This window comes from Pelagimonas varians, from assembly GCF_003208435.1.
GTDB lineage: Bacteria > Pseudomonadota > Alphaproteobacteria > Rhodobacterales > Rhodobacteraceae > Pelagimonas > Pelagimonas varians.
The window spans coordinates 111444-169114 of sequence record NZ_QKMF01000002.1 but is presented as its reverse complement, the minus strand read 5'-3'; the positions used below and the strand labels follow the sequence as shown (position 1 = coordinate 169114).

At 55.3% G+C, this 57671-nt stretch carries 58 protein-coding genes and 1 pseudogene (2 of these 59 cut by a window edge); 11 read left to right on the top strand and 48 right to left on the bottom strand.

Annotation, left to right across the window (positions count from 1 at the left end):
* Window positions 1–779: the 3' portion of a DUF1214 domain-containing protein gene (locus tag C8N36_RS03240; RefSeq protein WP_170125786.1), read on the top strand. It extends 217 nt beyond the left edge of the window; 779 of the gene's 996 nt are visible here — the last part of the coding sequence; the start codon falls outside the window, past its left edge; its stop codon occupies window positions 777–779.
* Between the two features lie 233 nt (window positions 780–1012).
* Window positions 1013–2071: an IS110 family RNA-guided transposase gene (locus C8N36_RS03235; RefSeq protein WP_097803190.1), complete on the top strand. Its 1059-nt coding sequence runs from the start codon at window positions 1013–1015 to the stop codon at window positions 2069–2071.
* Between the two features lie 1072 nt (window positions 2072–3143).
* Here C8N36_RS03235 and C8N36_RS03230 read toward each other — a convergent pair.
* The 15 genes from C8N36_RS03230 to C8N36_RS03150 form a co-directional block, all read right to left on the bottom strand.
* Entirely contained in the window at window positions 3144–5903 is a 2760-nt protein-coding gene (locus C8N36_RS03230; RefSeq protein ID WP_097803189.1) for a vWA domain-containing protein, read from the bottom strand.
* A 1418-nt stretch (window positions 5904–7321) separates the two neighbouring features.
* Window positions 7322–8749 (bottom strand): pyruvate kinase, encoded by a 1428-nt coding sequence (gene pyk / locus C8N36_RS03210; protein ID WP_097803395.1) that lies wholly within the window; start codon window positions 8747–8749, stop codon window positions 7322–7324.
* Between the two features lie 11 nt (window positions 8750–8760).
* Window positions 8761–9894 carry a DUF4147 domain-containing protein gene (locus tag C8N36_RS03205; protein ID WP_097803186.1) on the bottom strand — a complete coding sequence of 378 codons (1134 nt, stop codon included), beginning with the start codon at window positions 9892–9894 and terminating at the stop codon, window positions 8761–8763.
* Between the two features lie 7 nt (window positions 9895–9901).
* Window positions 9902–10432, bottom strand: coding sequence for a gamma carbonic anhydrase family protein (locus tag C8N36_RS03200; RefSeq protein WP_097803185.1), 531 nt, complete (start codon window positions 10430–10432; stop codon window positions 9902–9904).
* A gap of 77 nt (window positions 10433–10509) precedes the next feature.
* Window positions 10510–10785, bottom strand: a complete 276-nt coding sequence (locus tag C8N36_RS03195) for a UxaA family hydrolase (RefSeq protein ID WP_097803184.1) — start codon at window positions 10783–10785, stop codon at window positions 10510–10512.
* Window positions 10782–10955: a hypothetical protein gene (locus tag C8N36_RS24075; RefSeq protein WP_170125785.1), complete on the bottom strand. Its 174-nt coding sequence runs from the start codon at window positions 10953–10955 to the stop codon at window positions 10782–10784. The genes C8N36_RS03195 and C8N36_RS24075 overlap by 4 nt, the downstream gene beginning before the upstream one ends.
* Window positions 10956–11010: 55 nt before the next feature.
* Entirely contained in the window at window positions 11011–11961 is a 951-nt protein-coding gene (locus C8N36_RS03190; protein ID WP_097803183.1) for a 3-hydroxyacyl-CoA dehydrogenase, read from the bottom strand.
* A gap of 108 nt (window positions 11962–12069) precedes the next feature.
* On the bottom strand, window positions 12070–12747 hold the full coding sequence (locus tag C8N36_RS03185) for a 3-oxoacid CoA-transferase subunit B (RefSeq protein WP_097803182.1): 678 nt from the start codon (window positions 12745–12747) through the stop codon (window positions 12070–12072).
* Window positions 12748–13401, bottom strand: coding sequence for a CoA transferase subunit A (locus tag C8N36_RS03180; protein ID WP_097803181.1), 654 nt, complete (start codon window positions 13399–13401; stop codon window positions 12748–12750). It lies immediately after the preceding gene.
* Between the two features lie 79 nt (window positions 13402–13480).
* Window positions 13481–14422: a 3,5-dioxohexanoate:acetyl-CoA acetone transferase gene (gene kce, locus C8N36_RS03175; protein ID WP_097803180.1), complete on the bottom strand. Its 942-nt coding sequence runs from the start codon at window positions 14420–14422 to the stop codon at window positions 13481–13483.
* Between the two features lie 20 nt (window positions 14423–14442).
* Complete coding sequence (locus C8N36_RS03170) at window positions 14443–15261, bottom strand: SDR family oxidoreductase (RefSeq protein ID WP_097803179.1); 819 nt, start codon at window positions 15259–15261, stop codon at window positions 14443–14445.
* Window positions 15262–15271: 10 nt separating this feature from the next.
* Window positions 15272–16615 (bottom strand): TRAP transporter large permease, encoded by a 1344-nt coding sequence (locus tag C8N36_RS03165; RefSeq protein WP_097803178.1) that lies wholly within the window; start codon window positions 16613–16615, stop codon window positions 15272–15274.
* Entirely contained in the window at window positions 16608–17207 is a 600-nt protein-coding gene (locus tag C8N36_RS03160; protein WP_097803177.1) for a TRAP transporter small permease subunit, read from the bottom strand. The genes C8N36_RS03165 and C8N36_RS03160 overlap by 8 nt, the downstream gene beginning before the upstream one ends.
* 6 nt (window positions 17208–17213) lie before the next feature.
* Window positions 17214–18251, bottom strand: coding sequence for a TRAP transporter substrate-binding protein (locus C8N36_RS03155; protein WP_097803176.1), 1038 nt, complete (start codon window positions 18249–18251; stop codon window positions 17214–17216).
* Between the two features lie 286 nt (window positions 18252–18537).
* A complete protein-coding gene (locus C8N36_RS03150) occupies window positions 18538–19212 on the bottom strand; it encodes a GntR family transcriptional regulator (protein WP_097803175.1) in 675 nt (224 codons plus the stop codon).
* Window positions 19213–19531: 319 nt separating this feature from the next.
* Between C8N36_RS03150 and C8N36_RS24815 the strand changes: the two genes are divergently transcribed.
* Window positions 19532–19783: an SMP-30/gluconolactonase/LRE family protein gene (locus tag C8N36_RS24815; protein ID WP_110767790.1), complete on the top strand. Its 252-nt coding sequence runs from the start codon at window positions 19532–19534 to the stop codon at window positions 19781–19783.
* 152 nt (window positions 19784–19935) lie between these two features.
* Here C8N36_RS24815 and C8N36_RS23935 read toward each other — a convergent pair whose 3' ends face one another.
* On the bottom strand, window positions 19936–20160 hold the full coding sequence (locus tag C8N36_RS23935) for a hypothetical protein (protein WP_141467958.1): 225 nt from the start codon (window positions 20158–20160) through the stop codon (window positions 19936–19938).
* Window positions 20161–20311: 151 nt separating this feature from the next.
* On the opposite strand from C8N36_RS23935, the gene C8N36_RS03135 reads away from it, so the two are divergent.
* A complete protein-coding gene (locus C8N36_RS03135) occupies window positions 20312–21874 on the top strand; it encodes an RcgA family putative transporter (protein WP_245910708.1) in 1563 nt (520 codons plus the stop codon).
* Window positions 21864–22871, top strand: a complete 1008-nt coding sequence (locus tag C8N36_RS03130; RefSeq protein WP_097803173.1) for an RcgR family putative quorum lactone hydrolase — start codon at window positions 21864–21866, stop codon at window positions 22869–22871. Before C8N36_RS03135 ends, C8N36_RS03130 begins: the two co-directional genes overlap by 11 nt.
* Window positions 22872–23093: 222 nt before the next feature.
* On the opposite strand, the pseudogene C8N36_RS03125 reads toward C8N36_RS03130, so the two are convergent.
* The 9 genes and pseudogenes from C8N36_RS03125 to C8N36_RS03085 form a co-directional block, all read right to left on the bottom strand.
* Window positions 23094–23273: pseudogene (locus C8N36_RS03125) on the bottom strand (citryl-CoA lyase); the annotation flags it as partial.
* Between the two features lie 155 nt (window positions 23274–23428).
* Window positions 23429–24256 carry a citryl-CoA lyase gene (locus C8N36_RS03120; RefSeq protein ID WP_097803172.1) on the bottom strand — a complete coding sequence of 276 codons (828 nt, stop codon included), beginning with the start codon at window positions 24254–24256 and terminating at the stop codon, window positions 23429–23431.
* A complete protein-coding gene (locus tag C8N36_RS03115; protein WP_097803171.1) occupies window positions 24253–25446 on the bottom strand; it encodes a CaiB/BaiF CoA transferase family protein in 1194 nt (397 codons plus the stop codon). The genes C8N36_RS03120 and C8N36_RS03115 overlap by 4 nt, the downstream gene beginning before the upstream one ends.
* Complete coding sequence (locus tag C8N36_RS03110; protein WP_097803170.1) at window positions 25443–26891, bottom strand: aldehyde dehydrogenase family protein; 1449 nt, start codon at window positions 26889–26891, stop codon at window positions 25443–25445. The genes C8N36_RS03115 and C8N36_RS03110 overlap by 4 nt, the downstream gene beginning before the upstream one ends.
* Window positions 26888–27583, bottom strand: coding sequence for a hypothetical protein (locus C8N36_RS03105; RefSeq protein WP_097803169.1), 696 nt, complete (start codon window positions 27581–27583; stop codon window positions 26888–26890). Before C8N36_RS03105 ends, C8N36_RS03110 begins: the two co-directional genes overlap by 4 nt.
* A complete protein-coding gene (locus C8N36_RS03100; RefSeq protein WP_097803168.1) occupies window positions 27580–28578 on the bottom strand; it encodes an agmatinase family protein in 999 nt (332 codons plus the stop codon). The genes C8N36_RS03105 and C8N36_RS03100 overlap by 4 nt, the downstream gene beginning before the upstream one ends.
* Window positions 28575–29450 carry an arginase family protein gene (locus tag C8N36_RS03095; protein ID WP_097803167.1) on the bottom strand — a complete coding sequence of 292 codons (876 nt, stop codon included), beginning with the start codon at window positions 29448–29450 and terminating at the stop codon, window positions 28575–28577. Before C8N36_RS03095 ends, C8N36_RS03100 begins: the two co-directional genes overlap by 4 nt.
* Window positions 29450–30124 carry an arginase family protein gene (locus C8N36_RS03090; protein ID WP_097803166.1) on the bottom strand — a complete coding sequence of 225 codons (675 nt, stop codon included), beginning with the start codon at window positions 30122–30124 and terminating at the stop codon, window positions 29450–29452. Before C8N36_RS03090 ends, C8N36_RS03095 begins: the two co-directional genes overlap by 1 nt.
* A complete protein-coding gene (locus C8N36_RS03085) occupies window positions 30117–30866 on the bottom strand; it encodes an arginase family protein (RefSeq protein ID WP_170125784.1) in 750 nt (249 codons plus the stop codon). Before C8N36_RS03085 ends, C8N36_RS03090 begins: the two co-directional genes overlap by 8 nt.
* 106 nt (window positions 30867–30972) lie before the next feature.
* On the opposite strand from C8N36_RS03085, the gene C8N36_RS03080 reads away from it, so the two are divergent.
* Window positions 30973–31680, top strand: a complete 708-nt coding sequence (locus tag C8N36_RS03080) for an IclR family transcriptional regulator (RefSeq protein ID WP_097803164.1) — start codon at window positions 30973–30975, stop codon at window positions 31678–31680.
* Window positions 31681–31688: 8 nt separating this feature from the next.
* Here the strand turns inward: C8N36_RS03080 and C8N36_RS03075 are convergent, their stop codons facing one another.
* The 8 genes from C8N36_RS03075 to C8N36_RS03040 all read right to left on the bottom strand — a co-directional run bounded on the left by C8N36_RS03075 (window position 31689) and on the right by C8N36_RS03040 (window position 40164).
* The gene (locus C8N36_RS03075; protein ID WP_097803163.1) at window positions 31689–32492 is read right to left on the bottom strand and encodes an ABC transporter permease; all 804 of its coding nucleotides are present in this window, start codon (window positions 32490–32492) and stop codon (window positions 31689–31691) included.
* 10 nt (window positions 32493–32502) lie between these two features.
* Window positions 32503–33405 (bottom strand): ABC transporter permease, encoded by a 903-nt coding sequence (locus C8N36_RS03070; RefSeq protein WP_097803162.1) that lies wholly within the window; start codon window positions 33403–33405, stop codon window positions 32503–32505.
* Window positions 33402–34490 (bottom strand): ABC transporter ATP-binding protein, encoded by a 1089-nt coding sequence (locus C8N36_RS03065; RefSeq protein ID WP_097803161.1) that lies wholly within the window; start codon window positions 34488–34490, stop codon window positions 33402–33404. The genes C8N36_RS03070 and C8N36_RS03065 overlap by 4 nt, the downstream gene beginning before the upstream one ends.
* A gap of 55 nt (window positions 34491–34545) precedes the next feature.
* Window positions 34546–35601, bottom strand: coding sequence for an ABC transporter substrate-binding protein (locus C8N36_RS03060; RefSeq protein ID WP_097803160.1), 1056 nt, complete (start codon window positions 35599–35601; stop codon window positions 34546–34548).
* A 769-nt stretch (window positions 35602–36370) separates the two neighbouring features.
* Entirely contained in the window at window positions 36371–37255 is an 885-nt protein-coding gene (locus C8N36_RS03055) for a LysR family transcriptional regulator (RefSeq protein ID WP_097803158.1), read from the bottom strand.
* Between the two features lie 10 nt (window positions 37256–37265).
* A complete protein-coding gene (leuD, locus tag C8N36_RS03050) occupies window positions 37266–37871 on the bottom strand; it encodes a 3-isopropylmalate dehydratase small subunit (protein WP_097803157.1) in 606 nt (201 codons plus the stop codon).
* On the bottom strand, window positions 37868–39262 hold the full coding sequence (gene leuC / locus C8N36_RS03045; RefSeq protein ID WP_097803156.1) for a 3-isopropylmalate dehydratase large subunit: 1395 nt from the start codon (window positions 39260–39262) through the stop codon (window positions 37868–37870). The genes leuD and leuC overlap by 4 nt, the downstream gene beginning before the upstream one ends.
* Window positions 39259–40164: an alpha/beta fold hydrolase gene (locus C8N36_RS03040; RefSeq protein ID WP_097803155.1), complete on the bottom strand. Its 906-nt coding sequence runs from the start codon at window positions 40162–40164 to the stop codon at window positions 39259–39261. Before C8N36_RS03040 ends, leuC begins: the two co-directional genes overlap by 4 nt.
* A 180-nt stretch (window positions 40165–40344) precedes the next feature.
* On the opposite strand from C8N36_RS03040, the gene C8N36_RS03035 reads away from it, so the two are divergent.
* From C8N36_RS03035 to C8N36_RS23930, 4 genes are all read left to right on the top strand, one after another.
* Entirely contained in the window at window positions 40345–41346 is a 1002-nt protein-coding gene (locus tag C8N36_RS03035) for a DctP family TRAP transporter solute-binding subunit (protein ID WP_097803154.1), read from the top strand.
* 70 nt (window positions 41347–41416) lie between these two features.
* Window positions 41417–42100 (top strand): TRAP transporter small permease, encoded by a 684-nt coding sequence (locus C8N36_RS03030; protein WP_097803153.1) that lies wholly within the window; start codon window positions 41417–41419, stop codon window positions 42098–42100.
* A 3-nt stretch (window positions 42101–42103) separates the two neighbouring features.
* Entirely contained in the window at window positions 42104–43915 is a 1812-nt protein-coding gene (locus tag C8N36_RS03025) for a TRAP transporter large permease (RefSeq protein WP_097803152.1), read from the top strand.
* Window positions 43916–43927: 12 nt separating this feature from the next.
* Window positions 43928–44245: a hypothetical protein gene (locus C8N36_RS23930; RefSeq protein ID WP_141467955.1), complete on the top strand. Its 318-nt coding sequence runs from the start codon at window positions 43928–43930 to the stop codon at window positions 44243–44245.
* Window positions 44246–44637: 392 nt separating this feature from the next.
* Here C8N36_RS23930 and C8N36_RS03010 read toward each other — a convergent pair whose 3' ends face one another.
* Window positions 44638–45516: a LysR family transcriptional regulator gene (locus tag C8N36_RS03010; protein WP_097803150.1), complete on the bottom strand. Its 879-nt coding sequence runs from the start codon at window positions 45514–45516 to the stop codon at window positions 44638–44640.
* Window positions 45517–45633: 117 nt separating this feature from the next.
* Between C8N36_RS03010 and C8N36_RS03005 the strand changes: the two genes are divergently transcribed.
* Window positions 45634–46350 (top strand): SDR family oxidoreductase, encoded by a 717-nt coding sequence (locus tag C8N36_RS03005; RefSeq protein ID WP_097803149.1) that lies wholly within the window; start codon window positions 45634–45636, stop codon window positions 46348–46350.
* Between the two features lie 324 nt (window positions 46351–46674).
* Here the strand turns inward: C8N36_RS03005 and C8N36_RS03000 are convergent, their stop codons facing one another.
* From C8N36_RS03000 to C8N36_RS02930, 14 genes are all read right to left on the bottom strand, one after another.
* Window positions 46675–47688, bottom strand: a complete 1014-nt coding sequence (locus C8N36_RS03000; protein ID WP_097803148.1) for a DUF6456 domain-containing protein — start codon at window positions 47686–47688, stop codon at window positions 46675–46677.
* The gene (locus tag C8N36_RS02995) at window positions 47682–48335 is read right to left on the bottom strand and encodes a winged helix-turn-helix domain-containing protein (RefSeq protein WP_097803147.1); all 654 of its coding nucleotides are present in this window, start codon (window positions 48333–48335) and stop codon (window positions 47682–47684) included. Before C8N36_RS02995 ends, C8N36_RS03000 begins: the two co-directional genes overlap by 7 nt.
* Before the next feature lie 3 nt (window positions 48336–48338).
* The gene (locus tag C8N36_RS02990) at window positions 48339–49202 is read right to left on the bottom strand and encodes a DUF2793 domain-containing protein (RefSeq protein WP_170125783.1); all 864 of its coding nucleotides are present in this window, start codon (window positions 49200–49202) and stop codon (window positions 48339–48341) included.
* Window positions 49195–49497, bottom strand: coding sequence for a hypothetical protein (locus C8N36_RS02985; protein ID WP_097803145.1), 303 nt, complete (start codon window positions 49495–49497; stop codon window positions 49195–49197). Before C8N36_RS02985 ends, C8N36_RS02990 begins: the two co-directional genes overlap by 8 nt.
* Window positions 49497–49742 carry a hypothetical protein gene (locus C8N36_RS02980; RefSeq protein WP_141467953.1) on the bottom strand — a complete coding sequence of 82 codons (246 nt, stop codon included), beginning with the start codon at window positions 49740–49742 and terminating at the stop codon, window positions 49497–49499. The genes C8N36_RS02985 and C8N36_RS02980 overlap by 1 nt, the downstream gene beginning before the upstream one ends.
* A gap of 156 nt (window positions 49743–49898) precedes the next feature.
* On the bottom strand, window positions 49899–50372 hold the full coding sequence (locus tag C8N36_RS02970) for a lysozyme (protein ID WP_097803142.1): 474 nt from the start codon (window positions 50370–50372) through the stop codon (window positions 49899–49901).
* Window positions 50373–50376: 4 nt separating this feature from the next.
* Window positions 50377–50586 (bottom strand): HP1 family phage holin, encoded by a 210-nt coding sequence (locus C8N36_RS02965; protein ID WP_097803141.1) that lies wholly within the window; start codon window positions 50584–50586, stop codon window positions 50377–50379.
* 90 nt (window positions 50587–50676) lie between these two features.
* On the bottom strand, window positions 50677–50991 hold the full coding sequence (locus C8N36_RS02960) for a hypothetical protein (protein ID WP_097803140.1): 315 nt from the start codon (window positions 50989–50991) through the stop codon (window positions 50677–50679).
* A complete protein-coding gene (locus C8N36_RS02955) occupies window positions 50978–51301 on the bottom strand; it encodes a hypothetical protein (protein WP_097803139.1) in 324 nt (107 codons plus the stop codon). The genes C8N36_RS02960 and C8N36_RS02955 overlap by 14 nt, the downstream gene beginning before the upstream one ends.
* Window positions 51302–51311: 10 nt before the next feature.
* Window positions 51312–52556, bottom strand: coding sequence for a pyocin knob domain-containing protein (locus C8N36_RS24445; RefSeq protein ID WP_097803138.1), 1245 nt, complete (start codon window positions 52554–52556; stop codon window positions 51312–51314).
* A 33-nt stretch (window positions 52557–52589) separates the two neighbouring features.
* Entirely contained in the window at window positions 52590–56495 is a 3906-nt protein-coding gene (locus C8N36_RS02945) for a phage tail protein (protein WP_097803137.1), read from the bottom strand.
* A complete protein-coding gene (locus tag C8N36_RS02940) occupies window positions 56496–56930 on the bottom strand; it encodes a GNAT family N-acetyltransferase (protein ID WP_146227637.1) in 435 nt (144 codons plus the stop codon). It abuts the gene before it with no gap.
* A complete protein-coding gene (locus C8N36_RS02935; protein ID WP_097803135.1) occupies window positions 56927–57538 on the bottom strand; it encodes a hypothetical protein in 612 nt (203 codons plus the stop codon). The genes C8N36_RS02940 and C8N36_RS02935 overlap by 4 nt, the downstream gene beginning before the upstream one ends.
* A protein-coding gene (locus C8N36_RS02930) for a hypothetical protein (protein ID WP_097803134.1) crosses the window boundary here: on the bottom strand, window positions 57535–57671 show its 3' portion. 502 nt of this gene lie beyond the right edge of the window; only the last 137 of its 639 coding nucleotides appear in the window; its start codon lies beyond the right edge, outside the window — the gene reads right to left on this strand; its stop codon occupies window positions 57535–57537. Before C8N36_RS02930 ends, C8N36_RS02935 begins: the two co-directional genes overlap by 4 nt.

Genomic DNA, 57671 nt, shown 5'->3' with positions numbered 1-57671 from the left:
GGTTGGTGTTAGACCTGTCCACGCCGGTGGAAATCACGCTGCCTGATATTGGCGGGCGCTATCAGTCCATGCATGTGATCAGCCAGGATCATTACAGCTTCGTGGAAGCCAAGCCGGGGACCTATCGGCTGACAGAAGACGAGGTGGGCACGCGTTTTGCCATGGTGAACTTTCGCACATTCATCGACGTCTCCAATCCCGAGGATGTCGCGGCAACTCATGCCGCGCAGGATGGCATCACGGTCTCCGGCGGCGGCGATGGTGCCTTTGACGCGCCTGACTGGAATCTCGATAACCTCGCCGTGGCCCGCAAAGCCCTGAGCGACATTGCCGTACTCGGCTTTAGCTCGGACTACGCTTTTGGTCGCAAAGACGAAGTTCGCCCGATTGATCACCTTGTCGGTGCCGCGGCGGGTTGGGGTGGATTGCCGCGCACGGCGGCTTCTTACATCGTCGACAGCGTTTCTGAGAATGACGGCGAGACGCCCTATGCCGTGACCGTCAAGGATGTGCCGGTAGACGCATTCTGGTCGATGACCGTTTACAATGCGGATGGCTATCTGGAGCCGAACGAACTGGGCGTGAACAGTTACAACAACGTCAGCGCCAAGCCCAATGACGACGGTTCCTATACGCTGCACTTCGGAGCTTGCGAGGACAGTCGGGTCAATTGCATTCCCGTATCACCCGGCTGGAACTACTCAATTCGCTTTTACGAACCCGGCGACGCGATCCTTGATGGAAGCTGGACCTTCCCAGAGGTTGAGCCCGCAAGCTGAACCATTCTCGCTGCCGGACATGTTCTGGCAGCGATGCCTTGCTTGGCGACTCCAATTGTCGATCCCCGCCATCCCAAAACTAATAAATGCTGCGCTCTGCACGAAAGTCCGGAATGACGGGCTGCACTGCGGCATAGCTGAGGACCGATCAATGTCCGCTAATGGGATGTACCGGCTGCTTCACCCAGCAGGTTAGACTGAGCCTAGTTTCACCTGCATATAGGAGAAGTAGCATGGCGAAGATTGAATTTGATGAGCTGATGTCGATTGGGATTGATATTGGCAAAGACACGTTCCATTTGGTCGGTTTCGATCCCGACGGGCAACGCGTGATCCGCCAACAGATCAAGCGGCTTGCGTTGGTTGCAACTTTTGAGAAGTTGCCGCGTTGTGTGGTCGGCATGGAAGCGTGTCTGAGCGCTCACTTTGTAAGCCGTACGTTGCGCAAATTGGGATTTGAGCCCCGGATCATTCCAGCGATCTATGTGAAGCCCTTCAACAAGGGTCAGAAGAACGATTACAATGACGCGGAAGCGATCGCCGAGGCTGCGCTGCGTCCAAACCTGAAAGTGGTTTCTGAGAAGACGCAGGAGCAGCTTGATCTTCAGGCGTTGCATCGGGTCCGATCGCGCTTGGTGTCGCGCCGAACAGCAACAATCAACCAGATCCGGGCTTTCTTGATCGAACAAGGGATCACCGTGCGCAAAGGCCTACGTGCGTTGAAGAACTCATTTGAGACGATCCTTGAGGCACGCAAAGACGAGATATCGCCACGCATGCGTTCGATCCTGATCGGGCTTTACGGCGATTGGATGTGGATGGACGATCGGATCGACAAGGTGTCGAAAGAGATTGAGGAGATCAGCCGGACCGAGGAGAACTGCGTCAACGTGATGACGGTGCCTGGGATTGGTCCGATGATCTCCACGGCGATGGTGGCCGCGATTGGTGAAGGAGAGGCATTTGATCGCGGTAGGGATTTTGCGGCTTGGGTAGGACTGGTGCCTCGCCAATACAGCACAGGCGGTAGGACAGTGTTGGGACGAATATCGAAGCGCGGCAGCAGGTATCTTAGGATGTTGTTCGTCCAAGCGGCAAAGGTCATTATGATGCGCCCACACCGGTGGCCTGACTTCAGCTTTGGTGAATGGTTGACCCGCGCCGCCGAGCGTATGCACCGCAACAAGGCGGCCATCGCGCTCGCTAACAAACTGGCGCGCATGGCATGGAGCATATTGAGACATAAAACGGCGTTCGATGCGCCAAGAGACGAGGTTGCTGTCGGCATTTAACAACCCGCAGTAATCCGAAGGAGTTCGCGATAGATAGAAAGCATGGAACGGAAATATTACGCCCCCAGAGTCTGTCGGCCCATTTGGTCATAGTCGACCTGTCCGCTAATGAGATCACGGCGCGTGCGTAACCCCAACAAGGCCACGACCCGCGTGTCGATCAACAGGCCGAATACATATGAGCGACTTCCGAGAACATGCGAGAAATCATTTGCGAACAGCAGCCGGTACATACAAATGGGCCGTTCGCGACGGTCGGCACAAACGGCCCTGACCGGACTTTGGTCAGATCACCTAACGCCGCAATGCAGCTTCACCAGACCAGCCGTTCGACACACCATGCAGCATTTTTGATGACTGAAGGGAAGGTCAGCGGGACAAACCAGACTTTGGATGTTTAACTTTCGCTGATGCAGCATCGCTTCGCAAGTGCAGCGATCCACATTTGGCGACGCGGCGGATTTCACTAGAGCGGCCATTGAAAGTTGGCCTGAGACACGAAATGCACACAGGTCTTTCGCTGCGGCTTGCTCCAACGTACGCACAAACCTTCCGATGGGGCCAAATTCCTTCAGCGCAGGATTTCGCCCCTATCCGCAACGGACCCCATCATCGCGATAGAAAGAGAACACTCAAAACGGTCGTTTTGTGAACGGACCTTTCCGTATCTGCAACAAAGGATTTGGAGCTATAAAGCACCACCCTAAATTAGCTCTGTGAAACTGGGTTCAAAACGGGGGCGAAACCAAGGAAAGCGTAAAGCCTTCAAATAAATACAAAAAAACCTGTGTAGGGTTTGATACCTTTGTTGGGATAGACCCAAAATTTTCGCAGCATGTTAGATACCGATCAGGAAACGCGCGCGGGGTAAAGCGGTTATTCAATCTGGAGGCCGCCATATAAAAGGGGCCTCAAGTCCAGTGCCATAGCTCCTACGCGAAGCTGGCAGGTAATCCGATGTTTGAATCAAGTTTCGCCACCACAGATGTGATTGCATTCGAGGTTAAGACAGGATGGTTTAGAACATTACAAAGTTCAAGGGCGGCCCCGGTCAAGGCCACCCTTGGACGCTCTACTGGATTGTGATCGCGCGTTGTACAATCGAGGCCCGATCAGCATTGACGAAGTACTTGATTATGTAGTCGCCTTTCTCATCCGGCAGCGTGATGGTCAGGACCGCCCCGTCCGCAGTCTTTGCAAATGCCCGCCATTGGCTAGAGCCACTCGAACCGGTTTTCCCGATCCCGACATAATCCCCATCGTAGTTGGGGCCGGTCCATGCGACTTCAATGCTGGACCCGGCCGCTGCAATCGCAGGCGCATCCAGCGTCGCGGGTGGCGTTGTGACGGATACGGGCACTGTCATTGCGGGCGTGTTGCGTTGGTCTAGGAAGTATTTCACGACATAGTCGCCACCCGCCGTTGGAATGCGCAAACGGGCTGGTGATCCATTGGCGGTTTCAACGAAAGAACGCCATTGGCCAGAACCGCTTTGGCCGGCCAGTCCGATCCCGATGAAGTCGCCGGGGTGATTTGGACCGGTCCACGGGATATCTACGAATGTTCCGCCCGTCATCACGGCTGGCACATCCATAGTGATGGTTGCAGGTGTGACACTGATCGGCAGCTCAAAAAGGGGCGTGTTTCTCTGATCTAGGAAATACTTGATTACGTAATCGCCTGGCTCGGCGGGGACCAAAAGCTGCAAAGGGTTACCGTCTGCTGTGCTGGTGAAGGACCTCCACTGGCCTGACCCGCTTTGGCCGACCATGCCTATGCCGATGAAATCCCCCGGCGTATCTGGACCTGTCCAACTGACTTCGATCATGCTGCTGACCTCGGCGGTGGCGGGGGCGGTTACGGACACTTCTGGTTCGCGCAGCGTGATCGGTGTTTCAAAGAGGGGCGTGTTGTTTTGATCAAGGAAGTATTTGATCACGTAATCGCCCGGCTCGGCGGGTGTCCTGAGCTGCAACGGGTTTCCATCAGCCGTACTGGTGAAGTTGCGCCATTGGCCGGAACCATTTGCTCCTACAAGGCCGATGCCGATGAAATCACCGGGCGTGTTCGGGCCTGTCCATGCCACTTCGATCATTTGGCTGACGTCTGCTTCACTTGGGGCGGACACAGAAACTTCTGGTTCTACGACTATGATCGACACCTCCAAGGCGGGCCAGTTTTCCTGATCGAAGAAGTACTTGATCAAATACTCGCCGGGAACCGAGGGCGCTTGCAGGCGCATCGGGCTGCCTTCCGAGGTAAGGGTGAAGTTCCTCCACTGGCCAGAGCCACTCGCGCCGACCATGCCGATTCCGATAAAGTCATTGGTATAATCTGGGCCAGTCCAAGTGAGCTCAAAAACCTCGCTGACACTGGCTTCGCCCGGGGCGTTGATTGTTATCTCTGCCGCCATGACCTCGATGGTCGCAGACCCTAGCACGGTATTTGTCGCGCCGTCGAAATAGGCAATGTCATATTGTCCCGGCTCTGGCGGGATCACAAGTTGCAAGGGCGAACTATCGGACACCTTCGTAAAGTTGCGCCACCGAGCGGACCCCGTCGCATCCACTTTGCCGATACCGATAAAGTCGTCGGCATTTTCAGGCCCGTTCCATGTGACCTCGATTGTCGAGCCGACGATTGCCGTGGAAGGCGCACCGATAGAGGCGGTGATCGCAGGCGGTTCGAACACCACGACGATCTCGCGCGGGTCAGCTGTAACCATGAATTGGCGCGGTTGAGATGTTGTTTCCTGCTCGGCCCAATAGGCCGTGACAGTGTGCGAACCTAGTTCCAGCATCGCGGACAGAGGGTTGGTCATCTCGTCGTCTACAATTGCGCCATCAGCCTCTGAGCCAATGTCCCAGAATACTGGCGTGTCGATGTCGGGGCCATTTTCCGTGCCGATAACAGCGCGAAAGGTGATCATGGTCGGATCTGGCTGTGGTTCGGGAAAGACGACTTCTATCCGCAGGCCCTGATCGGTTTCTAGCGCAGCCACGTCAAAGGTCACACCTGCATCCGCACTGTCGCTTTCGCGGATGCCCACAACGTCATATGCGCCGCCTGGCAGGTCGATGCCAAAGCCCGGTCCAGCGCCATCAAAGTTCGCACCAGCCTGTGGCAGGATGTTCCAGCGGATGGCCTCAGTGATTTCCGGGCCGTTGGGTGTCAGAACGCCAACGATTTGGACGGTCTGCGGTACATAAACCGGCTCGACCACCACCGTGTTCAGGGCATCGGTCAATTCATTTGCGTCTGAGGCGGTGAGGAACTGGCCACCGGTTTCACCGGCAAGGCACTGCATCTGCGCCAATGCCTCGGGGTCGGTGACGTCAAAGCCAACCACATGTGCTGTGAAATCTATGCCTGCCTCTTCCAACGCGCGAGCCGCAGCGCAGGGGTCGGGGTTGCATGTCTCGATCCCGTCCGAAATCAGGATGACAGTCGCACGTTCCTCGGTGTAGCGCAGCGCCTCTGCGGCTGCGATTATCGCATCGGTCATCGGTGTTTTGCCGCGCGGGTTGATGCCGTTCACCGCAGCCCGGATCAATTCCTTAGTGTCAGGTCCGGGCGCGACCACGGTTTCAATGTCAGCGCAATTGCCGCGCTCGCGGTGACCGTACACCGTAAGGCCAAGGTTCTGATCTACTGGGAAGTTGTCGAGCAAATCTGCCACCACTTCGCGCGCGATAACGATCTTATTGACGCCTTCAATTTGGCCCCACATCGATCCCGATCCATCCATCACGAGGATCGTATTGGCGTTGTCTTGGGCAGGTGCGACCGAAGCAAAAGCTATTAAAAAGGTGGAAATCAGCAGGCGAAGCATGGAGCCTCCAAAGGTGAAATGAAAAACAATTTTTCAAAGCATAAACTGAGTCGGACAAGACCGACTAGCCCCTTTCCTGCGCACCCGACGGAGCCAATTGTCATTTAAGGGCGTCACATCATGCTTGAGGACAATTCCCGTAAACCGGCCTTTTGTTGATGTAGCTATTGCACACGCAGAAGACTTGCACGTGCGCGGGACCTCACTTTGGGCAGAATCCTCTATATAGGCCAATCGGATAGGTCAAGAATGGGCAGTTCCAAACGACCCATTCGCTGCGCGCGGGTTTAACATTCAAGTCGCATACCACGGTTCGATAAGATTGCCGACAAAGACGCTTCCAATGTTTGGCACCATTGATTGTCGTCTAAGGTGGACCGCCAGTTGTGAACCGAAAGTCTCGCGGTGGTGAAACGATCAATGGACATCGTAGCTCTCGGATTGGGTAGATACCACAAGACCAACGGTTTGAGTTCAGTTGTCAAATGCCCGGTTCGTCCTCACACCGTGATTTCGACCTCTGTTCCTTGCTGCACTCTGCACGAATGGCCGGTTTTCCTGCCGCGCAGCGGCGTTGAGATTTACGCTGTTGCAGCAATTTCTGCGTTGCGTGCGCACGCAGCACAAAAACCGAATCAACGCTCTGGGCTCTTTCGACACCTTCGCTGCGATGGTCATGAGTGGCTGGTTCAGGGAACTGCCGTTCGCTGCGCGGCGCACGAACTGGTAAGATGCGGACTTTCCGGACATTGGCTTGCGCAGCAAATGCTTCCGGAGAAACCCTTTGCTCTTGCGGCGTGAAAAAATTGCAGGCGCAGCGGGTATCACCGAAGGGGCAATTCAACTGGCCTGATCTCGCCCGACTTCAATTCGCTCATTCGCGGTGGTCGGTTTCGACCATCGAGAAGCGGGAAGGAGTTGCCGCTCCTGGTTGACACTTCAACGCATAATCGGACATCGGGCAATCATATATGGATGTTGCATCGGCGACGACTCGCTTGTTGGCATGGGAGCGATAATCCTCAATGGCGCGTCAATTGGCCGAAATTGGACCTCATCGGAACGCGTGCGCTTGTCACCGAAGGGACGGTAATTCGGGACAACTCGCTGGCAATCGGGTCCCCCGGACGTGTGGTATGAGAGCTGAACGATGTGCAAATTGAATCGATACGAGATTCCGCTGCGCACTACCGAGCTAACGCTCGGAGATTTTCAAGTGATCTTGCGGACTAGCGTCAGCACAGCGCTGGTGTCGATCGGTTTTTTGACGGCCACGGGTTAACAGAGTCAACTGCAAAGACAGGGATCAATGGACGGCCAAATCTATTTGCGTGACGTCGACCTCGACAGTAGGGTTGCCACGGCTGTCCAGGATTTCGCGGGCGATGATATCGATGATCGTGCTCATTGATGTGTCCTTATTTGCCGAGATAGGCGATTTTTAGCGAGTCTGTGCCGCCAGCTTGACCATGAACAGATCCGGATGTCACAACAACCGGGCGATCAGGCCGAACCAGGTATTCAGGGGCAAGATGCGACGGGATGCGGCCTTCGCGGCTGGAAGAGAACTCTTCGACGCTGGTACTGACGATAGGCGTTACCCCCCAGACAAGGCAAAGGCTTCGCGCGACTTTTTCCGAGTGACAGATTGCAAGAATTGGGATGGCACTACGATTCTTCGACACCCGCAGCGCCGTGGCCCCGGTTGTCGTAAACGTGGCAATGCAACTCGCATTCCTCAAATCGGCAAGGGTGCTGGCTGCACTTGCGATTGAGCTTGAATCGTCCGGGGCATCAATCAGAGCTGTGTTGACGCTCGAATTCAATGAACGAGAACCAGATTCCGTCGCTTGGGCAATTTCGGCCATCGCTCTAACGGCTTCAACCGGATATTCACCTGCTGCGCTTTCTGCTGACAACATGACCGCGTCTGCAGACTGAGACACCGCATTGGCGACGTCAGAAGTTTCTGCTCGAGTGGGCAGAGGAGCTGAGATCATGCTTTCAAGCATCTGAGTAGCCACAATAACTGGTTTTCCATGTGACCGGGCGTTTGCCACCAGCGATGCCTGGATGGCCGGCAACTCGTGCCAATCGCACTCAACACCTAAGTCCCCACGCGCTACCATTATGGCGTCAGTGGCGTGGAGGATTGCGTCGATATTTTGAACAGCGACGGGTTTCTCGATTTTGGCAACGATCTTTGCCATGTCTCCTGTCAACCGGCGCAGACTCTTGATATCCTCTGCGGTCTGCACGAAAGACATTGCCACCCAATCGACCCCCAATTCGAGCGCAAACCGCAAGTCGTCTCGGTCTTTTGGCGTGATTGCATCCACTTTCAGCGTGGTGTCCGGAAAGTTTACCCCCTTACGGTCCCGCAAAGTCGCTTTGTTGAGGACCTCGGCAGTGATAGCGCCGTCACGGATCTCAACAACGCTCAACCTGATGCGGCCATCGTCGATGAGAATCATATGGCCAACCTCAACAGTGCCAAAAATCTCGGGATGTGGTAGTGGCACGTCGTCCTTCTGGGTGGGATCACACACCAATCGGATACGATCGCCGATAGCCAAAGGTCTTTCCCCTCCTGGCACCACACCGATGCGAAGCTTCGGACCTTGCATATCCGCCAGAATGGCGATGGATCGACCGAGGTCACTCTCTGTTTTGCGAATGGCTGCATGAACCCTGGCATGGTCTTCGTGGGTGCCGTGGCTGAAATTCATACGGAAGACGTTCGCACCCGCCTCGGCGAGAGCCTTGATCTTGTCGTAAAAATTAGACGCGGGACCCAACGTGGCTACGATCTTTGTCTGCCGGGGCTGGTGACTATGAGTGGTCATGATGTGAGCCTTCATCTGTGTCTGAGAAAAATGGCGAGATCCATCACATTCGTGCCGGTTGGCCCGGTGATGATCTGGTCGCCTGTGCGGGCAAGAAAAGAGGCAGAATCAGCGCGGCGTAGCGCATCTTCCGCGCCGGGTTCCGAAGAAAAGGTGTCGCCATCCAGGAACGCTCCCGCTGCATTCGTCGGACCATCGGTGCCGTCCGTCCCTGCGACGAGGCCGACTATGTCGCTTCGGTTTTGAACGTGCCTTGCGATTTCCAGTGCGAGGGCCTGGTTGCGACCGCCTTTGCCAGGGTTTCCGGGAAGAATTACAGTGGGCTCACCACCGTAGACATACAAGCCATCAGGTCCTTCCTTGATCTCTTGCGCGATCCGAGCAGCGATCATGGGTACGTCTTCATACAGGTTTTCTTTGTTAGTGATTATTTTGATATCGAGTGATTTTGCGATTTCAACTATAGCGTCCCGTGCAACGGCGTTTGCGGCGACAACACCACAATTATAGGCAAAGCCGATGCGCTCGGGCGGTGCGCCGATCCCGGAACCAATGACCGAGATGCTATCCCCAGCGACGTCCGAAATGGCAAGGACATCGACTTGTTGACCCTTGAACGTCGCGAGCAACCGACCTCCTTTAATGGCAGAGATGGCCTGCCGGCGCTTGTTCACTTCATCGATGTCCAGACCTTCTGCCAAGGCGGTTTCAGTCAAGGCCACAAGATCGTCGAGACCAACCCCTTGCCCCAGATGTTCGACAAGCGACGATGCACCACCCGAAACAAGCATCAACAGATGACTTCCGGCTGGGCATTTTGCCGCAAACTTGTACAGCCTCTCGCCAGCGTTCATCGACGTTTGATCTGGTATGGGGTGGCTCGTTTCCAGGGCCACCACGTTGCGACCGTACTCTCTGTCACCTAAGTGGTTAGTCTTGGTGACGAGATAGGTGGGTATCGTATTACGCCAGTCATCCGGCAGGCCGTCAAACATGGCTGCGGCCGCTTTTCCAACGGCAACAATGTGCGTCGGACGTTTGACATCGTGTCCCGACACCCAATTCCGCACGCAGATGTCACCTTTCACGGAAGAAACGGCTGCGCGGAAAAGGTGTAAAAGGGTGTTCCTTTGTGCGGTTGTCATGTCGATTTCACCTGTCGAGAAACTTGCTGGAAAGCTCTTCGGAAAACCAATTTGAATTTTCCTGATAGTGTATGGCGCTTTGATTAAGACCCTCGATCTGCTCTTTACCCAATTCCCGTTTGACACGCGCAGGAGACCCGACAACCAGAGAATTGTCCGGGATGACTGTCTTCTCTGTGACGAGCGCGCCAGCTCCGATCAGGCAGTTTTGGCCAATGACAGCGCCATTCAGAACAGTGGCACCCATACCGATCAGCGTGCCGTCTCCGATCGTGCAGCCATGGACAATTGCACTGTGTCCGATCGTGCAATTCCGCCCGATCGTCAGCGAAAACCCGGGATCGGAATGCAAGACGCAGTTGTCCTGAATATTGCTTCCCTCGCCAATGCGCATCAGGTCGTTATCACCGCGGATGACAACACCGAACCAGACGCTTGCATTCTCCGCGATTTCAACATTCCCGATGACACTTGAGTTTGGGGCTAAAAAAACGCCGTCTGCAATCTTCGGCGTTGTCCCATCCAGTGTGTAAATCATACCGTTTCCTAGTCATTTGTTTGCTTTTATCGCGCTTGGGTCGCTCAGTCACCGACACGTCCAACCCAGGGCGTCCCCTACATATGGGCGTAGGTCTGCCAAGTGGCGAACTCTGCTTGGCCAACGTCCAACTCTTCAGAACGGGTTTTGGAACCGGAGGCCGTTTCCAAAATGGCTTCGAAAACCCGTTGCCCCGCCTCGGCCTCGGATTCACTCCCCTCTGCAATTGCCCCGCAATTCAGATCCATATCGTCCTGCATCCGGGCGTACATCGCGGAATTTGAGGCAATTTTGATTGATGGCACCGGCTTGTTTTCGTAACAAGAACCACGCCCCGTCGTGAAACAGATCATGTTGCAACCTGAAGCAACCTGATTTCTGTCAAAGCGATCTTGTGACCCAATGGGATGGCGCTCTGTGCGACAAGATCGGGTGAAGAGAGCTCGTTGCCGGGCTCGACTTTTTGCTGAACAACTGCGATATTGTCGTCGTCGCTTAGTGTAAGCACAGGCTTATGTGTCATAGGTTTTCCTTTAGGGTTTGGTTGGTGTCCGGCGAAATTTGTTGGTTCCGAAGCTCTATTGTTTCGAAGTTTCCACACCGGCCTGTTTCTTGTGACGCAACAGGGCCATCAATTTTCTGTCCCGGGCTATTTGCGCTTCGGGAATTTCGGCGATGGGGGTGCGCTGGGACAATTCGGGGCCGAGTTTTTCCTTCGCGATATTGGCCCAGTCAACGTCATCGTAGGGGCCAATCCCGAAACCCCGATACATTTCCCCATATCGTGCAACATAGTCGGTAACACCTCCAGGGGCGTTCAGATGAATGGTCTGCATCGGGCCCATGATTGACCAGCGCAGCCCGAGCCCGTCGCAAATGGCCTTGTCCAAATCTTCGGCGGACACGATGCCACTGCCCACAAGTCTGAACGCTTCTTCCAGAAGCGCGCCTTGGAGGCGGTTCACGACGAACCCGTCGATCTCTTCGCTTAGCACGATGGTTTCGCGCCGGCATTTGATCATCACGTCGTTCACTTTTGAAACGATGCTTTGATCCGTCCATGGCGTCGGAACGATTTCGACTGCGGGATGCAGATGCGGCGGGTTGATGGGGTGCACCACAAGGCACCGATAGCGACCCGCAATATCCTTGCAGTACCGCGATGCAGAAATCCCCGAAGTAGAGCTTCCGATCGGCACGTCATCGGCGGCAATGGCATCCAACTCCAGCGTGATCTCTTTTTTGATGTCGACGTTTTCCGGGCCATTTTCCTGAATGTAGATGGCATCGTCCAAAGCTTCTTCGAGGCTGTCCGCGACCGTGATGCGCTGCAAGACCTGAGGGGCGTCGGACAGCTTGATCAGATCGAACTCCGCGAGATCGGCAATCCGCTTCTCCATCGCCATCAATGCACGTTCTACGGCCTTTTGCGAAGAGTCATACATCGCAACCTCAAAGCCGGCCTGAGCAAACACCGCTGCCCAACCTTGTCCAATCAATCCGGTTCCAATTATGGCAATCTTTTCCATGTTTTTCTTCTCCTTCTGTCCGAAAACTGGCTCAGCAGATCCGGCGGCAATAATGAAATTCGATAGGTCTGGATGAAGAATCCGACGCCATATTCACAGCATGGTGTTTCATTGGACCTCGGCGATTGCAGGTCGGATTTCATCCATACACTTAAGATCACCGCAAACCTCAAACCGCGCCTCGGTCGAGGCCTCGACGTCCCCAACTGTTACATCGGGCGCAATTTCCATTACCATCAGGCCGGATTGGGTGACTTCGAATACCGCAAGGTCTGTGACCAACAGGTCAATCGGGCGCGTGGATGTCAGAGGCAGGTCGCATGTGCGGACGATCTTGCTTTTTCCGTTCGCCATGTGCTGCATCGCCACAATAACCTTGCGGGCTCCGGTGGCGAGGTCCATCGCGCCCCCCATACCGGGCACCATGGCACCGGGGATCATCCAATTTGCAAGCAGGCCGCGTTCGTCCACTTGCAGGCCGCCCAGCACCGTCAAATCAATATGACCGCCTCGGATCAGGCCAAAACTCATCGCACTGTCGATGGCTGCCGCGCCGGGCACGGCGGTCACGAAACCGCCGCCGGCATCGGTCAAGTCAGGCTCTTCCATGCCTTCGGGTGGACGCGCACCGAGCCCGATCACACCGTTTTCGGACTGAAAGAAAACACCTGCATCCGAAGGAACAAAGCCGGCGACAAGGCTGGGTAGGCCGATCCCCAAATTGACCAGCATTCCGGGTGCGATTTCTTGGGCGACACGTCGGGCGATGCGTTCTTTGGGCTGCATTTACGTCGACCTTTCGATCAAGTGGTCAACCAAACTGGCCGGGGTGCGCACAGCGTCAGGAGGGATCACACCAACGGGCACGATATGCTCTGGCTCAGCCACGACGGTATCGGCGGCCATCGCCATGGTCGGGTTAAAATTCTGCGCCGTCAGCGAATATTCTAGGTTACCAAGGTAATCGGCCTGCCGCGCAGCGATGAACGCAAAATCGGCCCGAATAGGTTTTTCAACAAGGAATTTTTCCCCATCGATTTCCAACACTTGCTTACCCTCCTCCAGCACAGTTCCAAGACCGGTAGGCGTGACGACCGCACCAAGCCCCACTCCACCCGCACGGATGCACTCAATCAGCGTGCCCTGTGGAACAAGCTCCACTTCAAGGATGCCTGCATTCATTTGGCGTTGGGTCTCGGGATTCAGACCGATGTGAGACACGACAGCACGCCTGAGGGCACCGGCAGAGACAAGCTTTCCGATGCCACGCCCCGGCAAGGCGGTGTCATTCGCAATCAACGTCAAGTCCTTTTTCCCTGCAGAAACAAGCGCATCAATGATCTTGTTCGGCGTCCCAACCCCCATAAATCCACCGATCATGACACGTGCGCCATCTGGCACGAGATCTGCGACGGCTTTGGGTGAGAGCGGTTTTTTCATAGCGTGATCTCACAAATGCAGGCGCGACTGTACGCGCGCGCCAAAACCTGCCCATTTTGATTGGAGGCGTACCACATGCTCAGAAAGCAACCTGATCGGCGCCCTTGAGGCCAAGAATCTCGCGAGCCTCATCCGGGGTCGCGATCTGCAAGCCCAGATTTTCGATAATAGCGCGCACCTTTTTGACTTGAACGGCGCTGGATTTTGCCAGTTCGCCGCGACCGGCCCAAAGGCTGTCTTCCAGCCCGACCCGCACGTTTCCACCGAGCGCCGCCGCCTGCGCTGCAATCCGAAACTGGTTGGATCCCGCACCAAGGACGGACCAACGGAAATCGTCGCCGAACAGCCGGTCCGCCGTGCGCTTCATGTGCATCACGTCTTCAGGGTGCGGTCCAATGCCACCAAGCAGGCCGAAAACCGATTGCACGAAGAATGGGGCCTTTACCAAGCCGCGATCTGCAAAATGCGCCAGATTGTAAAGGTGAGAAGTGTCGTAGCATTCGAACTCAAACCGCGTTCCGTTGCCGTAGCAGGTCTCGAGCACGTACTCGATGTCTTTAAAGGAATTGCGGAATACGAGGTCTTTGGAACCCTCGAGATGCTCACGCTCCCAATCGTGTTTAAATTCCTTGAACCTGTTCAGCATCGGGTAGAGTCCAAAATTCATTGACCCCATATTCAACGAGGCGAGCTCTGGCTGGTATGTCGCTGCAGGAGCTACGCGCTCCTCCACACTCATGTAAGGACTGCCGCCAGTGGTGATGTTCACCACGGCATCTGTGCTCTGCTTAATCCGCGGCAAAAACTCGGCAAATCCTTCCGGGCTCTGGTCTGGGCGTCCGTCCGGATGGCGAGCGTGCAGGTGAAGGATCGCTGCACCCGCCTCGACGGCTGCAAGGGAATCGCTAATGATCTCTTTCGGCGTTACCGGTAGATGTGGCGACATGGACGGCGTATGAATGGCACCGGTTACGGCACAGGTAATGATAACCTTGCCAGCATTTTTGTTGTCTTTACTCACTTTTGGTTTTCCAATCGAGTTCAAAGCGTTTCTACGTTTCCATCAACGGCAAGGGATTGCCCCGACAGGTTCGCGCCGGCATCCGAAATCAGGAATGCAACAGTCGCGGCGACGTCGTCTGGGGTCACCATGCGACGCATGGAAATGTTCTTCAGGTAGTCGTCCTTCATTGCGGCATAGCCAATACCGGCGGCTTCAGCGCGATCACGGATCACCTTTTCCATTCTGGGCCCTTCAACGATCCCCGGCAGAACGGCATTGACCCGGATGTTGTCCGGACCCAGCTCCTTGGCAAGGCTTTGGGTCAGGCCGATGACGCCGAACTTGGCCGCCGAATATGGGGTACGATAGGCGTATCCATGCTTGGCGGCGGCGGATGCCATGTTGACCAGCGCGCCGCCGCCATTGGCCTTGATCATTGGTATGGCTCGGCGCGCCGACAGAAACTGTCCCGTCAAACAGATGTCGATGCAGCGCCGCCAATCATCGGGCGAGAGGTCTTCGAGATTGCCGGTTGGCCCGGCAATCCCTGCGTTGTTTACTAGAGCATCCAGCCCTCCAAAGGTGTCTTGTACCGTGTCAAAGAGGGTATCCACCGCCCTTTCGTCAGACACATCAGCCTCGACGGCGACGCATCCTTCAAGTTCAATGCTGGCCCTATGCAAGGCGTCGGCATCTACATCGCAGATCGCGATTTGAACACCTTGTGCGTGCAGTAAGCGGGCGATGCTGAATCCTATTCCGCTTGCGCCAGCAGTGATCACAACTTTCTTGCCTTTCAGACCTGGCAAGTGAAAGTCCACGAGCAACGTGGGCGAGTTTGAAGATTGATCTGTCATCCTATTTCCTCTAGTTGCCGAACACCGCATTCGGAGCCCAAAGCACGAGGTTCGGCCAGATGATCAGCAATGCGAGACCAAACAGTTGCAGTCCGACAAACGGAATGATGCCGCGATAGATGATCCGAATGGATATTTCGGGCGGGGCCACTCCTTTGACGTAGAACAGGGAATATCCAAAAGGTGGTGTTAGGAAACTGGTCTGCAGGTTGACAGCCACGAGCATGGCGAACCACAACAGTTGCTGCTCGCGCGAAATTCCAAGCCCGAAGTCCAGTCCTGCAACAATAGGTGCGAAGAGTGGCAAAACGATAAAGCTGATCTCGACCCACTCCAGGAAGAAGCCCATGATGAAAATCAGCAACAGCAAGATGCCCAACGTGCCATAAGCGCCTAGATCGAAAAACAGAATGGCGTTTTCGATCATCTCGTCGCCCTTGAGGCCCTTGAACACCATCCCAAAGATCGTAGCGCCTACCAGCACACCCAGGATCATGGCAGTGGTATTGCCGGTTTCACGGACGCAAGTGGACATAGTTTGAAAGGTCAGCTTGCGATTGATCGCGGCCAAGATCATGGCGCAGATCGCACCCAGCCCTGCTGCTTCGGTCGGCGTGGCCGTGCCTGTGGCAATCGAACCCAGAACCGTCAGGATAAGAGCAAGCGGCGCAAACAAGTCGCGCAAGAGCGCCAATGCTAAAGAGCCTTCTGCCGGAATATGTGTCGACACAGGCGCATCATTTGGTTTCGTCAGCGCGACGAAGACGATGTAGGCAATATAAAGACCACCCAGAAGCAAGCCAGGAACCATCGCCCCAACGAACAATTCGCCAACTGATATCTGCAGAATATCGCCGACGAGCACCAACATGATCGAGGGCGGGATCAGGATACCCAAGGTGCCCGAGGCAGCGATCGTACCGACAGCCAGTTCCGGTTTGTATTTTTCGCGTAGCATAATGGGCAGAGCCAAAGTACTAAGCATGACCACCGATGCGCCAACGATACCTGTGCTGGCCGCCATGACGATGCCCAGCAAAGCAACGGAAATGGCCAGTCCACCCCGCTTGCGTCCCAAGGCACGCTCAAGCGAATAGAGCAAATTCTGCGCCAATCCGGATTTATCAAGCATCGCACCCATAAAGACAAACAAGGGTACTGCTAGAAGGAGCCAGTTTTCGATGACGCCAGCGTAGATGCGCGAGACGCCAATTTTGAGGAAGGCAAAGGGCAGCCCACCGATGAAGGCAAACAGAATTCCGATGCCGCCAAGAACAAACGCCACGGGATAGCCGCTGAATATCCCCAGAAGCAGGCATACGACCATCGTCAGAGGAATGATGTGTTCAATCATGAGGTTTGCCCTTCCCGAACAAAATACGAAGTCTTTGGATCGTCAGACAGAGGCCGGCAATCAGCATCAATCCAAAGCCAATCGGAACGAATGCCTTCAGCACAAACCGGTCATACATCCCGTCGTAGTTCGACCCTTCACCCATAGCGAAAGACCGCACCGTGAAATCATAGCCGTGGAAAACGACAATGGCGCATAGGGGCGCAAGCAGGCCAAGAAAGCCGATGATTTCAATGATGTTCTTGGTCCGATCACTAAAGTTTTGGCGCAGGAAATCGACACGCACATGCCGATCGCTGACAATCGCACCAGCCATCGTGAGCATCAGCATGATCCCGAACAAGTGCCATTGCAGGTCTCCGATACTTGCGAGGGTCAGCTTCGAGCCAAACAAGAAAACGTCATTTTCCCATCGAACGATCGTGCCAATCTTAGCCGCTGACAGTGTCACACCGATCAATACGAGAACGAGGATAGGAACGATGAGCCAGGCCGCGGCTTGGCCTATCCATACGATCCCGCGAAGAACCGTATGGACAGGACCGATGCCACGTTCTGGACCGCCCGGTTGCGTGTCCATTTCGTGTGCCATGGTGGCTTACTCGGCAGGGAGAGTTTGAAGGTCAGTCCAACGACCCGATGATGCCACAAAGGCCTTCATCGAGTTATAGGCCTCGCCGTAGAGCGCGTCATTCTCAGCTTCCGCATCCAGTACGCGTTCGGTCGCAGCCCGCAATTCTGCAAGTACTTCGTCGGGAAAACGCCGAACTTCGATGCCACCCGCTTCAAATTCTTCGATTTGTGGCGTTTGTGCGGAAGGCGCATATTGCAAAGTCCAGGCAAGGCTGACCTGACAAGCCGCTTCATACATAGCCCGCTCGCCATCGCTCATATCGTTCCAGACGTCCATATTAATCATCAGGACGTCAACACTGCCCGGCTGGTGCCAACCCGGATAGTATTGATATGTCGCAATCTGATTGAAGCCAAAGTCTTTGTCGATAATTGGCAAAGAAAACTCTGTCGCGTCGATCCGACCACGCTCAAGGGCGAGATAAATTTCACTGGCCGGCAAGTACTGAGCCGAGGCCCCGAATTCGTTGAGCACACGTGCACCAACACCGGCCATGCGCATCTTCAGACCGCTGAAATCTTCGATCGAGTTGATCTCTTTGTTGAACCAGCCACCTGGCTCGGGCGCGGTAATGTGGCAGGCCAGAACTTTAATATTCAAGTCGTCAAATCCACGCTGAACAATTTCAAGACCGCCACCTACGTGCAACCAGGCCGCCAGAGCTTCGGGTCCAGCACCGAATGGTGTTGCACCGATTTGGGCGACAGGCACCTGTCCGCCCCACTGGCCAAGAAAGCTCCACCCAGCCGGAATGGCACCGGAGCTTACGTTTTCAAGAATTTCACCTGCTGGCACCAATTCACCTGAACCATAGAGTTGCAGGCCAACGTCGTTGCCACTCATGTTGCGCAGAGTTTCATCCATTAGTTTTGCGCTGTCCGCCAAGAACGTCAGGTCCTTGGGAATGCTCATGTGGACATCAAGAATATCGGCTGAGGCAGAAGACGCACCAACGGCCAGTGAACCGGCAACCAGGGTCGCGGCAATTTTCGAATATTTCATTTTTTCCTCCCGTGACTGTGCCCACCATGAACGTCCCTCGCGGCCTATTCATCGGGCACGTCTATTTATTATTGATGATTGATCAAAAATCAATGCCCTTTTTGAGCCTGACTTTTCTGGCAATTTCAGTTAGTTGTCTGATTCCCGATTGCTTAGGAAATTCTGACACAGCCTTGGAATCAAAGATTTCACGGCGTTAAGGGACGTTCAGAGGATGGGAAAAGAGCTCGCTCTGAATTTCGACAGATCTGATGAGGGCCTCGGCCCAGTCCGCTCGCAGTTGCTCTCAGCGAGTAAGGCTTTTCGAAAACAAGGTTCTCACAAGAACTTCATAGGCGTCAGAAATATCCAGAACAAGCTCCTGCGTGGCAGTTGCTTCGTCATCTTCCCGGATAGCTCGTACTATTTTTCGGTGATGGATGTTGGAAACTTTGTACTGATTTTCCCGTTCCAACTGATACAAATGCGGGCTGACGCGCAACCAGAGTGTGTTTATAATATCGATCAGAACTGGAGAGTTCGACTGCTGGTATATCCGCAAATGAAACTCGTAGTTTGCCTTGATATAGCCCTGCACGTCGCCGGATCTTTCGGTGGCCTCCAGACGCTTTAGCAGTTTCTCGAGGTCCGCGACAAAAGCATCATCCCGATTTGCCAAAGCCCATTTGACAGCCAGCGCCTCAATTTCCAGACGCACATCGCGCAGGTCAGTCAGTTCTTCATACCCCAGGCTCGGCACCCCAAGAGAACGGCCCGACACATTTGCCACAACACCAATCGCCTGGAGCCGCGTTAGCGCCTCACGCACAGGCATGGCGCTCACGCCGAAGGCTTCTGCGATGCGAGCGACATGAACTGCCTGTCCTGGTGTGAACTCACCTTCGCGCAACAGGGTGCACAACTGATCATAGACCCGATCGTGCAACTTATCTTTCTGAATCGGTTTGGCGTTCTCAAGCATTATTCATCTACTCGCATATATTCATGGTGAAAATCCACCTAACTTAATGCAATTTCCAGTTGCTGTCAGGCGGGTGCTCGCCTCACACTCAAGCATTGGGCTGACACCGAAGGCCCGCGCGATAGTGGCGACAGTGATCGCTTCACGTGTCGCCAGCTTGGCCCCCAAAAGTCAGTTGGCAAAGCTGTTGTTTCACATCCGTCTGAAGCCTCTTGCGTTGCACGGGTTTGACGGCGTTCAAAGATGATTTCATTTTTATTTCCCTAAGGTGCTGCCCATCATTACGCGAAGTCTTTCACAATTTAAAGATAATTGACCTTTGATCAAAGATCAGTGCTCAATATTTCACGAGAAACCTGATATCGAAACCGGCGCCGTCTCGAACCGACGCACCTTTGCCAAGGTAGATGGTTCCAATGGCGGGGAGGATGACGGTTCCACCGTCGGTGCCGAAGGGTATCTCTGGACCGCACACATATCACCGTACAAGCTGACGTTCGTACTCTCTGCAGCATTTGTTGCTTTGGGCTCTTTCGACACCTTCGCTGCGTGCTGCACGAACGGCGGCTAATGTTTCTGAACCGCATTATTTCAGTCCCATTATATACGAATTCCATTAGGAAATTTTGCCGCCTGATAAAAATCGCATAAGAACTGTTATGTTAAATAAGTCAACAATGTTGACCTACATATGCTCACTTCAAGCCAGCAAACCTCCAAACATCATTCATAAATGACGTTCTGACAGGCACCATCTTTCCACATTGGGACAAGTGCGCCCGTGTTCCATTCGTATAGCCATCCGACAACATCCCGCGTGTCCCGATCAAGGATGAACTTGATTGGTTCTGCATGCAGACGTTGTTTAACTTCTTGGCGAGCGGTCTTCGTAGTTGTTGATAAACTAGGTCGGGTCGATTTGGTCAACGCATTGATAGCAGTTGTCATGATGAAGCCCCCTGAATTTGCGGCGAAGAAATGCCTAAAAATATGGTTTTTGACTTCCGCATTTGGCAGCAGGAAGTACCCGTACTAGTTGTGAATAGAATTTCTGCATAAGCACGACAAAGAACGCAAAATTGCGCAGGGGAACGAAAAATTGCCTCATAACCGCCTGATAAAGAACGGTAAGTATTTTGTTGCACCGCAGAATTTCTCCGGAAACTTCAAGGCGCTTTTTTCCCGCTTGACGGCGGAAGGTGCTGGACGTCCTGTAGATCAGCATGGCTTGGCTGACGGCCCTTGGACTGCGGACCTACTCGTCGAAGCAATTTCGGCCATTGATGTAAATCGTGACGGTATAGATCTGCGGACCGTGCAAGTCTGGTTTCAAGATAATGATCATGGCATCAGTTCCACCAATATCCGTTGGCTGGCACGTATCTTTGGGTGCAACGATCCCGAAGCCGCAAGCCTATGGCAAGCTGAACTGACAGCGGCAAAAGAAAGGCTGACGAACGAGAGAAAAGCGGCAAAGAGGAAGCTGGCAACCGAAGCGTTGGTGGAAGAGACTGAAAACCTCAATGTTCTTACTTTTCCGATACAAGGATTTAGCCTTGCAAGGCGTTCAGAAGCAATTTTTTCTGGGTCTCCGCTAGACTTACCCTCTTCTATTTTTGCAGGGGCTGTCGCGCTTGGGTTTTCGTCATATTTTCTGGGTATTCACAACGTCACCTATGGCGATACGGATGCGACCTTGAAGCAAGTTGGTTTCCTCTGGGCACCAAACTGGACGTTCTTGTTTATGGTCTTCCTGCCGTTGTTTTGTGCGTTCGTCATTGAGCTGATTGTTTTCTGGAAAAATGAAGGCCGTTTGACGTTTTTAACGGAAGCTGAACGAACGAGCAGTGCGGGTGATTGGGCACGTAGGATTAAAGGTTCATCCTACACGTATTGGTCTGTTTTTCTGATATGTATTGGGTTTGCTGGCCTTTTTCAGTGGATAGGTGTTCGCTTTGTGTCGTTATCGAGCGGAGGGGGCGACTACGCTATAGACTGGGGAACATTGGCGCTTGTACGTCCAGACGTCATATCAGTGCCGCAAGCCTTGGCATTCACTGGTTTCGCTTACCTATACATGTGTCTTTGTTTCTATCTGCTATTTGCAGGTCTCATTTTGCACTACACGCTAGCCTACGACCTTTGGGACATTGCCGGCCACTCTGACGTTGCCTCAGAAGAAGACGCTCATGAAGTCAGCCTGAGAGTAATGCGTGGTATATTCCGCTGCACTCTTTTAGGGATCATGGTTGCAACCTGTATGAAGTTACAAAGCTTCTATTTAACGTCGAGCGGATCAAGTATCCTACGTTGGCTGGTTGAGGACATGCTTTCAGTATTGAGGGGATCAGAGGTGTTGAACCCTGAGAATGCATTCCGCAGACCAACACACTACACCAGCTTGTTGGTTACTTTGGCGACATGTACCCCGTTTTTTTATGGTTCCATCAGAATTGGTCTCGGTAGCTCGTTTCATGAAGCTTCGGTGAAAATGACGGCAATCGTTGCACTACTCACCATTGGCTATTTGATGATTGGTGCTTTCGCTGGTTTTTCGATCCTACTTTGTGTCGGATTATTGGTCGCTGTGTACGGCCTCTTCGATCCAGCTTTAGGAAAACGGACAGAGAGCAAACGGAAGGACAATCAGGTTGTATCATAAATGGTTGGATAATTGGGACGAACGGCGGGCGCAGCGCGGCGATGACGTGAAGCATACAGCGGATTTCGAACTTGATGCGGAGGTTGGGTTTTCAGTGGCGACAAATGCAACAGGTATCGCAGAATTTTGCGATCTTGCCGACGCAGCCGTCGCCAATACGACCTTCTACGATGATCCTTGTGGAGACACGCTGGGTTTTGAAATGAATGAAGATTGGATAAAGTTCCCATCGGGCATTTCAACAGACGTCGAAGTAAACAACGTGGTTTGGGCGAAGGTGACAGACAGCGGTTCCCTTGACCACGCTCTAGTGGTTTTTCATCATTGGAACGCGAGTACACGAAACCGCCAAATTGCCAACTTTTTCTCGAAGCGAGGCATCACGGTTGTTGAGATCGCTTTGCCCTACCATTTCGAGCGGAGCCGCCCTAACTCTACTCACGCAGACTACATCCTTAGTCCAAATCTTGGTCGTACAATTCAATCAATGAGACAGGCAGTATGGGATGGTCGAAAGCTCATACGTTGGTTGAAATCAGAAGGATATGGCGAGATTTCGGTTCTTGGTATGAGTTTGGGTTCATGGGTTGCGGGTCTGGTCGCGGCACACGAAAAATCTGTCCGAAAGGCATCGCTATTTCTCACGGCGGGAAGCTTCGCGGATTTTGTATGGACGGGTCGCGCAACCCAAAAGATACGCAAGAGCCTTGAGCTTGAGATTGACTTAGCTAATCTCAGGAGGGCATGGGGTCCAATCAACTTGGAGAATTACGTGGACAGGCTTGCACGGCCTGATCTCGATCTTCATGTTGTTTTGGCTAAGAGAGATACGGTTGTACTGCCAGAGGTATCGAAGAAGTTCATGGTTAGGCTAATAGAAGCTGGAGCAAAACCAAGCATTTTGGAGCTGAATTGCGGTCATTATTCGTTAGCATTACCTCCCCACATCCTCGTTGCTGGATGGGGTTTGAAACGGCTACTTAAGCGCAGCCATTGAGTGATTTTCTGAATCTTATCAATGAGCCGCTTGACGCATTATTGGCCCAAACGGCAAGCATTTCTGACCCAGACCGGACTTTCGCCGCGCGGTTTATGAAGGATCATGATGCGGGACTTAGTGGGCGTTCGCTGCGCGTGCACCAATAGCGGCTTGTTGCGCTTTGCTGACATCAGGACAAGAGTGAAAATCGTATCATTTCTCACTTGGGTTGAGATACGTTCATAGGTGCCCCTTGGGTAATGGGCCTTTTTTCCGACCGCCCTGTTGGGTCTGCTCCCAGGCGCGTGCCAGGATGCCAACTGACCGAGACCGGCAGAACAGTCCACGCGCGAGTGGGGCATCGAAGCCGAGTTCGGCGTAGATTACGGCGGCCGCGCCATCAATGTTCATCGGGATCGGGGCGGGTCTTGATATCTGATGTATGCACCTTTATCCGCAGTGCGAGACTGGCTCAGGCCACACCCTCAGCCCCGTCATATTTTACCTGTGTTTTGAAATAGATGTCGCTGATCTGATCGCAACTGATAACTCCGGTTTTCAGAGGTTTCACCGGATTAGCTCTCCGATTTGACGCCAACGTATTCTGGCAGATAGCGCGGTGGCATTGGCCCTTTGTTCCGGCCGCCCTGCTGCATCTGTTCCCAGCCATGAGACAAGACGCCGACCGAGCGCGCGAGGCAGAACAGTCCACGAGAGAGCGGGGGTGGAAAACCCAGTTCGCAAAAGATAACAGCCGTGGCCCCATCGATATTCATCGCAATCTCAGTACCGCGCTTGCGTCCGATTTCCGCCTGAACCGCTTCACCGATGTCGGCAAACCGCCCATCTACTGTACCCGACTTTGCGGCCTCGCGTACCAACGCCATCAACCGCGGTGCGCGGGGATCGACGGGCTTGTGGAAACGGTGGCCAAAGCCCGAGACAATCTTGCCATATTCCTCACGCCAGGCGGCGATACCGTCGCTGACGGCAGCGTCCTGCTCAGCGCCGTCATCGATCCGTTTGGCAATGTCAAAATAAAGTTCGGCGCATTGTTCACCGGCGCCGCCATGCACGTCACCCAGCATGTTGACCCCGGTGGCTATGACATTGTTGAGCCCCAGCCCGCAGGTCGCGGCCATACGTGCGGCAGCAATCGAAGGCGCTTGTGGACCATGATCCACGCCCGCCACCAGCGCACATTCAAAAAGCGCCGCCTGTTCTGGCGTGGGCATATCGCCCCGCACCATGAGCCAGATCATCTGAGCAAAGCTAACGGAACCTATAAGGTCCTGGATTGGGTGGCCGCGAAAGGCGATCCGTCCTGGAGCCATGTCGATAATTGCGGTGCGCCACCAGTGGCGCATGTCATCGGCATCTTTGGGCTCTGAGGGGGCCGTCATATCGCGCCTTCCTTTTTCAGGCCCGAGATCTGGGCTTTGTCATAGCCAAGTTCGCTCAGGATATCGTTTGTATGTGCGCCCAATGCAGGGGGTGGAGAACCGACGCTAGGGGCCACGCCATCAAGCTTGGCACCGATCCCGACAAGTTGTAGATCCTGCTCGCCAATGCGGTGGGTTTGCAGGAGGCCCCGGTCGGCAAGTTGCGGATGCGCCAGCGCTTCGGGCACTGACCAGACCGGCCCTGTGGGAACGCCCTGCACCGTCAGTCTTTCAACCCACTCATGGGTGGGGGCCGTGGCAAGGGCCGCCTCCAGTTCGGCGGTCAGGGCGGATCGATTGGCCAGTCGGCTCTTTCGGTCGACAAAGCGTGGATCCTGCGCCAGGGCCGGGTTGCCGATGATCTCGCAAAGGGCCTCGAACTGTTCTTGTTTGTTGGCGGCGATGTTCATCACTCCATCAGCGGTTTTGAATGTGCCGGACGGGCTGGAGGTGAAATTATCATTGCCGTTCGGGGTAGGTGTCTTGCTGGCGATCAGATGGTTCGAGACCACCCAGCCCATTGTTGCAATCACGGCTTCCAGCATTGAGACGTCAATAAAAGTGCCGCGATCTTCGGCCTTATTGGCCAGGGCCGCTGCAACGGCAAAGGCAGCCGTCATACCTCCGATGGTGTCGGCCATCGGGTAGCCCACCCGGTAGGGGGCGGTGTTGGCATCGCCAGTGATCGACATCACGCCACTCATTCCCTGTACGATCTGGTCATAAGCGGGCAGTTTCGCCAGCGGGCCATCCTGACCGAACCCGGAGATAGCACAATAGACAAGACGGGGGTTTTCGCGGGCCAGCGTATCATAGTCAAGGTTCAAGCGTGCCATCACCCCGGGACGGAAATTCTCGACCAGGACATCGGCCTTTTGCACCAACTCCTTCAGGATACGTTTTCCGGATGCAGATTTCAGATTCAGGGTGATTGACCGTTTGCCAGGATTTTGCGCCAGAAAGGATACGCCCATCAGATCGGCGTTGCGCGCGGGATCAGCCCCAAGCTGGCGCGCAAGATCACCGGTGCCCGGTGTTTCGACCTTGATCACGTCGGCACCCATATGCGCCAGTTGATGGCAGCAGAACGGACCGGCCAGCACATTGGTCAGATCAAGAATGCGAATGCCCTTCAAAGGTGCCTGCGTCATTGTCCGCGCCCCTCGTGTACAACCTTGGCTGCAGTGAAAAACTCGCGGCAATAGCTGCCTTTTTCCGGAGCGCCATAGGATGATCCTTTTCGGCCGGTAAATGGCGCGTGGAAATCCATGCCTGCCGTGGGCAGGTTGACCTGTATCATGCCTGACTCGGCGTTCTGCGAGAAATGGTCGATCTTGGCGGCATCCCGCGAGACGATGCCTGCTGACAAACCGAATTCGCAGTCGTTGGCGGTGGCAAGGGCGGCGTCATAATCCGGTACGCGCAACACGGCAGCGATTGGGCCAAAGATCTCGTCACGGGCCACTGCGGCCTGTGGGGACACATCCGTAAACAGGGCTGGAGCAAAGTAATGTCCGGGCGTTTTGGATTCGACTTCACCGCCACCTGCGGCAAGTGTCGCGCCGTCATCCACAGCTTGAGAAACGTATCGTTTGTCGATAGCCAGCTGCGCCTCACTGGCCACCGGGCCAATCTGGGTATCTGCTGCACGTGCATCACCGATCCTGAGGTCTTTCATTGCCGTACAAAGACGGTCGACAAATGCGTCGTGAATTCCCTCAGTCACGATCAGGCGGGAGGAGGCCGTGCATCGTTGGCCGGTTGAGAAAAAGCTGCCCTGTAATGCGCAGTGAACCGCCAGATCCAGATCCGCGTCATCCAGCACAATCAATGGGTTCTTGCCCCCCATTTCAAGCTGCATTTTGGCCCCGCGGGCGAACAGCGCTGCCCCCATATTGCGTCCAACAGGTGTGGAGCCGGTGAACGTGACCCCAGAAACCTTAGGGTGTGTAACGATCGCCTCCCCGACCTCGCGGCCTTTGCCCATCACAAGGTTGAACACACCGTCGGGCAGGCCTGCACGGGCAATGATGTCGGACAACATCCAAGCCGATCCGGGCACCAGTTCGGCAGGTTTGAACACGACCGTATTGCCATAGGCCAGAGCGGGCGCAATTTTCCATGCCGGGATAGCCAGCGGGAAATTCCATGGTGTGATCACGCCCACGACGCCAATTGGCTCGCGCAAAACCTTGAGTGACACACCTTCGCGCAGAGATTGGTAGATATCGCCGGTCGTGCGATAGGCCTCGGCTGCGAAGTATTTGAACAGATGTCCGGCGCGATGCGCTTCCGCCTTGGCCTCGGGCAGGGTTTTGCCTTCTTCGCGGGCCAGCATGTCGCCCAGCTCGTCCACACGGGCGAGGATTTCCGACCCGATGCGATCCAGGGCTTCGAATCGTATCAGGGGCGATGCCGCGCGCCATTTCGGAAAGGCGGCAGCCGCGGCTTCGATCGCTTGGGCGGTCTGGTCGGCACTGGCCTGAGCATAATCGCCAATCGTGTCGTTCAGGTCCGAGGGGTTGATATTGGTCGCGGCACCGCGGCCAGCGGCCCATGTTCCGGCGATATAATTGGGGAACAGATTGACAGTCATAGAACTTCCTCAAGAACGGGTCGCCATCCGATATCTTCATGCCGGTGGTCCACAGTATTGACGTAAAAATAGGTTGGGCCATGATAGCCCCGGCATGCCCGTCCGTCCGCGCGGTGGGCGACAGGTTCGACCGTCCAGCTGACTGCCCCGAACCAGTTCCACAATTTGTTGTGTGCGGAATTCAGATGATCCGGGCTAAGCGGCTTTGCACTGTTGGTCGGGTCCGGCTGAGGCGCGCTCAAGGCGCCGCCACCGCCCACCAACGCATCCCACTCATTGGGCCCGGTCGCACCAAGGTAAGGGTCATCATGGGGCGTATCACCACCGGTCAGCAACCGGCAGCGAAACGGCTTGCCATCAATCGACACCTCTGTGCCAAAGACATAGCCGGCATCATCCAGATCTTGCCAGCTGACGCGGCTCATAAGCATCCGGTCGGCCACCAGATACCGGGTACCTCCCTGCTGAAACACATGCCAGTTCAGGCGCTCTGAAGGGTCCTGGGGGCTGTCTGTGAGAGCCCAGTTGTTCCAGTCAGGATCACGCTCGAATTCCGGGAGGTTGCCGGGTTGCAGACCCTCGTATGGACAAAGCGCTGCTAGATCCGTGATCCAGGGGCGGGTTGCCGGAGCAAGGATCTGTCCTGCATGTGATAACCCACCCAGCTGCCAGGTTCCGATATATTCCATCATTGTTCTGTCACCGACCTCGTGCGGAAGCGCCGCAGAATCCGGAACAGCATTTCCGCCGCCAGGAATTCCGTGCGCTCTGAGGGATCAAGCGGTGGTGAGACCTCGACAATGTCCAAACCACCCAAGGGGGCCTCGGCCAAACCATCCAGCAAATCATAATACTGACGAGGTGTAACGCCGCTGTGCACGATAGACCCTGTGCCGGGCAGGTAACCGGCGTCCATCGCATCAATGTCAATGGTCAGATAAAGTTCGTCGCACCCCTGCATGGCGTGAGCAAGCGCCTGGTGCATGACCTCTGCCGCGCCCATTTCATGCACGTCACTGGACGAAAACACCCGACCACCCTGTTTTTCGATCAGGTCCAGATCGCCGCCATCAACCCAGCCCGCGATGCCGATCCAGACCATATTGGATACATCAACGTTGGGCAGTTCAGAAATCCGGCGGGCATTGGTCGCGTGATTGTGGCTGCCCCATGCGCCCAGCCGGTCGGAGAAATCCAGATGACCGTCGATCTGGATATACCCAAAGCGCGCGTCAGGCGCGCGTTTGGCCAGCCCGCGTGAATACCCCAGACAAGCCGGATAACTGTTATAATGATCACCGCCCAGTGCCAATGGAATCGCGCCTGCGACAGTCAGCCCTTCGGTCATTGCGGCGATGGCTTCGGTCGTTGCATCAACATCTTGCGCTGTGATCTCGGCGTCTCCGCAGTCGACCAACCAATCGGTTGCAGGCACAGTACGGCGGCTTGTGTCAGGATCAATGCTGGGCCCCTGCGGGCGTATGGATTGCAGAAGAGTTGTCGCCCTGCGCAGTGCTTCGGGGCCGAACCTTGTGCCAAGACGGCTGGAATGTGTCCAGTCGCTCGGCATGCCCACCACGCCGATCTGGTCCGCGTGGGCGTCGGCCACGTCGCGCAAAGGCCCATCAAACAGCCGGTATCCCGGTTGAGCCAAGGGCGGGTGGAATGTCGTAATCGCTGCAGTCATGTCAGTACATTTTCCTCTGAAGTTTGGCTGCTCGGATGATCGATCCCAAATCCAAGACGCGCGTAGATGAATGCCAGAAGGGCCGTGACCATAAGGCGTTGGCCAACCTTCACCACGCCCATTCCGGGCCTGTTCGGGTTCAGGCCAGTCAACATAATGACGCTGACCTCGTGCTGTCCCAAAAGCTCAAGCCATTGCACCACTGTATCAAGATCGCAGCCCCCCAACCGAGGCTGATCACAAAGCGCGCTGAGCGATGTTTCAAACACGGACAGATCAAACCGCACAAACAGCGGCTTTGATACATCTCGCCACCTGGAAAACGCTGCGAGCTGTGCGGTAGTACCCAAAGAGCAGGTCGTGCCCTTCCCATTCGGCAAGGGCGCTACATGAAAATCGCGCGCATCATGTGGCGTACCGCCAAGCTGCGCAGTCTGACAATTGAGGAGCGCGCTCTGCACTGTCTCCGACAAGCGATCCGACCCGCCCAATATTACGGCACAGGCACCGTTGCGGCTGATCTGACGCGTTGCCGCCCTCAACGCCGCGTGGATCTCGTCCTCGGACCCCGGCGATACATCTCCGAGGTCACAGAGCCGCTCATGCAGACCGTCGGTCGATATGTCTTGTCGTGCATCAATATCAACCGGGTGGCTGAATTGTGGGTTTGCATGCCAGCCAAAATAGACCGAGGTTTCGCGCAAGGCGCGCGGCGCCAGGGATTGCCCGGCAAATGGTGCGCTGGTGTCTTCAAACGGGACGCCCAGCACCGCCAGATCGCCGGGTCTGACATCACTGATTGTTTTGGTCTGAGCGCGCATGAACGACAGATGCCCTGCCATGCGCGGCAATGGGGCTGAACGTAAAGGCATCAGCCTGCTCCTTTCTCAAGGCGGTCAGACACCTCCCGCAAGATCGCCAGTGCGGCGCGGACTTCCGTGCTGCCACGATTGTCCAGTGCCGGGGCAAGCCCGTAAATTGCTGCGGCGATTACGTTGCCTGGGGTGGCGACAATCTGCGCGGCCATCTGTGCGGGTGACAGCCCAGCCAGGCGGTGCGGGTGCGACACCCAATTGGCCGCCAGCTCTTGTAAATCCACAGACAGGATAACCGGTTGTACGTTGGGCAGATTGCCCGCAATGCCCCCGGTCACCTCAATGACAGGAACATCCGCCCCTGTGACCTGTCGTGCAGCGGTACCAAGCGCCTTTAGGCCGCTGGAATCGCCGCCAACCAGCACCAGTCGCGCACCGGTTTCCAGAACCGCCACACATTGCGAAACCACTGCGGAAAAATGCTTGTCCGGCTCAAGCGGAAATACATTCACATCCCCCAGGTCAATGGCATTTGCGGGGGCTTTTCCGTGTCCGGAGGCATATCGCAGCTGCCTTGCGAGATAGCGTTGCTCTGCTGCTGGTCGGCTGAGGTTGTCACAAAAATACCCTGCTATCGCGACCTGCCCAGGCACGAGGTCTTCTAGATCGCCAACAGGCACGCCCAGAAAACTGGGGATCGTGTCAAACTGAATTTGCGCCGCATCACCCATGACGCAATGCCGCGTTCAGGGTTTCGATGGCCGCCAATTCCGACATGCCCCGCGTGTCGAGGGCAGGCGCAAGGCCGGTTATCACAATGGCATGCCAACTGCAGGACATTGCGCCGATGACGGAAACCAACGTTTCGGGTTTCATCCCGCCGGGATTGAGGCCGACAGCACCGGCTGCATGCCCCAGATCAATGACCGATAAGTCGATCCAGAGAACGGCGCGCTCGGGTACATCAAGAGTGTTGGCCTGCACCTCATCCAACTGCCGGGCGGTACGCCAATCCATCATGCGCTGGCTGATCTGATCCCAAACGTCGGCAGGTTGCTCGCCGTTCAAACCCACCCAGGTCGTGTTTGACGGGCGTTCTATGAGATCACGTCGAGCCAGTGGCATGGCCGCGACGACGGGCCGGTCCGGAAAGGCCGCCAGTACAGCCGAGGCAACATCAGACGCGCCTCCCAGGACAACTGGCACAACGTCGCGATCCGCCATTTGTGTCACAAGCTGCATTAATACGCCCAACCAATCACCGGACAGGTCCAGATTTCCCAGATCCCGACCATTTACAGGCAGGCTAGTCCCAAGCTGCCCGGTCATCTTGCGCAGCGCATCCGGTGCCAGAGAGGCGCCGTAACGCGGCCCGCTATCGACTTCGCTTGGAACACCCAAAAGCCCGACAGATCCTGCATCGCATTGCGAAACCTTGCCAAATGGCAGGCCGGCATAACCGTTTGTTATCATTTGTTTCTGCGCACTAATCATTGCCAGATGCCTTCATTATTTGCGATTTCCAATTGCGTTCAAACCAGCTATAAAAAGTGACGAATTTGCGTCGAAAGGTCTGCCGATGACTGACAAGCCCCGAACCCCGGACACAACAGGTGGTGTCGAAGCGGTTGAACGCGCATTGCGTGTGCTGGACTGCTTTGAGCCCGGCGATGCGGGTCTGTCTCTGAAAGAGGTTGCGGACCGCAGTGGTGTCAACAAAGCGACAATCCTGCGCTTGAGTGTCTCGCTTGAAAAGTTTGGCCATATCACGCGAGACGCTGAAGGCTTGTTTCACCTCGGCCCGTCTTTGTGGCGTTTGGGGTCTGTATTTCGTCAGAACCTGCGCATGGGGCCTATTGTGCGCCCGGTGCTGGCCAACCTGGTGAACGCAACGGGGGAAAGCGCCTCGTTTTATGTGCAGCGCGGCAATTCTGGCGTGTGCCTCTACCGCTTCAATTCGCACAGGCTTGCGCGGGATCATATCGAAGAGGGCGAGATCATTCCGCTGAGCATGGGCTCGTCGGGCCGGGTGCTGGATGCCTATACTATTCGGCAAGGCAAACAGGCCACCAACATCCGAAAGGCTGGGTATTACCTCAGCCTTGGTGAACGTGATCCGGACGTCGCTGGATTGTCTGCTCCGGTTCTTGGGCTTGAAGGCGAGTTGCTGGGGGCTGTGAGCCTGTCGGGATTGCGCGTTCGCTTCAGCGAAACCGTTGTCGAAGGCTATCGCACTGCAGTTCTTGATGCCGTCCGCCAGATCCGGGTTAAGTTTGGCGAAAGATAAGGAACGCATCATTTGTCAGCATTCTTGCTGCGGCCAATCAACTGAACGCCGATAAGCATCCCAACCGACACGACAATCAGGCAGGTAGAGATTGCTGCAATGGTCGGATCAAGCTGATCGCGCAGGGAGTTGAACATGCGGCGGGTAATTGTCGCATTTTCCCCGCCCGAGACCAGCATCGAAATCACCACCTCGTCTAGCGACGTGATGAAGGCCAGAAAGGCCCCTGTCTGGATCGAGAATTTGACTTGCGGAACGGTCACCGTCCACAACGCATATGCCCGCGATGCCCCAAGGCTACGCGCTGCCAATTCCTGATCGAAATCATAATTTTGCAAGCCCGACATCACGGTCACGATCACAAAGGGCAACGCCAGTGCGGTATGGGCGATCACAATTCCGGTAAGCGTGTAATTGAGCCCCAGCTTTGCATAAAGGCTGAACACGCCTACGGCGATCAGGATCACCGGTACGACAATGGGCATGATCACGAGGATTTGCGCGGTGCTCCTGATACGTGGGGTGGAACAATGCAGGCCATAGGCACAAAGTGAGCCTAAAGGCGTCGCAATCGCCGTGGTCAACACCGCCGCTATTAGGGACGTCTTCGTGGCGCTCATCCATTCCGGGGAAGTGAAATAGGTCTCGTACCAGCGAAACGAAAACGACGTAGGCGGGAACTCCAGAAATGAGGCACCCGAAAACGACATCGGGATAACAATAAGCGTGGGTAGGATCAGAAAGAACAGCACCGCAATGCCAACTACCATCAGCCACAGACCATCTATTTTTCGTTGTCCAACTTGTTCCATGTTCAGATCCTTAGCGCATGAAGAGTTTGTCGAGGCCGAAGACACGGTTCATCAGCCAGATCATCGCCAGTGCCAGCAGCAGCAGGACAACGCCCAAGGCGGATGCCGCACCCCAATTGGAATAGACTGTGATGGTACTTTCGATCCGCTGTGCAAGCATCTGCACCTTGCCGCCGCCCAGCAAAGCAGGTGTGACGAAAAACCCAAGAGACAGGATGAAGACCAGCACGATACCGGCAAAAAGGCCCGGTAGGGACATCGGGAAAAACACCCGCCAGAATGCCCCACGCGGACTGGACCCCAGCCCAACGGCCGCCCGGACGAGGTCGGTGTCAACGCCACGCATCGTGGCATAAAGTGGCAAAACCAGAAACGGCAGCATGATATGCACCATGCCAATGATTGATCCCGTGAGGTTGTGCGCCAGCTGCAGCGGTTCCTGGATTACGCCGAGCTTCATCAGCGACGAATTTATGACTCCATTACGCTGCAACAGCACCAGCCAGGCGTATGTACGCACCAGAACCGACGTCCAGAATGGAACCAGCACGAAAACCATCAGAATGGCAGCTGTTCTGTCCGGTACCTTGGTCAGCCAGTAACACAGCGGATATCCGAGAAGGACACAGATCACCGTCACAGCAATGGTGATCTGAAAGGTGACAACAAAGGTCCGCCGATACAAAGCACTTTCAAAGATACGCGCATAGTTCTCCATGCTCAGCTCGCCCGCCGCATTGTAAAACGAGAGCGAAGACAGCCAGAAAATTGGCAGGAACACGACAATTAGAATCGCGAGAACCGCGGGCATCGAAAGCCCCAAAAACGTCAGGCTTTCACGGCGTTCTTCGGATTTGAGCGTACTTGCGTTCTGAAGCGTCTGAGCAGCCCCGTTGAGCTCAGCGACGCTCATGATACATGTTCCGGTACGATGATCGTGTCTTCGGGATGCAGGGCAAGGCCAATTTGCTCTCCCTTGGAAGGCAGCCCAGTCTGGCCAGCGCGATTGGCAGGGACGCGTACGTTAATCTCACCTGCGTTGTCGTTCTGAACGATAACCAGCACACTGTCGCCTTGATAAATGATGTCGTTGACCCGGCCGGATAAATCATTGGCAGTTTCAGGCACAGCACCTGAGGTGACCTCCAGCAACTCAGGCCGGATAACCAAGCGATGACCACCACTTCCCTGTGCAATGGGCAAATCAGATTTCAGCACACTTTCGCCAAGGTGCGCCCGATCGTTGGCCACCTTCACTGGTGCCGACATGGATTCACCGACAAAATCCGCCACAAAGAAACTGTGAGGCTGGCGATACAGCCGCTCAGGTGTCTCTACCTGCTCGATCCGCCCATGATTGACCACTGCAATCCTGTCTGACATCGTCAGGGCTTCGCGTTGGTCGTGGGTTACATATACTACGGTCGCATCCAATTTTTGATGGAGCGCCTTCAATTCAATCTGCATATGTTCGCGCAGTTTTTTGTCGAGCGCGGACAGAGGCTCATCCATCAGGATGATCTGCGGCTCGAAAACCATGGCGCGGGCCAGAGCCACGCGCTGTCGTTGGCCGCCAGACATTTGGGTGATGCGCCGATCCCCATAGCCGCCAAGCTGTACGGTATCCAGCGCACGCTCGGCGCGGGTCTTTTGATCGCTTTTGGAAACGCCACGGATTTTCAGTGGGTAGGCGACGTTCTCAGCCACGGTCATGAATGGAAACAACGCATAGCTTTGAAAGACCATGCCAAGGCCGCGTTTATGCGGCGGTGTCGCGATCATTTCGCGATCGCCGAACCGGATCGACCCGCCATCAGGGCGTACAAATCCGGCCAGTGCCATCAGGAGTGTCGTTTTGCCCGAGCCCGATGGCCCAAGCAATGTCAGGAATTCGCCTGCAGCAATATTCAGCGACACATCATCAAGTGCTTTGACCGCTCCATAGGCCTTGCTGAGGCTGGATATATCGATGGGAAGGGATTGGTTGGCAGAGGACATGCTGGCTCCTAACTTGAAAATGGGCGCAGTGCACATTGCGCTGCGCCCAATTGGTTTACTGCTGGATCAGCGTGTCAAACTCTTCAGTCAACTCACCCAGCTGGCCGATGTAAAAGTTCGGGTCGACCAGAAGCTGCTTGTCGTAGTTGCTGGGATGCGTGTTGACCGACAAAGCCTGCTCTCCCGAGATAATGCCGGTGTCGAATGCACCCGTGTTCACCGGGCCCAGCGGCATCGTAACCGCCAACCGCGCCTGCGCTTCGGCACTGAGCAATTCATTGATCAGGCGCATCGCATTCTCGACGTTTGGCGCGCCTTTGGGCACCAGCAGGCAATCGACATCCATCGTGCCACCATCGAATGCATAGGCGACATCAATGCCGGACTCGATCACACTCTCCACGCGGTTATGGCCCATATGGATCACGTCCACCTCACCATCACGCAACAATTGTGCAGACTGAGAACCGCCACGATACCAAACGGTGACTTCGGGTGCGATTTCTCCCAGTTTGGCCCAGGCGCGCGCCATGCCCTCATCCGTGGCCAACACATCGTAGACTTCCGCCATAGGCACACCATCGGCCATTAAGGCAGCCTCAAGGTTGTAGTTCACCTTGCCGTGCATGCCGCGATTGCCGGGGAAGTTTTCCAGATCCCAGAACTCGGCCCAGTTGGATGGTCCGGCTCCGTCAAAGGCGTCGGTGCGATAAGCAATCACTTTGGTGAAGTTGATGAAGCCGATGTAGTTTTCATGGATCAGCTCTTCAGGGATACCCGTTGTGTCAACGATCGAATAATCAATCGGCTCAAGTTTGCCTTCTCGGCTGAGTGTTTCGCACGAGGGCAAGTCCTGCTCTGTTACATCCCAAGCGACAGCACCCGCTGTGATCTGTGCGCGCACGTCCTGAATGCCGTTTGTCGTGTCTTCCTTGACCGTGACGCCCAATGTGCTGGCGGCAGGTTCTAGCATTGCTGAGCGTAAAGCATCCTGAAATGATCCACCCCAGGACGCAAACACCACTTCGCCTTCTGCGTAGGCTGGCGCAGCAATGGCCAGACTACCGGCTACGAGGCCCATGGTGAGCGTCAATTTTACGTTATCTTTCATCGTGTCAGGCTCCTCCCTAACTGTTGGTTGGCTTGTGGGTCTGCGACATGAGCGACCCGTTCCCTTTATTTTTACGTTTCACTGAGCAAAACGTCATTTCATTTCATCTAATGCCAATGCTGAAAATGGTCAAGGGTTCATTTGCATCTAAGGATCGACCTTCCCGCATTCGGCGTCGGAGAGCCGGGCAAAACGCCGTGTTTCGCCTTTATGCTCAATGTCCATCTCGCTTGGGTCTTGGGCATCTGGTATCGAAAGCGAACTTTCCCTGCCTCAAGTTCTTTGCCACCGAGCGAGGCTATTAAGGGGATTAGACGGAAGGCCATCTCTCATTCACATACCGTTGGTTGGCAAATTTGAATGGCAGCTTAGTAACTGTTTGCGCTAGTTGATCCCGACCGCAGCATTATGCACTTTGGGCTCGAAGGAGACATCCGACGCTTTCAGTCGGATATTTTTGAGGTTCGGTGCGTCGGACGGCAACTCAGCGGGACAAAGCTGCCGTTGGGTTGCTGGGTGCCAGTGTCTGCAATCAACCCAAACCGGACATTGATGCGATGCAATGATGCCGCAGTTGAAGCCCGCGTTGTCGACATATCGCAACTGCGACAAGAACTTGGCTACCACGAACTCTCACAATGCGGGGCGTGCAGGTCTTTGCGGCTGCTTAACCCACGGCTACTTCCAGTGCTTGGCAACGTTGAAGTTCGACTAAGGCAACACCGACCGAAATGCTGTCATCATCAAAGCGTTCTTCGGAGTCATGCCGTTAGACGGCGGTTGCCTTTACGGTGTCTACGAACCTTTTAACTGTGTCAGAGTTTCCTGCTTTGCGGAACGCGACGTAGAGGTCGATTTGGTTTTTGCAGGGTTCGAACGGCACGAAGGAAACCCCAGGAGGGGCGATATTCTTGACCCAATCCGGAACCAACGAAATCCCAAGGCCTTGGGCCACGAACTGCAGCAAAGTGGACTTATCGATGATCTCACAAACAATATTGGGTTGTGCGCCAATCTCACGAAAACCGCTCCACAACGCCTCGTGCAGGATCGGGCGGGCGTGCTTGGGATACCCCACGATCGGTTGGTCAGCGATATCAGATGCAGACAGCGAAGCGGAACCAGCAAGCGGGTTGGTATCGGCAAGGACCACGACGATTGGCTGACCATGCAAAAGTTGGCTGGTAATGAATTCATCTTCCTGAGGTGTCCTCACAAACGCCACGTCAGTGCGATGGGCGATCAATTCTTGCGAATGTTGCTCTGAGGATGAGATCTCTAACACCTGCACATGGACCTTTGGATCAGTCTCTCGAAAGGCAATAAGAACCTTGGGCAACAACATCGAGATTGCCTCATCGACGCCACTCACCCGGACATGACGTAGGTCAGACTCAGCAGTGTGACGCACGTTTGAAACCGACTTTTCGATATCAGCTAGAATTCGTTTGGCGTCCTGAACGAATTCCGATCCGGCTTGGGTCAGGCTGACTTGGCGGGTTGTTCTGAAAAACAGCCGGGCGCCAAGCTCGTGCTCCAACGCAGAGACCCGTTCAGACAAAGCAGATTGGCTGAGCCCCAAACGTTCGCCCGCGCGTCGGAAGTGGAGTTCTTCCGCGACGGCAACAAAACATTCCAGCTGTCTGATGTCCAAACTGTTCCCCTTATCTGATGACGCTGACCCGCATTGTGTCGCTCAACCGAGCCTCAAATGCGCGGATCGCGTCCACATACTCTAGCGAGTCCATGGTATCATCGCGACCACGGATCAAGGCTGTTTGGGTGGCGTCGTCCATTTCGAACGGGGCCTTAAAGTCACCGGCCGTGATCGTTCGTGTTTCGAGATCAATCGAAATTTCGCCACCGTTTGCATCGCTGGCAAGCTGCAAGAGATCGCCCTGGGTCTCAGAGGAAACGATTGGCAATGCCAGACCGTTCTTGCGGGCATTGTCGTAGAATATCCCCGCAAAACTCGTGCCGATACAGGCATCAATCCCCAGCTGACGCATGCCCCAGACGGCATGTTCCCGGCTGGACCCACAGCCGAAGTTATCACCGACAACCAAGATATTGGCCGTCGTCCAAGGTTGCTTGTTCAGGATGAAATCTGGGCGCACTTCCCCTTCATTGTCAAATCGCAGATCGGCAAACGTTCCGTCAGCCAACCCCTCTCGGGTAATCGTAATCAAAAACCGTTTGGGCATAATCACGTCGGTGTCGACATTGGCCAGTGACAACGGGGCGGCGATCCCTTTGATCGTCTTTTTCATTTGCTTGTCTTTCGTGTAAAGTCTCGTACATCGGCGAGATGACCCGTGACGGCGGCCGCTGCGACCATGGCCGGTGACATCAGATGGGTGCGTGCGCCGCGACCCTGACGGCCTTCGAAATTCCTGTTGGTGGAAGAGGCGACGCGCTCGCCGTCCATTGCAATGTCGTCGTTCATCGCCAGACACATGGAACAGCCTGCTTCTGGTCGCCATTCAAAACCTGCGGCCTCAAAGATGGCACGTAAGCCTTCGGCTTCGGCCTTGAGGCGCGTCATGGCAGACCCTGGCACAACGATGGCTTCGACGCCTGTCGCCACATGTCGGCCTTCCAGTATTTTGGCGGCCTCTCGCAGGTCTTCGATACGAGAATTGGTGCAGGACCCGATGAACGCTGTGTCGATTTCTATCGACTGGGCCGATTGCCCTTCAGACAAGCCCATATACTGCAACGCACGGCCCAACGCCGCCTTGTCTTTGGGGGACACATAGTCCGATCCGCTTGGCACACGTGCGGTGATGGGCACCGATTGGTCCGGACTGGTGCCCCATGTGATCAGGGGTACGATTTCGGCACCTGTGATGGTGAATTCTTTATCAAAGACCGCAGCCTCATCGCTGGCCCAATTCTCGCCAATGAATTCGAACTGACCGCTGTGGGGATGCCCCTGCAATGCGGCCGCGGTAACGTCATCCGCAGCGATCAAGGCCGCACGAGCGCCCAATTCCACGGCCATATTGCAAACGGTCATGCGCCCCGCCATGTCGAGATTGCTAATAGCGGACCCCGCGAACTCTACAGCATATCCATTGGCCCCACCTGCGCCGACGACCTGCACGACCTTCATGATGATGTCCTTTGCGGTCCCACCAAGCGCGATGTCCCCGTCAACGGTGACGCGCATGGTTTTCATGCGTTTGTAGCGCAGGGTTTGGGTGGCGAGCACATGTTCGACCTCGGAGGTCCCTATCCCAAAGCCCAGTGCGCCAAATGCCCCATAGGTGGTGGTATGGCTATCGCCGCAAGCAATCAGCATACCCGGCGCGACAAGCCCCTGTTCGGGAACAATGACGTGCTCGATCCCCTGCCGTGGATCGCCAAGTCCGTAAAAAGCGATGCCTTGTTTGGTACAGTTGGCTTCCAGATTGTCGATCAGCAGCTTAGAGGCTGCATCATGCGGCTCACTGCTTCGAGTCGCGTTAACATGATCGACGACCGCCAAATGCGCCTCTGGTCGCCAAACCGTCAGGTCCTTTGTGTCGAGCCCCGAAAAGGCCTGCGGGCTGGTGTATTCATTCATGATGTGAAAATCGACATAGATCAGCATGTCGCCATCGGGCAGATCGCAGACCTTATGGGCGTCGACCAGTTTGTCATAGAGTGTCAGGCTCATTCGGCAACCTCCGCATGGATCGGGTTTTGGGCAAAGAAATCGGACATACGCGAGGCGATGTCATCCGGGATTTCTTCGGCCATGTAATGAGTCGCGTCGAGCGCTTCACCCTCAACCCGCGAGGCACGCCTGCGCCAAAGGTCAAGCGCGTCAAAGCACTTTTCAATCACCCCTCGTTTCGCCCAAAGCGTCAGCAAGGGCATGTCGAGTTTTTTGCCCTCGTCCGCGTTGTCATGGTCAATGTCGATGCTGGCGGCAGCGCGGTAGTCTTCGCAGCTTGCGTGAATGGCTTGGGGATCGGAAAAAGCGTCTAGATACTCTGCCAAAGCCTCAGGCGAAAACGGGTTGTTGCCGCCTGCCTGATTAAAACACTTTAGCTTCCAAAATCCTTGCGCGTCTGCACCGATCATTTGTTCAGGCAACGGGCTTGGTTGGGTCAGAAAGAACCAGTGCCAATACGCACGCGCGAACGCGGCTCCGGTTCCCGCATACATTTCGCGGGTCGGTGCAATGTCCAGAAACGACATGGCCGCTACGCGATCGGCATGATCCAGCCCCATCCGATGCGCCACCCGCGCACCCCGATCATGGGCACCAACCAGAAACCTTTTATGCCCCAAACGCTGCATGACAGCGACGATGTCATTGGCCATTGCGCGTTTTGAATATGGCTCATGCGCAGCGTTTGACGCCGGCTTGTCGGACCGACCATACCCGCGCAAATCCGGACAAATGACTTGATAAGAGCGTGCCAGAATTGGCGCCACACCGTGCCACATGGCGGATGTCTGTGGATAGCCATGAAGCAGGACAACCGGTGGTGCCCCTGCAGGCCCCGCGCGGCGGACGAACAGTGTCGCACCATCGCCTTCGATATGGTCTTCCACGAATTCCTGGAACATTTCCGACTCCTTGGGGAAAATACACTTTGTCCAGTATTTCAGAATAGTTCACGAATTTTAATCGGAAAAACTGATCAGTTATGCCGACTAATCCCCGTGTGAAACCCCGATAGTCTTTGCTGACATAAGCCGCACCACAGACATCGGGGTGCCCGGCAAACCGGTTCAGAGGAGGATACAATGAAATTTCTGCTAACTACTGCACTATCCCTGACAATGGCCATCAGCGCGACATCCGCAATGGCGGACTGCGATGAGGGTGAAGTCGTCGTAAAGTTCAGCCACGTCACCAACACCGACCGCCACCCCAAAGGCATCGCTGCGACACTGTTGCAAGAACGCGTAAACGCCGAGATGGATGGTGTGATGTGCATGGAAGTGTTCCCGCAGTCATCGCTTTACAACGATGACCAAGTGCTTGAGGCGATGCTACAAGGCGACGTTCAACTGGCCGCACCATCCTTGTCCAAGTTCGAGGCATTCACCCGTCAGTTCCGTATCTTTGATTTGCCGTTCATGTTCGCAAATATTGAAGCCGTAGATCAGTTCCAAGCGTCTGACACGGGTCAAGCGATGCTCGATTCCATGCAGCGCCGCGGTCTTCAAGGTCTCGGATACTGGCACAATGGCATGAAGCAGATGTCGGCCAATGTCCCGCTGATGGCGCCGACAGACGCCGAAGGACTGAAGTTCCGTGTTCAGCCGTCCGACGTGTTGATCGCGCAGATGGAGGCCATGGGCGCATCCCCGCAGCCGATGTCCTTTTCTGAGGTCTACGGTGCCCTCCAAACGGGCGTCGTTGATGGTCAAGAAAACACATGGTCCAACATCTGGGGTCAAAAGTTCTTTGAAGTTCAGGACGGGACCACACAGACCGACCATGGCATCATCGACTACCTTGTTGTGACGTCCGTCGATTTCCTCGACAGCCTTGAGCCAGAGGTCCGTGACCAGTTCTTGACGATCCTCAGCGAAGTCACCGAAACCCGCAACGCAGAGAGCTTTGCGGTGAATGAAGAGGCCAAGCAATCCATCATCGACGCAGGTGGTGTGATCCGTGAGTTGACACCAGAGCAGCGTGCAGCATGGGTCGAAACTATGAAGCCCGTTTGGGAGCAGTTCGTGGATGACGTGGGCCAAGAAAACATCGACGCCGCACAAGCGATCAACGTAGCCCTGTAAGGGTCTGACTTTACACAAACAATCGGATCGGCTGCCGTTGTGGCCGATCCAATTTTGAGGAGGGATAGCAATGTCAGGTGGATTTCAGCCCAAAGGGCGGTTCGGTGCATTCGTTCACACCATCGAAGAGAGCATCATCGCCGTGTTGCTCGGTTTGATGACCCTTGTGACGTTTATCAACGTCGTGATGCGCTATGGATTTAACAGCCAATTGATCTGGGGGCTCGAGCTGGTTCTCATCCTGTTTGCATGGCTGGTGCTGTTTGGCATTTCTTATGGGTTCAAAGTGGTCAGCCACCTTGGCGTGGATGCTATGCTGAACTTGACGGGAAAATCGACACGTCGCGGGCTTGGTATTTTGGCAACGCTGGCGTGTATCCTTTACGGCGTGCTGTTGCTGAAGGGCGCCTGGGACTATTGGGCGCCGTTTGCGGGGCTGGACGCCACGTCAGGCCGCTGGTTCCCCACAGGATTTGAGGATTCCCGCGATCAAGGTTGGTATGAAACCGAACAGGTACCGATACCGTTCGCGCAAACCTGGCTCGAAAACACGTTCAACATGGGTGAAGCTTACGAGAAACTGCCACGCTTAGTTCCTTACGCGATGTTGCCGTTCGCGATGGCGTTGATGTTGTTTCGTCTGGTGCAAAATTTAATCCGAATTCTGCGCGGAGAGATCGACACAATCATTGTCAGCCACGAAGCAGAAGACGCCGTTGAAGAAGCCGGCGCAAGCTTGTCCAAGGAGACTTAAGTCATGGAAGTCGCAATTCTTTTTGGTATGGTCATTGCCTTGCTGGCGGTCGGTGTGCCGATTGCTGTGGCCCTTGGCCTGTCGTCAACGTTGTTCTTGCTGGTACTGTCTGACAGCTCCCTCGCGTCCGTAGCGCAGTCGCTGTATCAGGCGATGGCGGGGCATTACACGCTTCTGGCAATCCCGTTCTTCATTCTCGCGTCATCGTTCATGTCGACGGGCGGTGTCGCGCGACGTATCATTGATTTTGCGATTGCGATCATTGGTCATGTGCGTGGCGGTCTCGCGATTGCGGGCGTTCTGGCGTGTATGCTTTTTGCAGCCCTGTCTGGCTCATCTCCCGCAACGGTTGTCGCTGTCGGGTCCATTGTGATCGCAGGCATGGTGAAGTCCGGTTACACCAAAGACTTTGCAGCGGGCGTCATCTGTAACGCGGGGACGCTTGGCATATTGATCCCGCCATCCATCGTGATGGTCGTTTATGCCTCGGCCACAGATGTGTCCGTGGGGCGGATGTTCCTTGCGGGCGTCATTCCGGGCCTTTTGGCGGGCTTCATGCTGATGGTCACTATCTATGTCATCGCACGAGTCAAGAATCTGCCAAAAGGCGAATGGCAAGGATTTGAGCAAGTGTTCTCGACCATTCTTGATGCCTCTTGGGGGCTGTTCCTGATGGTGGTCATCTTGGGCGGTATCTATGGGGGGGTGTTCACGCCGACCGAAGCCGCAGCGATTGCCTCTGTCTATGCCTTTATCGTGTCAATTTTCATTTACCGCGACATGGGGCCATTGAAGGGACGCAGTTGGCTGCCCGAAGCAGAGGCCGACTTAGGCTTGTTGGGGCTCCGCGTCTGGGGATTCACGTTAGTCACTTTCATTCTTTATGCGATTGGCTGTTTCATGATGGGTGCGCCGATGTGGTTCGCCTTTGCGGCCGCTGGTACGTTCTTTGTGGTAGCTTTGGTTTTGGCGAAGCTAATCGCCAAAGCAGTGCCCGCAGGCAATGGGATGCAAGTCGCAACGGGGGCTGTGCTGATCTTGGGCGTGCTGCCGATGCTCTATGCAGTCTATTCGGTGCTTACATCTGACGTGGCGATATTGTTTGTGATCGTACAGGTCATCGGAGCGGTGTTCATCCTATTGCTGCCACCGTCGGTTTTCGTGTTCAGCTTGGTGCGCGGGGCGCAGCGGTTGGAAGTGTCGGGTGGCGGCTATGCCGAGTCTTTGATGGTGGGAGGCAAGAACCTATTGCGCGCCAACGCGGAAAACGTGATCTTCGCGATCCCAGCAGTCTTTCATCGTGACACCAAACACACGCTTCTTGAGGCCGGCAAGCTGACGATCATGTTGATGTTCATCATCGCAAACGCGTTGATCCTGAAACATGTTTTGACAGACGAACAAATCCCGCAACATATTACCGAGGTGATGCTGGCAGCAGGTCTTGGCCCGATTACATTTCTGATCATCGTCAACATAATCTTATTGATCGGTGGACAGTTCATGGAGCCGTCGGGGCTGATTGTAATCGTCGCGCCGCTAGTGTTCCCGATCGCAATTCAACTGGGCATCGACCCGATCCACCTTGGCATCATCATGGTGGTGAACATGGAGATCGGGATGATCACGCCGCCAGTTGGCTTGAACCTGTTCGTGACATCCGGCGTCGCGAACATGCCGATGATGCGGGTCGTGCGCGCGGCTCTGCCTTTCTTGGCTGTGCTCTTCGTGTTCCTGATCATGGTGACCTACATTCCGTGGCTGTCTACCATGTTGCCCACCACATTTATGGGGCCGGAAATCATTACGAATTAGGCGCGTTGGTCGATGAAGATTCGAAGCAAGCCTTCTGCGTTCTATACAATTCAGGTGCGTCAAATCCTGACCCATTGGCAGCTCCTGTTGTGGCTAGATTTACATTGCGCAACAGCCGCGATTGTCAGCTCTCCGCCGATACTGTTGAAAAACTTCGTTTTTGGCGAAATTGATGAATTTATTGTCCGTACAGGGCAACCAACTTCTTGGGGCGAGGGGGTCGGCCAATTTAGGCTTCTGCCGCTCGTGTGTCAGCTCACTGCGCCTCATGATATATCTCATCTGACTTTTTGGCATCACGGCCTCTCTCCGAAAAATCGCGACATCTGAAATTCGGAGTTTTTCAACAAAATCCGCCCTGAGCAGCCGTTCGTGCACCCTGCAGCATCGGTCAGATTGGGCTCGAAGCTGCCTTGCGGCAGTGCAGCAGCACGTCTGCGGCGAAATTACGCGTGATCGCCGTTGCCCAGGGACCGGTATCAGCCCGAAGCGGATCCACAGACCTTGGCGCGACATGGCGATAGCTGACCTTCGCCGCGCGGGTCACGAACAGGGAAAATTGCGGACAAAGCACCATTTCGCTGCGGCTGCGCCAATGTCCGGTTTCCTCACATCTGCGGGCAGCTTTGCAATGCTATGAATGCTAAAATCGGCCGAACTACATGGAAGACACGTATAGACGAGCATTTTGACGACATCGAAGGAAGAGCCAGCCAATGGGCTCAATCTAAAACTGCGCTCGTCCGACGCGGCTTGAGGCCCTCGCAGATCGCGTCCACAAACGCGCGCAGGTGCGGTTGCTGCAATGCAGATGGCCGGGTCACTACAAAAGCTTCAAGGCTGGGTAGCACAATTTCTGGAAATATTTCATCAAGATGCTGGGCATGAACCCTTGGTAGCACGGCTGCACCTAGGCTTGCATCCACCGCCGCAATCTGGCCACTGAAGGACGACATTCTTAATCGCGACTTCGTAAAGCCTGCTGCCTGGGCGGTTCTCATATGCGGCTCACTCAATAGTGGGCCGGTCACGGAGATAAAGTCGACTTCGTGTGGTTTGACATCAAGCGGCAACGACGCCCGATAGGTTTTGGTGGCAAAAATACCAAACGCAATAGGTGCTACTTTTTTGTAGATCAGCGAAGGCTCACCAAGATTTGCGACGCGGACCGCGACATCTACTTCCCCCCGCGCGACTTTTCGATACTCGGCTTCAGTTGCATACTCGATGATGCAATCAGGATGGACTGCCGAGAAACCGGCGATCACGTCCAGTATAAATGACAAAAATCCGTCGCCACTCGTCAATCTGATGAGGCCTGAAAGACGCCCAGATTCTCCGGTGCTTTTGTCTCGTTCATGCTCGATATCACGGGATAAATCGCGTGATATATCTGCAAGCGCGCGACCTTTTGTCGTAAGGGTACTGCCATCGACGCCGCGTTCAAGCAATGGGTAGCCCATTGTGTCCTCTAGCTTGGTCAAACGTCTTGATACTGTTGAGACTGCGAGGTTCAACTGCTTGGCAGCACCTAAAAAGCTACCGCGCTGCGCCACGGCAAGTAGCAGGCGCAAATCATCCCAGTTTGGTTCAATTTCCATAGATCACCTCTTGGTGCTTTGCATCAGTGCAAATCTATTTGGCATATATAACTGTTTTTGAAAACCCTGTCGCACCCATGTTCAATGCACTGACAACAATCAAACAGGACATAAAAAATGAAAATTGCAATTGTGACAGGTGCGACAAGTGGCATCGGAGAGGCGACATCGAGATCGCTTATCAATGCTGGATATCAGGTCATGCTTACCGGACGGCGTGTCGATCGTCTTGAAGCGTTGGCGCAAGATCTAGGTGAACGTTCCGCCTATCATGTGACTGATGTGACGTCACGCCAGGACATGACGGCCCTTGTCGAAAAGACGATCCAAACATTCGGCGAACCAAATGTTCTAATTAACAATGCTGGTGTGATGCCTTTGTCGTTTTTTGCGTCTCGCAAGGTTGACGAATGGGACCAGATGATCGACGTCAACCTCAAGGGTGTTCTGTACGGCATTGACGCCGTTCTACCTTACATGCTCGGACAGGAGGATGGTCATATCGTCAACGTAGCCTCCATCGCTGGTTTGCAAGCAGGCCCTGCATTTGGGGCATACTCAGCGACAAAATTTGGGGTGCGTGCGCTCAGCGAAAGCTTGCGACAGGAAGTTGGAGCCAAGAACATTCGCGTGAGCGTCATCTCCCCAGGCACAGTCCAAACTGAATTATTTGGCACTATCACCGATGAAAACGTTCTATCGGTCATCCAAGCCGGCTTTGACTATGAGCCAATGCAGCCCCAAGTTATCGCAAGTTCAATTCTGTATGCCTTGGATCAACCAAACTCGGTATGCGTCAGCGAAATTGTTGTTCGTCCTACCGGACAAGTCTAATCATTGATTGTGAACACTACAGCGGCAGCAGCTCAGGGTATCGTACGTTGCTGCCGCAAAAAGCCACTTTTCATTGCATAACAGCCGTTCAGCCAAAGTGCAGCAAACGGAAGATTGGGCTCTCACCCGGCTTTCGCCGCATGCTGTACGAACGCCAGCTTTAGGGAAACGGGCCAAACTTTGCAAAGTACACTAACTGCGCACTGCTGACCTTGGTGCGGAGCGCAGCATGTAGGATCAGCTCTGGATGGGTTTGAACGGCTGCTTTGACCTGTCCGCTCCGGCGATTTCGCTGGTGCAGCTAACGGCAGCTCTCCGCCCCTCTCAGCCAAAGTTGGGCCAATGCTGCACTCTGCACGAATGACTTGGAAGGGTTGGAACCGGAACTTCAGGTATGGCACAAAAAGCGCTGCCGTTTGGCTGGCCTGATTTCAAAGCGTTTTGCGCTTCATAGATACGTTTGACGCGAACTAGAGCCTCGCGGAACAGCACCTTGCCGGATCTGCTTGGAAGCGAGAGGCGGCGCTCTACCGTCTCGATGTTTTGCTCGGTGATGCAATAGGCCTTTAGCACCTCAAGCATCGCGCCCTCTCCGATATCCAGGAAGGCCAACCGCAGACGCAACCGGGCCTCATGTGCCGCCTGACCGCAATACGGCGCGTCGATCCCATCTATGGTTTGGCCTGCCGCAAACCAATCGCGCCCGATCGATCTAGCCACTTTTGCCAAATCGGGTGACAACCATTGCTCGCCATCCACCTTGCGGCGCAACAGCGCTTCTAAAGGGGTGATGGATTGTGCAGCGCGGAGCGGAATGCCCGCAGATCCTTGCGGTCCTACCTGGTGCAATTCAGGCTCATGATCAGCGCCCCCTTGCATCAACCATTTCCGCCCGAAAGATGTGATCCGGTACCTTCGCAGACCCACCTCACCAGACTGAACGCGGGTCAATCCGACAAGCGCCAGAATTCCGCAGACCTCCGCCTGAACCGTTCCCAGTGTTTCAATCTCATCACCAACCGAATGCGCAAGGATCGCATCGGCCATACCTGGCGACCAGACCAGCCGCGCATTCGACTTCAACATCGGAGGTAAAACCTTGCGCGCATTTATCCAGAATTTGGACGCCACCGGAAATCCGCCCCCTGACAAAAGGCGTTGCAAGACATACTCGACGGCGGGATCACTACGGCGCAATTCTGCGACACGTCGCACCTGCCGCATCACTGTCGATGGCTGCGCGCCGCGCGTCCGAGCGACAGATCGCATACTGCCATCCGAGGTTTCGGTTTCCAAATACGCCGTGACATCAGGAGGCAACCAATCGGGGATCAACATGCAGCACCGCGACGCCGGAGGCGATTCCCCTGCCCCCATACCGTTTCAATTTCGAAAGGTAACTTTCCGGTTTTGGCGCGCAGTTTACACATCACGACATCCACCAGTTTAACTTCCGGTTGCTCGAAACTTGAATAGACTCGGTCCATCAACTCCTGCTTGCCCAATACCCGCCCCTTTGCATGCATCAACGCATCCAAAAAACCGGCCTCCAACCGGGTTAAACGCACCGAAAAACCGTTGAAAGAAACCTCATTGCTTTCAGTGTCCAACACTGCCCCCGCGTAGCTGCGCACATTTGGCTCAACGACAGCCCTGCCCAAAACCAGAGACAGGCGCGCCTCGACCTCATCGATCGACATTGCCTGCGATAAAACCTCATCCGCTCCGGAGAGCAGCAATTCGCGCGCATTCTGGCCGACTGCCCCCCACAAAACGACCGGCCTCCCCTTGGATTGGGCTTTGACCAAAGCGATGTCAGCGGCGGCGCTGGTGGCCAGGATCAATACGTCCGCCGAGATATCGCCAGAGTACTCACTGGCAGCCACAACATCCCCGCCTATCTCGGAAACCACCCCGCAACTGGCCAGCATGTCGGCCCGGTACCGGGCTTCTTCCGGGCTGTAGCCCCCAAGAATACACAGCATGTCTTATTCCGGCTCCAAGAGATCGGGATCATCCCAACCCGGCCGCGTGTATTGATCCACCCAGGCAGACCCGTCCCACATAGCGCGCAGCGCCTCGTCTTCGACAATCACTTCCCAGTACTCACCCGCACTGAACACTGGTGTCCGGCGTTGCCAAGCCCCCTCCCATCGATAGGCAATATCCCCGTCCCAACCGGCCCATTCACCCGTTGCACCAGTCGCAACGATGTAAGCGTCTCTTTCATTTGTCTCCAAAGGCGGCGCGGTCAGATCGCGATCAATAACCCGATGAAAGGTCACCGGCAGAGACGGCGCCATAAATTCCGCGCCCTTCCATTCACCCGGTCCCCAAAAGCTTGTGCCGATCAATATCCCGGGTGCAGCGACATTTTCGAAACGCGGCCTGCCAATAAAATTCAAAGCAGGATAGCCAAGATCATAACCATGCCCAACCGCAAGGACGCCGCCGACACCAACAGGTGCGGTGTCGACCAATCCGGCATTTTCCAGATTGCCATCAAGCACACCCCAAATTTCGACCACTGAACCTTCTGAGCCCGGTCTGAACGTAAACATGCCTGAATAATATGTGCTGCGATCGGCCAGTGCGACACCGCGCGTCCAAGACGGGTTGTCGGCCATGGAAACAGTGACGCCAACCGGAATTTTCAGATGCACAGGCCGATCGATCACCACGTCCCCTGCCAGCGTGATATCCTCATCTATGAGGAGAACAGCCCCAGAGGCGGCGGCTTGGCGAGCCAAGCGCTCGACTTGGGCCGCAGCGACATTGCCGCGACCAATTTTCTTGCCAACGCTCAGCGAACCACCACCGTCATAGGCGTTTGAAAACATCGTTTTACCCATTTTCAATATCTCCATGCTGGACAGAAATTTTGGCCCCAAGGTCACTCAAGGCCCAAAGGTATTGCGCTTCTGGAACCCCGGGCATCAAGGTATTGATGTCCAGGCTTTCGACGCTCCCAGGCGCATATCTCCAGCCGCTGGAACACTCCGAAATGGACGGCGTTTCCGGCGCGGCCGTCGCAGTTACAAGAATTGAATACCCGCTTTGATTTTGGAAGTAGACCTGACCACTGACCGGCCCGGCCAACAACGTTGGCACACCGGCCAATGCGGAAATGAGTCCCTTGAAAGCCATTATTTTTGCCCTCCTGAAGAGCAGTCGCGCCAATTGCACGACAAGATTGAGATCAGAACGAAACCCGTCGCGCGGGCATCTTCGATTGAGCCATCCGCAAGAGCGGCGGCATGGGCTTTGGCAGGCGCTTGCGCCGCGTCCAAAATGGCGGCAGCCTTGCCTTCGCTGCGCGGATGCTCACCGAGAAAGGTCGCGCAGCCCGGCGCGAACAGCGTCAGGATCATCAGGCAAATCAGTCGCCGCATCGTCCGTTTCCTTTCGTGTTTCGATGTAGGATCGAGCGCCCTCCAGCTCGGAAGTCGCCGCGCCCAATTCCGCTTTGGTTTGGGCCTGGTTTGATCCAAGCCAATACGCGGCGACCAACACAGCCAGCAGCAGCGCAAAGACAAGCGATCGGAACGTCACCGCAGCCCCGTCATGCAAAGCCGGTATTCCTCGGCACGGCGGTTCGAGAGACCAGGAACAACCCTGCCCCCCGCCCGGTTCCAGCGTGGCAACTCTTTGCACGCTCCGGTCAAATCTCCTGCATTGGCTTTGCGTACCAAGGTAGATCCGCAGGCTGCACTGATGCCGACATTGTAGGCCCAACTGTAGAGCGCGACTTTCATGCTTTGAGGCATGCGCGCCTCGATGCCGTCGTCGATGCACCTATTGAGCCGATCGGCATAGGCTTTCACCTGCACAGCTAACATCTGATCACACTGATCTTTACTGTGGCGGTCATCAGGCACTACCCCATTGGTTTCGCCATAGCAGACCGTCCAGACCCCCACGATGTCGCGATAAGCATCGGTGCGCAGCCCTTCCCAGGGTGCAATAAAAGAAACGGCCGCTGCGATGGCAGCGGCCGCTCCAGCCAAAACACGTTTTTGCATGGTGCTAGTCCTTTGTGCCGTATTTCAATTCGATCTCAAGACGGGCCAGACGGCGCATTTCGCGCTTGTGCAAAACGTTCGATATATAGCCACCCACTGCGCAAAAACAGCCAACCACCGCCATCCAGTCGGTGAGCGTCAAAGTGCCCGTGATGGCCATTGCCGCTCCGCTCCATGTTGTGGAAGAGATCACTCCACCAACCTTGTCATCCATCTTCACACGCCTCCTGCTTGGCTCAGCGTCCCGCCTTTTGCCGTAACTGTATCCACGCTCTGCATTCCGTTTTGCATGAGCGGCTGCCCGTTAATATTTCTCTGCAAGATCCGCGACCCCTGCCGGAAGGTCGGGCCAAGCGGGATCGTCGCCGCTTGAAATCGCTGCGCGGCATTCATCCAACATCGCTGCCACCCATGCGCGACCTGCGCGAAATATGTCCATATCACCCGCATCCAATTCGCCCGCGATCGCAGCGCCCTGGATATTTGAAAGCGTATATTCATCCAACACCGCTAGAATATTGGCGCGGCATTTGCCCTTGATCGCCCCGGCTCGTGCAACCATGTCCGCCGCAGATTGCGCCTCTCCGGTGATGATCTGCGAATAATCAATTGCCTGCATTTGTCGTGTCCTCAACATTGAATGGCGGCATGGGGATAGGCCCGTCGCTATCCATCGAAATCGTCACCGGAAACAGCGTCTCACTTGGCGCATTGGCCCCATGCGGCAGCGCAAGCGTCAAATGCAACGCGCCGTCAATTCGAGTTGCATCCCCGATGATTTGGTCGGTCGGGATTGCATCCCCTGGCAAGACATCACCATTCGACACAGGCCCGAAATCCAGCGCCAAACCATCAATCAACAAGCTGTCACCGCTGCGGACAATCTCTTGCCTGGTATCGCTGCGAACTGGCGAAAAGCTGATTTTCATATCTTTCTCCTTAGAACCAACGTCCGGTCGCGATAACGCTGCCGGTCACGTCAAAATCCGTAGTGTCGCCATTGGTCTTTGATGCCCGCAATGACCCCCACCCCGTCGCCGTAGGGGCTTGATATGGGCTGGCTGTTATTGACCGCCCAGCAATCCCGACAACGGAATCCGGCGTGAAATTTACACTCGCAGCCGGAACGCCAACAAATGCCGCTGGCCACGTGACACTGACCAAATCGGATGTGTACGGGTAGGCATAAGTTCCAGATCCATTTGTCTTAATTGAACCGAAATCCAGCCCTGCAATCGTGCAAATCTGCGTTCCATCCGCAAAGCGCACATATTCCCCATTGGCATTCGACCCACGTTCAATCACCGCGCCTGTAGGGACGCCGCCATCTTGTGAAACCGTCCCTAGAACCGTTTCAGCATTGTACAATTCGCGCCACTCAGACCAGCCCGTTGCCGCAGTTGAAATTGTGCGGACTTTAACCTTGGCATTCGTCCCGAAATTATACGCCGTTTGCGTGACGTAGCCGTCAACAGTGCCAAGGGGCGAGTTTGTGCAAATCAATGCAAACGCCCCGCCGTACTCAGGAAAAGGATTGTCACCCGGCGTTGCCGATGCATGGCTTGCGCTAAAACCGTAGTAAAATCCGGACGTATACAAGGTATCAAGATTGCCGATCAATATCCCCGCATCCGCCCCAAGGCCAAACGCGCCGGTTGTCAGAACGCAGCCCGCCGTTGTGTCCGTAGCGTTGGATTGGACAGCGCTGCCGGTGATTGGCACGTCAATTTTGAGCGCCGCGGATGACAACAACACGCGCTGCACACCGCCAACCGCCGCGCCCAACTGCCCCGCCGCCTTGCGGAACCACCCCAGCGTGGTTTCACCCTCAAACGAAACAGCCGGCTGCCCCGCACTGCCGTTGCCGAACCTGCCAGCAAGCGGCCCATCGAGCATGCTTGACCATTGCGAAATCGCGCCTTCCAGCGCGTCATAGGCCCGCTGATAGAACCCGACCAGCGGCGCAACAGCGTAACTCTGACCTGATTGAGAAGAACCAAGATATGCCGGTGAAATTGTCAACGCCGTGTCACCGACAACGCCGGTAATTTCATAGCCGACAGAACCGCCCTCAAGCCGGAACTCCTGCCCCACCTTGACGTTTTGCACAAATGCGGTGCCAGTGCCTGTCACCGTCGCTGACCCATTGGACACGCTCACGCTGCCCGTTTTATACCATGCCATGATTTGCCCTCTTTGCAATTTCGCCGCAAACCATCACTTGCGAATTACTTCGATTTGGATAGTCGCGCCTTCGTATGAAGCGCTATTGGACGCGCTGTTGCTGGCTGCGAATAATCGGATATTCCAGCCGCCATGCGTGGACGGATCAAAGATCGCGATATAGCTGCCGCTGTTCCACATTTCTGTGCCCTGGAAATTGGTCAGACGCAGGTTTTCCTGCATAAAATCCCATGTAGGTGTGCCCGCTGCGCGGACCTGCGGTGTAAAGCCTATGTAGCTATCCGCGCCGAATGATCCGCCGTTATTGGTCAATGTGGCGGTGATCGTCATGCGGATATAATAGCCTTCGGGCTTCTCGACATAGACCGACGTTCCATTCGCATAAGCCCCGGCTGCAAGCGTGCCAGCCAACGGTGCCGTGTTTGCTATAGAGCTAACCGCGCCCTCAACCAGCATTTCGCCGGTCACAACCAAATCGGTCGTATTGATTTTTTCTGCCGTAATTCCGCCTGCTTCAATGTGCCCGGCGGTGATTGAACCCGCCGCGATATGTTTCGCCAAGACAGACCCATCCAGCAAAATATTATCCGCAGAAAAGCGCAGGCTCGATGTCGGCCCGCTCACAGGATTATCAGCCGCGACCATCTCCAATCCTGCCGATGCGCCACCCGCAGCAAGCCGCATTGTGTAGGTCGCGGATGCGTTGCCGCTTAGCGTGGCAATGGTCGTTGCGTGCGAATTGACGGTTGAAGCGGTTCCATCAACATCCGAGCGAAGTTGCTGGCTGGCGTTTGATACGGACGTAACGCCCTCTTCGGTTTCCTGAACTCTGGTCGTCAAACTGGACAACGCCTGCGCAGTGCCGGAAACGTCTTCCTGCGTATCGGTTAAATCCGATTCAAGCTGCGTAATATCCGACGCCTGGCTTGATACATCACCCTCGACATCTGAGACGCGCGTGGACAACCCCGATAGCGCCGCCGCGTTGCCGGAAATATCATCGCCCGCGCTTGTCAGGCCTGCTTCCATTTGCGTGATCTGCTCCGCGAGCGCTTCATCCTCTGCCGCCCGCGTCTTGCTTTCCGCCACAAGTGCTGCGTTAGCCGCATCAACTTCAACCGCAAGCGCCAACCGCTCCGCCGCCTGAGCCTCAAAGTTTTCATTTACCTTTGCATGCAACTCGCGCTGGCCTTGTGCCGTTGCCTCCCTGGCTACAACGTCACCCTGCCAACGGCCCCACAGGTCGCCAATATCGCGCAAAACGCCTTCATCAACACTGAGACCCCGCGCCCGGGTAACCTCAACCGTGTCCCTGATCGCGGCAACATCCCCCAGCGCTTCAAGGGATTGTTCTGCCGCTGTGACACGCAATTCGGCGGCGTTGAATTCAGCTTGCGCCACCTTATCGACCAAAACGCCGTTTAAGCTATCAAGCGCCTCCGTAACCGTCACCATCGTCACCAACCCGCCATCCACGGTCAACGTGTCGGCAAGCGTTGTTATCGCCCCGTCTTGCGCGTTCAAAGACGTTTCAAGGCTGGTGATCTGCAACGACAAATCGCCAATGACCGGAATTCGCGTCGGATCAAGCACCACCCCGGAAATCGCCGCATTCATTTCCGCGAAGGTCACTTTTTGGCTTATCTCAGCCTCAACGCCCGATATGTTGATTTCAGCCCGCGCGATCCGCTCCGACGCTTCGGTAAACGCCGCGATCTGCACAAGACCGGTATCCGCATCTATGACAATTCCTGCGCCCGCCAAGGTCCGATCCGTTTTGAACTGCGCCCACTGCACATCCATTAAACGCTGATAAGATTCCTCAAGGCCCGCATCCAATCGGGGGATTTCATTCGCCAAGGGCTCAATTCGGTTCAATGGGCCAAGCGATGCAATCACCGCATCCCTAAGATCCGCAATCGTGCCTTCGGCTTGATCAAGCGCCGCATCATGGCGATCATGTGCCTCGGCAATTCGGGCAGCGGTTTCATCCGCAAAATCTGCCTCGGTTAGCCGGACATCGCCGGTGGCGACCTGATCCCAATCAGACCATGGCGTCCCCAACACATCGGAGACAAACCGGAGCCGAACCAGATAGCTTTGATCCGGAAGCAGTCCTTCGCTGATGACATGACCGCCCAGCTCAGCATCGGGCAGCATGGCTGAATGGACCAATGTTTGCGTGACAGCTTCCACAACCTGCCACATCACCCCGTAAATGGCGGAGTTTTCGGGCGGCATCCAAGTCAATCCAATCGCTGGCCTGCGGACGGTTTCAGCGCCGTCAACACTATTGACCGCGCTCGCTGTAAATCCTTCGACCTCTGCCTGATCAACCTCTGCCAATCCGACCGGCGCGGACATCATAGGGCGGTAATCATCCGTTGGCTGCCAGTTGTAGCTATCCGGATCCGTTTCGGCGACATCGGCAATCACATCGCCGTTGGCCATTTGGGCAATCGCATCAACCCGAAACACCTTATCCGAATAGCCGTTGCGGTCCGATGTCCATTCGATGTGATCATCAACCTCTAAAACGCTATACATCGGGGGCAACGGCAGTTTGTGCACACGGGCTTGACGGGCTTCTGAAAGCGCCGCCCTCATCAACCGCTGAACTTGCTCCGGATATGGCACAGCAGTTAAATCCGCATTTGCCGGCAATTGGCGGTTCCCGTCCTGAATCTCATAGTCCGGGTTGGTCAAGATCGGGGCGGATTGGTTTTGCCACACCTGGTCTGGATCCGGATAGGTCGCGGTGATCGCGTTGACGGTTTCCGTCAAGGCAGGGAACACGCCAAACCGCTGCGAAGTCAGCGACAACAAATCCCCGTCTGTGATCGACATGGCCGGCTCGGAGGGATCGCCAATGCGGTAACGGTAGCGCGCACCGACAAATGACACCTGACCATTGGACGCTGCTGTGATTGCTTCAAAGACATCCGCAATCGGTTCATCAACACTGACCTCATACCCGGCGCGATAGCGCGCAGGAATGGCGGTTGAACCGAACACTTCGAGGCGTTCCGCATCGTCCATTGCCGCCGCACCTGGAACATCGGCGCGCTCGCGCGCGATCTCTGCCGCCCACTCTTGCGCGTCCATAGGTGCGGGCGTTTGCGGGCCGTACAGCGCAACTCCGGAATGTGACAACCCCTGCAACAAAGTATGCGCCATTGCGCCGGGCTGGTCGCTGTATGCGGTGCCTGCCCCCGGTTCTTGCAAATGAATGCCCTTGAGAACAAAGACAATCTGCGGAAACGACGTGAAATGCTTTGTGTTGTGTTTGAAATGAGTGACGGCATAAGCAACGCCGGTTCCGATGTGCCGATCTGTCCAGGGCCGCTCGACAGTCGAAAGGTGATCAATCAAATACTGGTCCGCAGCAGTTTGATTGCCGTCATAGAACTTCACCCATCCGAGCGTGAATTCCTCAGTCACCTCTTCGACACGCACCACGTCAGTGATGCTTGTGTTGCCTTCACTTCCAAGCGGGCCAAAGCCGACAAGTGTTTTCTTAATGTATGTGTTAAAGCTCTTTAGCGGCCAGCCTCGTCCAGACGCGCTGGGATTTTCAAAATCAATCTCGCAGCGCTTCCCGTCTACCCAAACTTCTTCAATTCCCTCGATCGGCAAATCCGACAAAGCCGTAACCCGCGAGTAGATTTTCTTGTTCGATGTTGTGTTGTGATACACCAGCGAACCCGCTGTTGCACAACGGCCAAGGATAAAGGATCTCGGCAAGTCCGCGCCTTGCTCGATCTGCCCTTTGATGCCAGGCGGTTTGGGGCCTTTTTGCTTGCCTTGCATCGCTGCACCAAGCGCATTCAACGCGAGCCCGATGGCCAACCGAACAGCAAGTTGCCCAACGACACCCAGGCCGCCAACCCAAGTCGCAACAGCGCCGACAACGGCAACTGCCGCAGAAAAAACAGCCATTTACAGACACCTCAAGAATTTTTGTTCGGCAGGCTGATACCCCTGCCGTTTCAGCAACCGCCCCAGCTGGCTGCCAGTGTCGGAGACCCCGACCACCTCTGCGCCCATGGAGGCAGCCCATTGCTCATAGGCGTGCAGCATGGACAGTGCCGCACGGCCTCCCCGACAAGCGGGGGAAAGATAGAAAATCAAATAGTCTGCAATGCGCGTATCCGCCCAAGGGCTCGAGCCTATCGATCCGGCCAACAGTCCTTGCACACTGCCGTTTTGATCACGCACCAGAACCACACTCGTTGGATGTGCAATCAAGGCCATCAATGTGCGCTTGGTCGCCCGCTCCTGCGGTTTTTGACCGGCAGGGTCTATTTCGTCAGAATAGGCCTGCACCAACTGCCAAAGATCGGGAATTTCACTCAGCACGGCAAGGCGGATCAAGAGGATTTCCAGATCACTTGCCACGTCCCGACAGAGGCGCTGTGATTGTAAAAATCATCATTGGGGTTGCGCAGTTTTTGATCAGCGTCAGACCGCGTTGATGTGCCTTGCCGCATCAATTCCTGCACATGGTTTGCACAGGTCAGCGCAATGACACTTTCCCCGCCTTCTTCGGGGGTGATGATATCCACCTTGTCGACAAAGCCCAAAAACAGCGGCTGCGCTGCGCCGATGATCCGCTGGCTTTCGGGCGAAAAATACCCCCGATAAATCTCAACCGGCGCAAGCTTTGCATCATACCCGCGCACCAGCGTTTCGGACTGTTCTCCAATTCCCGCGAGCGTGACGTTGATCGTCTGCACTTCCAAGCCTGCAACCATCTGGAAATCCGTCATGGACACCAGATCGCCCGCACCGGTGAAAGTCCGAAACACATTCCCTTCAATCGGGCTCGCCACCTCGGCCAGCACAGATCCGGCACCGGACCATGCCCCCCAACCCAGACGCTGCCCGGTGTCGCGGCTCAATGGCTCGACCCAAAGGAAATCACGCGCGACAAGCGCATCCGCCGCCAGTGCGGCCTGCAATTCTGGTGAATACTGTTTCATCGAAGCACCTGAACTGCTGAAAACGTAACCGCGCGGCGCTGCTTGCTGGTCAACGGGTCATCCAGACTGCCCGGAACAAGCACCGCTTCAATACATGGATCGACCAAGGCCACGGCTTGCCCTGTCAGCACCT

Bases quoted from the DNA above. Each gene is read 5' to 3' on its own strand.
- C8N36_RS02990 (WP_170125783.1), bottom strand. From the start codon at position 49,202: ATGGGTAAAACGATGTTTTCAAACGCCTATGACGGTGGTGGTTCGCTG.
- C8N36_RS03010 (WP_097803150.1), bottom strand. From the start codon at position 45,516: ATGGAAATTGAACCAAACTGGGATGATTTGCGCCTGCTACTTGCCGTG.
- C8N36_RS03160 (WP_097803177.1), bottom strand. From the start codon at position 17,207: ATGGCACACGAAATGGACACGCAACCGGGCGGTCCAGAACGTGGCATC.
- leuC (WP_097803156.1), bottom strand. From the start codon at position 39,262: ATGAGCCTGACACTCTATGACAAACTGGTCGACGCCCATAAGGTCTGC.
- pyk (WP_097803395.1), bottom strand. From the start codon at position 8,749: ATGACCACTCATAGTCACCAGCCCCGGCAGACAAAGATCGTAGCCACG.
- C8N36_RS02995 (WP_097803147.1), bottom strand. From the start codon at position 48,335: ATGCTGTGTATTCTTGGGGGCTACAGCCCGGAAGAAGCCCGGTACCGG.
- C8N36_RS03030 (WP_097803153.1), top strand. From the start codon at position 41,417: ATGTCAGGTGGATTTCAGCCCAAAGGGCGGTTCGGTGCATTCGTTCAC.
- C8N36_RS03190 (WP_097803183.1), bottom strand. From the start codon at position 11,961: ATGGAAAAGATTGCCATAATTGGAACCGGATTGATTGGACAAGGTTGG.
- C8N36_RS03195 (WP_097803184.1), bottom strand. From the start codon at position 10,785: ATGATCTGTTTCACGACGGGGCGTGGTTCTTGTTACGAAAACAAGCCG.
- C8N36_RS23935 (WP_141467958.1), bottom strand. From the start codon at position 20,160: ATGACAACTGCTATCAATGCGTTGACCAAATCGACCCGACCTAGTTTA.
- C8N36_RS03040 (WP_097803155.1), bottom strand. From the start codon at position 40,164: ATGTTCCAGGAATTCGTGGAAGACCATATCGAAGGCGATGGTGCGACA.
- C8N36_RS03005 (WP_097803149.1), top strand. From the start codon at position 45,634: ATGAAAATTGCAATTGTGACAGGTGCGACAAGTGGCATCGGAGAGGCG.
- C8N36_RS03115 (WP_097803171.1), bottom strand. From the start codon at position 25,446: ATGACGCAGGCACCTTTGAAGGGCATTCGCATTCTTGATCTGACCAAT.
- C8N36_RS03185 (WP_097803182.1), bottom strand. From the start codon at position 12,747: ATGCAGCCCAAAGAACGCATCGCCCGACGTGTCGCCCAAGAAATCGCA.
- C8N36_RS02970 (WP_097803142.1), bottom strand. From the start codon at position 50,372: ATGCAAAAACGTGTTTTGGCTGGAGCGGCCGCTGCCATCGCAGCGGCC.
- C8N36_RS02985 (WP_097803145.1), bottom strand. From the start codon at position 49,497: ATGGCTTTCAAGGGACTCATTTCCGCATTGGCCGGTGTGCCAACGTTG.
- C8N36_RS03080 (WP_097803164.1), top strand. From the start codon at position 30,973: ATGACTGACAAGCCCCGAACCCCGGACACAACAGGTGGTGTCGAAGCG.
- C8N36_RS03025 (WP_097803152.1), top strand. From the start codon at position 42,104: ATGGAAGTCGCAATTCTTTTTGGTATGGTCATTGCCTTGCTGGCGGTC.
- C8N36_RS03095 (WP_097803167.1), bottom strand. From the start codon at position 29,450: ATGCCTTTACGTTCAGCCCCATTGCCGCGCATGGCAGGGCATCTGTCG.
- C8N36_RS02945 (WP_097803137.1), bottom strand. From the start codon at position 56,495: ATGGCTGTTTTTTCTGCGGCAGTTGCCGTTGTCGGCGCTGTTGCGACT.
- C8N36_RS02965 (WP_097803141.1), bottom strand. From the start codon at position 50,586: ATGGATGACAAGGTTGGTGGAGTGATCTCTTCCACAACATGGAGCGGA.
- C8N36_RS03170 (WP_097803179.1), bottom strand. From the start codon at position 15,261: ATGACAGATCAATCTTCAAACTCGCCCACGTTGCTCGTGGACTTTCAC.
- C8N36_RS03060 (WP_097803160.1), bottom strand. From the start codon at position 35,601: ATGAAAGATAACGTAAAATTGACGCTCACCATGGGCCTCGTAGCCGGT.
- C8N36_RS03070 (WP_097803162.1), bottom strand. From the start codon at position 33,405: ATGAGCGTCGCTGAGCTCAACGGGGCTGCTCAGACGCTTCAGAACGCA.
- C8N36_RS02960 (WP_097803140.1), bottom strand. From the start codon at position 50,991: ATGCAGGCAATTGATTATTCGCAGATCATCACCGGAGAGGCGCAATCT.
- C8N36_RS03120 (WP_097803172.1), bottom strand. From the start codon at position 24,256: ATGACGGCCCCCTCAGAGCCCAAAGATGCCGATGACATGCGCCACTGG.
- C8N36_RS03000 (WP_097803148.1), bottom strand. From the start codon at position 47,688: ATGTTGATCCCCGATTGGTTGCCTCCTGATGTCACGGCGTATTTGGAA.
- C8N36_RS03155 (WP_097803176.1), bottom strand. From the start codon at position 18,251: ATGAAATATTCGAAAATTGCCGCGACCCTGGTTGCCGGTTCACTGGCC.
- C8N36_RS03150 (WP_097803175.1), bottom strand. From the start codon at position 19,212: ATGCTTGAGAACGCCAAACCGATTCAGAAAGATAAGTTGCACGATCGG.
- C8N36_RS03065 (WP_097803161.1), bottom strand. From the start codon at position 34,490: ATGTCCTCTGCCAACCAATCCCTTCCCATCGATATATCCAGCCTCAGC.
- C8N36_RS03090 (WP_097803166.1), bottom strand. From the start codon at position 30,124: ATGGGTGATGCGGCGCAAATTCAGTTTGACACGATCCCCAGTTTTCTG.
- C8N36_RS03200 (WP_097803185.1), bottom strand. From the start codon at position 10,432: ATGATTTACACACTGGATGGGACAACGCCGAAGATTGCAGACGGCGTT.
- C8N36_RS24445 (WP_097803138.1), bottom strand. From the start codon at position 52,556: ATGGCATGGTATAAAACGGGCAGCGTGAGCGTGTCCAATGGGTCAGCG.
- C8N36_RS03075 (WP_097803163.1), bottom strand. From the start codon at position 32,492: ATGGAACAAGTTGGACAACGAAAAATAGATGGTCTGTGGCTGATGGTA.
- C8N36_RS02935 (WP_097803135.1), bottom strand. From the start codon at position 57,538: ATGAAACAGTATTCACCAGAATTGCAGGCCGCACTGGCGGCGGATGCG.
- C8N36_RS03230 (WP_097803189.1), bottom strand. From the start codon at position 5,903: ATGCTTCGCCTGCTGATTTCCACCTTTTTAATAGCTTTTGCTTCGGTC.
- C8N36_RS03035 (WP_097803154.1), top strand. From the start codon at position 40,345: ATGAAATTTCTGCTAACTACTGCACTATCCCTGACAATGGCCATCAGC.
- C8N36_RS03205 (WP_097803186.1), bottom strand. From the start codon at position 9,894: ATGACAACCGCACAAAGGAACACCCTTTTACACCTTTTCCGCGCAGCC.
- C8N36_RS03100 (WP_097803168.1), bottom strand. From the start codon at position 28,578: ATGACTGCAGCGATTACGACATTCCACCCGCCCTTGGCTCAACCGGGA.
- C8N36_RS03085 (WP_170125784.1), bottom strand. From the start codon at position 30,866: ATGATAACAAACGGTTATGCCGGCCTGCCATTTGGCAAGGTTTCGCAA.
- C8N36_RS23930 (WP_141467955.1), top strand. From the start codon at position 43,928: ATGAAGATTCGAAGCAAGCCTTCTGCGTTCTATACAATTCAGGTGCGT.
- C8N36_RS03110 (WP_097803170.1), bottom strand. From the start codon at position 26,891: ATGACTGTCAATCTGTTCCCCAATTATATCGCCGGAACATGGGCCGCT.
- C8N36_RS03105 (WP_097803169.1), bottom strand. From the start codon at position 27,583: ATGATGGAATATATCGGAACCTGGCAGCTGGGTGGGTTATCACATGCA.
- C8N36_RS02980 (WP_141467953.1), bottom strand. From the start codon at position 49,742: ATGCGGCGACTGATTTGCCTGATGATCCTGACGCTGTTCGCGCCGGGC.
- C8N36_RS02955 (WP_097803139.1), bottom strand. From the start codon at position 51,301: ATGAAAATCAGCTTTTCGCCAGTTCGCAGCGATACCAGGCAAGAGATT.
- C8N36_RS24075 (WP_170125785.1), bottom strand. From the start codon at position 10,955: ATGACACATAAGCCTGTGCTTACACTAAGCGACGACGACAATATCGCA.
- C8N36_RS03235 (WP_097803190.1), top strand. From the start codon at position 1,013: ATGGCGAAGATTGAATTTGATGAGCTGATGTCGATTGGGATTGATATT.
- C8N36_RS03180 (WP_097803181.1), bottom strand. From the start codon at position 13,401: ATGAAAAAACCGCTCTCACCCAAAGCCGTCGCAGATCTCGTGCCAGAT.
- leuD (WP_097803157.1), bottom strand. From the start codon at position 37,871: ATGAAAAAGACGATCAAAGGGATCGCCGCCCCGTTGTCACTGGCCAAT.
- C8N36_RS03165 (WP_097803178.1), bottom strand. From the start codon at position 16,615: ATGATTGAACACATCATTCCTCTGACGATGGTCGTATGCCTGCTTCTG.